General features: G+C 67.4%; 51 protein-coding genes. 23 read left to right on the top strand and 28 right to left on the bottom strand.

Annotated features, from left to right (window positions below):
- Nucleotides 1-101: 101 nt before the first annotated feature.
- The 7 genes from trmD to ffh all read right to left on the bottom strand — a co-directional run bounded on the left by trmD (nucleotide 102) and on the right by ffh (nucleotide 5,122).
- A complete protein-coding gene (gene trmD, locus FBT96_RS11680) occupies nucleotides 102-995 on the bottom strand; it encodes a tRNA (guanosine(37)-N1)-methyltransferase TrmD (protein ID WP_136906839.1) in 894 nt (297 codons plus the stop codon).
- Nucleotides 992-1,807, bottom strand: coding sequence for a hypothetical protein (locus FBT96_RS11675; RefSeq protein ID WP_136906837.1), 816 nt, complete (start codon nucleotides 1,805-1,807; stop codon nucleotides 992-994). The genes trmD and FBT96_RS11675 overlap by 4 nt, the downstream gene beginning before the upstream one ends.
- A complete protein-coding gene (gene rimM / locus FBT96_RS11670) occupies nucleotides 1,807-2,316 on the bottom strand; it encodes a ribosome maturation factor RimM (protein WP_136906835.1) in 510 nt (169 codons plus the stop codon). Before rimM ends, FBT96_RS11675 begins: the two co-directional genes overlap by 1 nt.
- A 74-nt stretch (nucleotides 2,317-2,390) precedes the next feature.
- Nucleotides 2,391-2,741: a 30S ribosomal protein S16 gene (rpsP, locus tag FBT96_RS11665; protein WP_136906833.1), complete on the bottom strand. Its 351-nt coding sequence runs from the start codon at nucleotides 2,739-2,741 to the stop codon at nucleotides 2,391-2,393.
- A gap of 44 nt (nucleotides 2,742-2,785) precedes the next feature.
- Nucleotides 2,786-3,082 carry a chorismate mutase gene (locus FBT96_RS11660; RefSeq protein ID WP_136906831.1) on the bottom strand — a complete coding sequence of 99 codons (297 nt, stop codon included), beginning with the start codon at nucleotides 3,080-3,082 and terminating at the stop codon, nucleotides 2,786-2,788.
- Nucleotides 3,079-3,612 (bottom strand): GNAT family N-acetyltransferase, encoded by a 534-nt coding sequence (locus FBT96_RS11655; RefSeq protein WP_136906829.1) that lies wholly within the window; start codon nucleotides 3,610-3,612, stop codon nucleotides 3,079-3,081. Before FBT96_RS11655 ends, FBT96_RS11660 begins: the two co-directional genes overlap by 4 nt.
- A 1-nt stretch (nucleotide 3,613) precedes the next feature.
- The gene (ffh, locus tag FBT96_RS11650) at nucleotides 3,614-5,122 is read right to left on the bottom strand and encodes a signal recognition particle protein (RefSeq protein ID WP_136906827.1); all 1,509 of its coding nucleotides are present in this window, start codon (nucleotides 5,120-5,122) and stop codon (nucleotides 3,614-3,616) included.
- Between the two features lie 253 nt (nucleotides 5,123-5,375).
- On the opposite strand from ffh, the gene FBT96_RS11645 reads away from it, so the two are divergent.
- Nucleotides 5,376-6,266, top strand: coding sequence for a LysR family transcriptional regulator (locus FBT96_RS11645; RefSeq protein WP_136906842.1), 891 nt, complete (start codon nucleotides 5,376-5,378; stop codon nucleotides 6,264-6,266).
- Between the two features lie 233 nt (nucleotides 6,267-6,499).
- Here FBT96_RS11645 and FBT96_RS11640 read toward each other — a convergent pair whose 3' ends face one another.
- Genes FBT96_RS11640 through FBT96_RS11625 form a run of 4 tightly spaced genes read right to left on the bottom strand, consistent with a single transcriptional unit; the run spans nucleotide 6,500 to nucleotide 11,264 of the window.
- A complete protein-coding gene (locus FBT96_RS11640) occupies nucleotides 6,500-7,657 on the bottom strand; it encodes an OpgC family protein (RefSeq protein ID WP_169583399.1) in 1,158 nt (385 codons plus the stop codon).
- Nucleotides 7,650-9,455, bottom strand: a complete 1,806-nt coding sequence (gene mdoH / locus FBT96_RS11635) for a glucans biosynthesis glucosyltransferase MdoH (RefSeq protein WP_136906823.1) — start codon at nucleotides 9,453-9,455, stop codon at nucleotides 7,650-7,652. The genes FBT96_RS11640 and mdoH overlap by 8 nt, the downstream gene beginning before the upstream one ends.
- Nucleotides 9,456-9,459: 4 nt before the next feature.
- Entirely contained in the window at nucleotides 9,460-9,663 is a 204-nt protein-coding gene (locus FBT96_RS11630; RefSeq protein ID WP_136906821.1) for a hypothetical protein, read from the bottom strand.
- Entirely contained in the window at nucleotides 9,660-11,264 is a 1,605-nt protein-coding gene (locus tag FBT96_RS11625) for a glucan biosynthesis protein (protein WP_394347673.1), read from the bottom strand. The genes FBT96_RS11630 and FBT96_RS11625 overlap by 4 nt, the downstream gene beginning before the upstream one ends.
- A 460-nt stretch (nucleotides 11,265-11,724) precedes the next feature.
- Between FBT96_RS11625 and nhaD the strand changes: the two genes are divergently transcribed.
- The 3 genes from nhaD (at nucleotide 11,725) to FBT96_RS11610 (ending at nucleotide 15,945) form a co-directional block, all read left to right on the top strand.
- Nucleotides 11,725-13,029 carry a sodium:proton antiporter NhaD gene (nhaD, locus tag FBT96_RS11620; protein ID WP_136906816.1) on the top strand — a complete coding sequence of 435 codons (1,305 nt, stop codon included), beginning with the start codon at nucleotides 11,725-11,727 and terminating at the stop codon, nucleotides 13,027-13,029.
- Between the two features lie 164 nt (nucleotides 13,030-13,193).
- Nucleotides 13,194-14,564, top strand: coding sequence for an aspartate aminotransferase family protein (locus tag FBT96_RS11615; RefSeq protein ID WP_136906814.1), 1,371 nt, complete (start codon nucleotides 13,194-13,196; stop codon nucleotides 14,562-14,564).
- A 1-nt stretch (nucleotide 14,565) separates the two neighbouring features.
- Nucleotides 14,566-15,945, top strand: coding sequence for a glutamine synthetase family protein (locus FBT96_RS11610; protein WP_136906812.1), 1,380 nt, complete (start codon nucleotides 14,566-14,568; stop codon nucleotides 15,943-15,945).
- A gap of 151 nt (nucleotides 15,946-16,096) precedes the next feature.
- Here FBT96_RS11610 and dapA read toward each other — a convergent pair whose 3' ends face one another.
- Nucleotides 16,097-16,969, bottom strand: a complete 873-nt coding sequence (gene dapA / locus FBT96_RS11605; RefSeq protein WP_136906810.1) for a 4-hydroxy-tetrahydrodipicolinate synthase — start codon at nucleotides 16,967-16,969, stop codon at nucleotides 16,097-16,099.
- Between the two features lie 138 nt (nucleotides 16,970-17,107).
- Between dapA and FBT96_RS11600 the strand changes: the two genes are divergently transcribed.
- Nucleotides 17,108-19,054: a lytic transglycosylase domain-containing protein gene (locus FBT96_RS11600; RefSeq protein WP_249306448.1), complete on the top strand. Its 1,947-nt coding sequence runs from the start codon at nucleotides 17,108-17,110 to the stop codon at nucleotides 19,052-19,054.
- Between the two features lie 62 nt (nucleotides 19,055-19,116).
- Here FBT96_RS11600 and FBT96_RS11595 read toward each other — a convergent pair whose 3' ends face one another.
- Nucleotides 19,117-19,995 (bottom strand): DMT family transporter, encoded by an 879-nt coding sequence (locus FBT96_RS11595; protein ID WP_136906807.1) that lies wholly within the window; start codon nucleotides 19,993-19,995, stop codon nucleotides 19,117-19,119.
- A complete protein-coding gene (mnmD, locus tag FBT96_RS11590) occupies nucleotides 19,992-20,657 on the bottom strand; it encodes a tRNA (5-methylaminomethyl-2-thiouridine)(34)-methyltransferase MnmD (RefSeq protein WP_136906805.1) in 666 nt (221 codons plus the stop codon). The genes FBT96_RS11595 and mnmD overlap by 4 nt, the downstream gene beginning before the upstream one ends.
- A 52-nt stretch (nucleotides 20,658-20,709) precedes the next feature.
- Here mnmD and FBT96_RS11585 point away from each other — a divergent pair, with 52 nt between their 5' ends.
- Nucleotides 20,710-21,756 carry an NAD(P)/FAD-dependent oxidoreductase gene (locus FBT96_RS11585; protein ID WP_136906803.1) on the top strand — a complete coding sequence of 349 codons (1,047 nt, stop codon included), beginning with the start codon at nucleotides 20,710-20,712 and terminating at the stop codon, nucleotides 21,754-21,756.
- Between the two features lie 94 nt (nucleotides 21,757-21,850).
- Here the strand turns inward: FBT96_RS11585 and FBT96_RS11580 are convergent, their stop codons facing one another.
- From FBT96_RS11580 to FBT96_RS11570, 3 genes are all read right to left on the bottom strand, one after another.
- A complete protein-coding gene (locus tag FBT96_RS11580; RefSeq protein WP_136906801.1) occupies nucleotides 21,851-23,221 on the bottom strand; it encodes a glutamate--cysteine ligase in 1,371 nt (456 codons plus the stop codon).
- 63 nt (nucleotides 23,222-23,284) lie between these two features.
- Nucleotides 23,285-23,785, bottom strand: coding sequence for a hypothetical protein (locus tag FBT96_RS11575; protein ID WP_136906799.1), 501 nt, complete (start codon nucleotides 23,783-23,785; stop codon nucleotides 23,285-23,287).
- Nucleotides 23,782-24,507, bottom strand: coding sequence for a 16S rRNA (uracil(1498)-N(3))-methyltransferase (locus tag FBT96_RS11570; protein WP_136906797.1), 726 nt, complete (start codon nucleotides 24,505-24,507; stop codon nucleotides 23,782-23,784). The genes FBT96_RS11575 and FBT96_RS11570 overlap by 4 nt, the downstream gene beginning before the upstream one ends.
- A gap of 12 nt (nucleotides 24,508-24,519) precedes the next feature.
- Between FBT96_RS11570 and ubiA the strand changes: the two genes are divergently transcribed.
- The 9 genes from ubiA (at nucleotide 24,520) to pgsA (ending at nucleotide 33,631) form a co-directional block, all read left to right on the top strand.
- Nucleotides 24,520-25,491 carry a 4-hydroxybenzoate octaprenyltransferase gene (ubiA, locus tag FBT96_RS11565; RefSeq protein ID WP_136906795.1) on the top strand — a complete coding sequence of 324 codons (972 nt, stop codon included), beginning with the start codon at nucleotides 24,520-24,522 and terminating at the stop codon, nucleotides 25,489-25,491.
- 60 nt (nucleotides 25,492-25,551) lie between these two features.
- The gene (locus FBT96_RS11560; protein ID WP_136906793.1) at nucleotides 25,552-27,759 is read left to right on the top strand and encodes an OmpA family protein; all 2,208 of its coding nucleotides are present in this window, start codon (nucleotides 25,552-25,554) and stop codon (nucleotides 27,757-27,759) included.
- 12 nt (nucleotides 27,760-27,771) lie between these two features.
- The gene (locus FBT96_RS11555; protein WP_013066134.1) at nucleotides 27,772-28,101 is read left to right on the top strand and encodes a cation:proton antiporter; all 330 of its coding nucleotides are present in this window, start codon (nucleotides 27,772-27,774) and stop codon (nucleotides 28,099-28,101) included.
- A 58-nt stretch (nucleotides 28,102-28,159) separates the two neighbouring features.
- Complete coding sequence (locus tag FBT96_RS11550; protein ID WP_136906791.1) at nucleotides 28,160-28,987, top strand: S49 family peptidase; 828 nt, start codon at nucleotides 28,160-28,162, stop codon at nucleotides 28,985-28,987.
- 1 nt (nucleotide 28,988) lies between these two features.
- The gene (locus FBT96_RS20690; RefSeq protein ID WP_169583397.1) at nucleotides 28,989-29,156 is read left to right on the top strand and encodes a hypothetical protein; all 168 of its coding nucleotides are present in this window, start codon (nucleotides 28,989-28,991) and stop codon (nucleotides 29,154-29,156) included.
- Nucleotides 29,157-29,158: 2 nt separating this feature from the next.
- The gene (locus tag FBT96_RS11545) at nucleotides 29,159-29,641 is read left to right on the top strand and encodes a hypothetical protein (protein ID WP_136906789.1); all 483 of its coding nucleotides are present in this window, start codon (nucleotides 29,159-29,161) and stop codon (nucleotides 29,639-29,641) included.
- Between the two features lie 329 nt (nucleotides 29,642-29,970).
- Nucleotides 29,971-31,866 (top strand): excinuclease ABC subunit UvrC, encoded by a 1,896-nt coding sequence (gene uvrC, locus FBT96_RS11540; RefSeq protein WP_136906787.1) that lies wholly within the window; start codon nucleotides 29,971-29,973, stop codon nucleotides 31,864-31,866.
- 33 nt (nucleotides 31,867-31,899) lie between these two features.
- On the top strand, nucleotides 31,900-32,952 hold the full coding sequence (locus tag FBT96_RS11535; protein ID WP_136906785.1) for a lysine-2,3-aminomutase-like protein: 1,053 nt from the start codon (nucleotides 31,900-31,902) through the stop codon (nucleotides 32,950-32,952).
- A gap of 49 nt (nucleotides 32,953-33,001) precedes the next feature.
- On the top strand, nucleotides 33,002-33,631 hold the full coding sequence (gene pgsA, locus FBT96_RS11530) for a CDP-diacylglycerol--glycerol-3-phosphate 3-phosphatidyltransferase (RefSeq protein WP_136906783.1): 630 nt from the start codon (nucleotides 33,002-33,004) through the stop codon (nucleotides 33,629-33,631).
- Nucleotides 33,632-33,637: 6 nt separating this feature from the next.
- Here the strand turns inward: pgsA and FBT96_RS11525 are convergent, their stop codons facing one another.
- Genes FBT96_RS11525 through FBT96_RS11500 form a run of 6 tightly spaced genes read right to left on the bottom strand, consistent with a single transcriptional unit; the run spans nucleotide 33,638 to nucleotide 38,069 of the window.
- A complete protein-coding gene (locus FBT96_RS11525; protein ID WP_136906781.1) occupies nucleotides 33,638-34,057 on the bottom strand; it encodes a DUF805 domain-containing protein in 420 nt (139 codons plus the stop codon).
- 53 nt (nucleotides 34,058-34,110) lie between these two features.
- A complete protein-coding gene (gene plsY, locus FBT96_RS11520) occupies nucleotides 34,111-34,725 on the bottom strand; it encodes a glycerol-3-phosphate 1-O-acyltransferase PlsY (protein WP_136906779.1) in 615 nt (204 codons plus the stop codon).
- Nucleotides 34,726-34,743: 18 nt separating this feature from the next.
- On the bottom strand, nucleotides 34,744-36,018 hold the full coding sequence (gene pyrC / locus FBT96_RS11515) for a dihydroorotase (RefSeq protein WP_136906777.1): 1,275 nt from the start codon (nucleotides 36,016-36,018) through the stop codon (nucleotides 34,744-34,746).
- Entirely contained in the window at nucleotides 36,015-36,629 is a 615-nt protein-coding gene (locus tag FBT96_RS11510; protein WP_136906775.1) for an aspartate carbamoyltransferase catalytic subunit, read from the bottom strand. Before FBT96_RS11510 ends, pyrC begins: the two co-directional genes overlap by 4 nt.
- Entirely contained in the window at nucleotides 36,626-37,111 is a 486-nt protein-coding gene (locus FBT96_RS11505; RefSeq protein ID WP_136906773.1) for a hypothetical protein, read from the bottom strand. Before FBT96_RS11505 ends, FBT96_RS11510 begins: the two co-directional genes overlap by 4 nt.
- Nucleotides 37,104-38,069 (bottom strand): aspartate carbamoyltransferase catalytic subunit, encoded by a 966-nt coding sequence (locus FBT96_RS11500; RefSeq protein ID WP_136906771.1) that lies wholly within the window; start codon nucleotides 38,067-38,069, stop codon nucleotides 37,104-37,106. Before FBT96_RS11500 ends, FBT96_RS11505 begins: the two co-directional genes overlap by 8 nt.
- Nucleotides 38,070-38,162: 93 nt before the next feature.
- Between FBT96_RS11500 and FBT96_RS11495 the strand changes: the two genes are divergently transcribed.
- The gene (locus FBT96_RS11495; RefSeq protein ID WP_136906769.1) at nucleotides 38,163-38,978 is read left to right on the top strand and encodes a uracil-DNA glycosylase; all 816 of its coding nucleotides are present in this window, start codon (nucleotides 38,163-38,165) and stop codon (nucleotides 38,976-38,978) included.
- Between the two features lie 7 nt (nucleotides 38,979-38,985).
- Here the strand turns inward: FBT96_RS11495 and FBT96_RS11490 are convergent, their stop codons facing one another.
- Entirely contained in the window at nucleotides 38,986-39,783 is a 798-nt protein-coding gene (locus FBT96_RS11490) for a protein-disulfide reductase DsbD domain-containing protein (protein ID WP_136906768.1), read from the bottom strand.
- 140 nt (nucleotides 39,784-39,923) lie between these two features.
- Here FBT96_RS11490 and FBT96_RS11485 point away from each other — a divergent pair, with 140 nt between their 5' ends.
- Nucleotides 39,924-40,475: a YqgE/AlgH family protein gene (locus FBT96_RS11485; RefSeq protein WP_136906766.1), complete on the top strand. Its 552-nt coding sequence runs from the start codon at nucleotides 39,924-39,926 to the stop codon at nucleotides 40,473-40,475.
- Nucleotides 40,476-40,623: 148 nt separating this feature from the next.
- Here FBT96_RS11485 and FBT96_RS11480 read toward each other — a convergent pair whose 3' ends face one another.
- Nucleotides 40,624-41,583 carry an L-threonylcarbamoyladenylate synthase gene (locus tag FBT96_RS11480; RefSeq protein WP_136906764.1) on the bottom strand — a complete coding sequence of 320 codons (960 nt, stop codon included), beginning with the start codon at nucleotides 41,581-41,583 and terminating at the stop codon, nucleotides 40,624-40,626.
- Between the two features lie 132 nt (nucleotides 41,584-41,715).
- Here FBT96_RS11480 and FBT96_RS11475 point away from each other — a divergent pair, with 132 nt between their 5' ends.
- From FBT96_RS11475 to FBT96_RS11465, 3 genes are all read left to right on the top strand, one after another.
- Nucleotides 41,716-43,398: an acyl-CoA dehydrogenase gene (locus FBT96_RS11475; RefSeq protein ID WP_136906762.1), complete on the top strand. Its 1,683-nt coding sequence runs from the start codon at nucleotides 41,716-41,718 to the stop codon at nucleotides 43,396-43,398.
- The gene (locus FBT96_RS11470; RefSeq protein WP_136906760.1) at nucleotides 43,395-44,426 is read left to right on the top strand and encodes an MBL fold metallo-hydrolase; all 1,032 of its coding nucleotides are present in this window, start codon (nucleotides 43,395-43,397) and stop codon (nucleotides 44,424-44,426) included. The genes FBT96_RS11475 and FBT96_RS11470 overlap by 4 nt, the downstream gene beginning before the upstream one ends.
- Nucleotides 44,427-44,554: 128 nt before the next feature.
- Nucleotides 44,555-45,184, top strand: a complete 630-nt coding sequence (locus tag FBT96_RS11465; RefSeq protein WP_136906758.1) for a hypothetical protein — start codon at nucleotides 44,555-44,557, stop codon at nucleotides 45,182-45,184.
- A gap of 6 nt (nucleotides 45,185-45,190) precedes the next feature.
- On the opposite strand, the gene FBT96_RS11460 is transcribed toward FBT96_RS11465, so the two are convergent.
- Nucleotides 45,191-45,532, bottom strand: a complete 342-nt coding sequence (locus FBT96_RS11460) for an AzlD domain-containing protein (protein WP_136906756.1) — start codon at nucleotides 45,530-45,532, stop codon at nucleotides 45,191-45,193.
- Nucleotides 45,529-46,248: an AzlC family ABC transporter permease gene (locus FBT96_RS11455; protein ID WP_136906754.1), complete on the bottom strand. Its 720-nt coding sequence runs from the start codon at nucleotides 46,246-46,248 to the stop codon at nucleotides 45,529-45,531. Before FBT96_RS11455 ends, FBT96_RS11460 begins: the two co-directional genes overlap by 4 nt.
- Nucleotides 46,249-46,383: 135 nt before the next feature.
- Between FBT96_RS11455 and FBT96_RS11450 the strand changes: the two genes are divergently transcribed.
- Together FBT96_RS11450 and FBT96_RS11445 are read left to right on the top strand one after the other, a co-directional pair.
- Entirely contained in the window at nucleotides 46,384-46,968 is a 585-nt protein-coding gene (locus FBT96_RS11450) for a GNAT family N-acetyltransferase (RefSeq protein ID WP_136906752.1), read from the top strand.
- Between the two features lie 96 nt (nucleotides 46,969-47,064).
- Complete coding sequence (locus tag FBT96_RS11445) at nucleotides 47,065-48,051, top strand: P1 family peptidase (protein WP_136906750.1); 987 nt, start codon at nucleotides 47,065-47,067, stop codon at nucleotides 48,049-48,051.
- 55 nt (nucleotides 48,052-48,106) lie between these two features.
- Here the strand turns inward: FBT96_RS11445 and FBT96_RS11440 are convergent, their stop codons facing one another.
- Nucleotides 48,107-48,880, bottom strand: a complete 774-nt coding sequence (locus tag FBT96_RS11440) for an alpha/beta hydrolase (RefSeq protein ID WP_136906748.1) — start codon at nucleotides 48,878-48,880, stop codon at nucleotides 48,107-48,109.
- 88 nt (nucleotides 48,881-48,968) lie between these two features.
- Between FBT96_RS11440 and FBT96_RS11435 the strand changes: the two genes are divergently transcribed.
- Nucleotides 48,969-50,447: an NAD-dependent succinate-semialdehyde dehydrogenase gene (locus FBT96_RS11435; protein ID WP_136906746.1), complete on the top strand. Its 1,479-nt coding sequence runs from the start codon at nucleotides 48,969-48,971 to the stop codon at nucleotides 50,445-50,447.
- Nucleotides 50,448-50,515 lie beyond the last annotated feature (68 nt).

The following is a 50,515-nucleotide window of genomic DNA, read 5'->3' as shown; positions in this document are numbered from 1 at the left end:
CCCCCCCCCCCCCCCCCCCCCCCCCCCCCCCCCCCCCCCCCCCCCCCCCCCCCCCCCCCCCCCCCCCCCCCCCGGGTCGCCTCGGCGGAGCCGAGGCGAAATCACTTGCCGAGCTTCTCCCACAGATCCGGCCGCCGGTCCCGCGTCAAAGCCTCGCTCTGTGCCCGGCGCCATTCGGCGATCTTCTTGTGATTGCCCGACATCAGCACCTCGGGGATGGCCCGGCCCTGCCAGTCCGCGGGGCGGGTGTATTGCGGATGCTCCAGAAGCCCGTTCGAATGGCTTTCCTCGGTCGCGCTTTCCGCATTGCCCAGGACCCCGTCGCGCAGCCGCACCGTGGCGTCGATCACCACCTGCGCCGCGATTTCGCCGCCGGTCAGCACGAAATCCCCGATCGAGACCTCCTCGACGCCATAGGCTTCCAGCACCCGCTCATCCACCCCCTCGAACCGCCCGCACAGGATCGTCACCCCCTGCGCCGCGGCCAGCCGCCGCGCGTCGGATTGGGTAAAGGGCTTGCCGCGCGGCGACATGTAAAGCACCGGCCAATGCGCGCGGTCCGCGGGCGTGCCCGCCGCCGCATGATCCAGCGCCGCCGCCACCACATCGGCGCGCAAGACCATCCCGGCGCCGCCGCCCGCGGGCGTGTCATCGACATTGCGATGCTTGCCGAGACCAAAGGGCCGCAGATCGATGGTTTCGAGCCGCCACAGCCCGGCGTCCTGCGCCTTGCCGGTCAGGCTCAGCCCCAGAACGCCCGGAAAAGCCTCGGGAAACAGCGTCACGATCTTCGCCGTCCAGACGCCCGCGATCGCATCGACCTCGGCCATCAGATCGCGCGGCGTCACCCTGCCCGAAAGCGCGGTCACCACCTGCCGCCGCCCGTGCGAGCGCGCGGGGGCGGCCTCGGGCGTCTCGGCCTCGATCAGCGCCGCCGTCGTCAGCTTCAGCGCGCCCTTGCGCGGCGGCGGCGGGATGTCTTCCGGATCGCTCATGCCTCGTCCTTTTCGCTTGTTTGCTCAAGGCCAGCCTCGGCCAGAAGCGCCCGTTTCGCCGCGGCCAGCTCCGCCTCGCCCAGGCCTTGCCGGTTCAACTGCAACAGCGCCTCGGTCACCGTGCGCGGCGGCGCGACGTTGCGGCGCATGACCGGCTGGAAGGCCGCGCGCTGCGCGGGCGTCAGGCCCAGAAAATCGAGAAACGGCTGCCCGGCGCCAAAGGGCAGCGCGTCGAAGTCCGCGACATCCTGCGTCACCAGCCCCTCCCCCGCCAGAGCGCGGCGCAGGATATCCAGCTGTTCCGCCTGCGAAACCCGGCTCATGCGGGCGCGGAAGCTTTCCAGATCCTCGATGAAGGGGATCGGCTGATCCTTGCGGACATGATGCGCCCAGAGGCTGTCGACCCAGGCAGCCTGGGCCCGGGTGGAGAGATAGGGCGTCACCTGCACCGGCCAGTCGAAGCGGTCGAACCCCGCGATCAGCGCGCGCAGGATCGCCGCCGCATCGGGATAGGGGGCGGGCGTCAGCCCCCGCGGCATCGGGCCCAGCAGGTTTTCCGACGACATCAGGATCCGTCGTTTCGGCCCCAGTGTCATCGTGCCCAGAAACGCCCGCATCGCCGCGGTGATCGCGGCCAGCGAGGCGTTGTCGCGGTCATAGTGATGCGCAAAGACCGCATGGGCGACCTCGCGGATCCGGCCGGGCAGGACCAGGGCCGCCCGCGGCCAGATCAGCTCGCGGTTTTCATGCAGGAAAAGCTGTGCCGAGGAGGTCCCGGTCTTGTGAAAGCCAAGATGCAGGAAGACCTGCATCAGTCCAGTTCCTCGGGCGGGTCGGCGATGAGGCGCCCCGCGGTCAGATCGACGGTGGGCACCACGGCGCGGGTGAAGGGCAGCATCAGCGTCGTCTTGCGCCCGGGCACATGCACTTCCAGAATGTCGCCCGCGCCGAAATCCAGCACGGCGCGGACCTTGCCGATCAGCACGCCGCCGGTGTCGTGCACCGGCAGGCCGATCAGATCGGCGTGGTAGAATTCGTCATCGGGCAGATGCGGCAGGCGGTCCCGATCCGCCCAGAGCGTCGCGCCTTTCAGCGCATCGGCCTCTTCCTTGGTGGCGATGCCCGAGAGCCGCGCCCCCAGACCGCCGGTGACCGGACGGGTGAGCTTGACGGTGAAGCTGCGGGCGCCGTCCTCGGAATAAAGCGGGCCATAGGCGGCGATATCGGTGGGCTCGGCGCAGAAGCTTTTCAGCCGCACCTCGCCCTTGACGCCGAAGCCGCCGGCGATGGCGCCGACGCAGACACGATCGGTTTTCGACATGATCCCTCCGGAAGACGACAGGCCGGACATCGCTGCCCGGCCCGCGTTGGAACCCGAAACCGGCAGATCGAAGATTATTCTTCGGTCTTGGCGGCTTTGGCGGCCTTTTCTTCGGCGCGTTTCTTGGCTTTCGCGCCCGGCTCGGCCTTTTTCAGGTTGGCGCGCTCGGTTTTCGGCATCGCGCCCGAGGCTTCGAGGAAGCGGGCGACGCGGTCGGTCGGCTGCGCGCCCTGGGCGAGCCAGTATTGCACGCGCTCCATGTTCATCTTGACGCGGTCTTCGCTGTCCTTGGCCAGCAGCGGGTTGTAGGTGCCCAGCTTTTCAAGGAAGCGGCCGTCGCGCGGCATGCGCGAGTCCGAGGCAACGATCGCATAATGCGGACGTTTTTTCGAGCCGCCACGGGCGAGACGGATTTTCATGGCCATGCTATTTCTCCTTCAGATGGCTGTGAGCGGGTCTTGCGGACCCATCATTTCTGGAACGACGTGTGATGCCGGATCACTTCCGAAATCACGAAAGACAGGAATTTGCGGGCGAATTCGGGGTCGAGATCGGCCTCGGTCGCCAGTTGTTGCAGACGGTCGATCTGCTGCGCCTCGCGCGCGGGGTCCGAGGGCGGCAGGTCATGTTCGGCCTTGAGCTTGCCCACCGCCTGCGTGCGCTTGAACCGTTCGGCCAGCGTGAAGACGATGATCGCATCCAGCCGGTCGATCGAGGCGCGGTGTTCGCGCAGCAATTCGGCGGCGCGGGCGGTGGCATCGCTCATGCCAGATCCTCCGGTTTGCGGTGGCGGTAAACCAGCACGGGCTTGTCCTCGACGCGCCGCGCCTCGGGGTCGAGGACGGCGCCCAGACGTTCGGCCAGCCGGATCGAGCGCAGGTTCTCGGGGTCGATGTAGCTGACCGCGGTCGACCATTTCAGCCTGCGGAAGGCATGCTCAAGCGTCGCCTGCGCCGCCTCGGTCATCAGGCCCTTGCCCTCGTGGTCCTCCGACCAGAGCGTCCAGCCGATTTCATATTCCGGCCAGTTGATCGGCGCCCAGGGGCCGGTCATGCCAAGGGCCGCATCGCTGTCATGCGTGGTGACGACGAAGCTGCCCCAGCCGCGCATCACCCAATGGCCGATCACCCCCGACCAGGCCCGCCAGGCCAGGGCCTCGTCGGCCGCGGCGGGGCGGATGAAGCGGCTGCGGTCGGACAGGAAGAAATTCCGCCAGGCAGCGAAATCCCGCCCGCCGGGCGCGCGCAGCACCAGACGCGAGGTCTCGATCACCGGCGTGGGGGAAAGGGCGACCATGTTACTTCTTCTTGCCCATGTTCAGGCCCGCCAGACCCGGCGGCAGTTTCAGCCCGCCCAGCCCCGGCATCGCCCCCGGCAGACCCTTCATCGAGGCCATCGCCTTGGCGGCTTCTTCCATCTTCGCCGGGTCGATCTCGTCCTTGCCGGGCAGGCCGCCGAACTTGCCCTGCATCGCGGCCATCGCCTGTTTCAGCATGCCGCCCTTCATCCCGCCGAGCTTCTTCATCGTGTCGGCCATCTGCCGATGCATCTTCAGAAGCTTGTTCAGATCGGCCACATCGACGCCCGCCCCCGCAGCGATGCGGCGCTTGCGGCTGGCCTGCAGCAGTTCCGGATGGGCGCGTTCCTTTTTCGTCATCGAATTGATCATCGCGACCTGACGGCGGATGGTGCGGTCGTCGAACCCGGCTTCCTCGGCCTGTTTCGCCATCTTGCCCATGCCGGGCATCATGCTCATCACGCCCTGCATGCCGCCCATCTTCTGCATCTGCTCGAGCTGGGATTTCATGTCGTTGAGGTTGAACAGGCCCTTCTGGAACCGGCGCATCATGCGCTCGGCCTGTTCCTTTTCAAAGACTTCCTGCGCCCGTTCGACCAGCGAGACGATGTCGCCCATGCCGAGGATGCGACCGGCGATCCGCGACGCCTCGAAGGTTTCGAGCGCGTCCATCTTTTCGCCAAGGCCGACGAAGCGAATCGGCTTGCCGGTGGTGGCGCGCATCGAAAGCGCCGCCCCGCCGCGGCCGTCGCCGTCCATCCGGGTCAGCACGACGCCGGTGATGCCGATCTTGTCGTCGAATTCCTGCGCCACCTCGACGGCGACCTGACCGGTCAGACCGTCGACGACCAGCAGCGTCTCGCGCGGGGAGACGGCGTCGCGGACCTGCTGCACCTCGCCCATCAGGGTTTCGTCGATATGCAGACGGCCCGCGGTATCGAGCAGGTAGACGTCATAGCCGCCCATCGCGGCCTGGGTCTTCGCGCGTTTGGCGATCTGCAGCGCGGTTTCGCCCGCCACGATCGGCAGCGTGTCGACGCCGATCTGCGTGCCGAGAATCGCCAGCTGCTCCATCGCGGCCGGGCGGTAAATGTCGAGCGACGCCATCAGAACGCGCTTCTTCTCGCGCTCCTTCAGACGGCGGGCGAGTTTCGCCGTGGTGGTGGTCTTGCCGCCGCCCTGCAGGCCGACCATCAGGATCGGCGCGGGCGGGTTGTCGATCTTCAGCGCGTCGGCGGCATCCTCGCCCGACAGCATCGCGACGATCTCGTCATGGACGATCTTGACGACCTGCTGACCCGGCGTGATCGATTTCGTCACCTGCGCGCCGGTGGCCTTGGCCTCGACCTTCTTCACGAAGTCCCGCACCACGGGCAGCGAGACGTCAGCTTCCAGAAGGGCGGTGCGGACTTCGCGCATCGCCACCTTGACGTCCTCGGCCGTCAGCGCGCCCTGTTTCGTCAGCCGCTCGAACACCCCGCCAAGGCGTTCGGAAAGAGACTCGAACATCGTGCCCTCCTGCGCCGCGGTTGCGGCCGATCAACGACAAGCGCACCAGTGGGCGCAACGCGCTGACTGGTGGCGATCCTTGCACCCGCAAGGACCGGAGGAACCGAACCTCCGGGGAATCTGGGGTGCACTACGCGATATGTCCGGGCGAGTCAACGTCAAGCAGGGATCTTGCCTGCCCGCGGCGAAGTGCGTAATTGCATATCCAAACAAAATACACATGCTTCAAGCATATTTGTTCATGGGTGCACAAATGCGCTTCGAGAACTGGGACGAGATCCGGACCGCCTATCAGGTCGCCCGGATGGGAACGGTGTCAGGGGCTGCGGAGGTTCTGGGGGTGCATCACGCCACCGTCATCCGCCATGTCGATGCGCTTGAAACGCGTCTTGGCACGAAACTTTTTCAACGCCATCCGCGGGGATACACGCCGACCGAGGCGGGGCAGCAATTGCTGGCCGTCGGTCAGGCGACCGAGGATCAGTTCGCGCAGCTGGCCGCGCGGATCGCCGGCGCGGGCGAGGAGATGCGGGGCGAGCTGATCATCACCTCGCTGCCCGCGCTGGCCGCGCTGGTGATGCCCGCGATGGCGGAGCTGATGCGGGCGCATCCGGCGCTGGTGCTGCGCTACATCACCGATCCGCGGGTGTTCCGGCTGGAATATGGCGAGGCGCATGTGGCGATCCGGGCGGGGGCACGGCCGACCGAGCCGGACAATGTGGTCAGCCAGCTGGGCGTGAACCGCACCGCGCTTTATGCGGCGCCGGAATATATCGAGCGGCACGGACGGCCGAAGGGGGCGCAGGATCTGGCGGGGCATCGCTTCGTCGGGCCTGACAGCCGCGAAAACCGGGCGCCGTACTTCCGCTGGCTGGCGGGGCAGGTGCCGCCCGAGGCGATGGTGTTCATGGCGAACGAGATGGCCTCGCAGCAGGCGGCGATCGAGGCGGGTCTGGGTCTTGGCTTCCTGCCGGTGCTGCAGGGCCGGGCGATTCCGCGGCTGGTCGAGGTGGTGGCGCCGATGACGGACTGGGACAGCCCGTTCTGGCTGGTGACCCATGTCGATCTGCACCGCACGCCGAAGGTGCAGGCGGCGCTCAAGGCCCTGCGCGCGGCGGCGGTGCGGCTGGACCCGGGGGTCTAAGCGCGGCTCGATCTGACCGAGGCCATTGCCGAGGTCACGCGCAGCATTTGCCCGTTGCCCCCCGGGGGCCCCAAGGCCCTCGGGCAGCGCCCGCCCCGCCCATGGCGGGCGCTTCTCGCCCGCCGGGGCTGGGCGCTGCCCTCTGTTCAGGCATGTGGAAACGGTCCTGTCCCCGCGGTCGCCCCAGCGGGCGGGGAAAAGCAGTGCTTTTCCCGATCCGCCCGTCCGCCGTCTCAGGCGGTCGCGGCCTTTGGCGCGGTCGGATGCGGCTTGATGTATTCGCGCACGGCGGCAAGGGCCCATTGCACCGTCAGACCGCCGAGGATCAGCACGGTATCCTGCCAGAACCCGCCCGGATGCGAGGCCTTCACCGCCTGCGAAAAGATCGCCAGCACGGTGCCAAGCGCAAAGACCTGCAGCCCCTGCTTGCCCATGGTGCGGATCGGCTTCATCACCCGCGAGGCGGCGATCGAGGGCACCAGCCAGGGCAGCGACAGGATATAAGCCACCGCCAGGAAATGCGTCAGCCGCGGGCCGGACACATAGGTCTTGTCGAAATCGACCAGAAACCGCGGCACGTCATATTGCAGGATCGTCCAGATCACATGGCCGAACTGCGCCTGCAGCTCCGGCGATTGCGCCCAGAACGCGCTGAACACCAGCCAGATCGTTGCGGGCACGATCAGCGCCTTCCAGATCGGCACGAAACGCTCGCCCCGGCGCAGGAACAGCCCGGTCAGGATGCCCAGCGAAAACAGCAGCTGCCACGAGAACGGGTTGAAAAACCAGCCGCCGTCAAAGGGATAATTCGGCAGATCAAGCCCGAACCAGCCCGCGAAGGCCCAAAGCCCGATGGTGAAGGCCAAAAGCCCCATCGGTTTTCTTTGTCCCAATCGGATCAGGAACGGCGCCCACAAGAGCAGCACCGCATACATCGGCAGGATGTTCACGTAGCCGAGCTGATGGCCGAGCGTCGCGATGCCGACAAGGAAGGCGAGGGGGGTCTCGGTCAGCGGGCCGAAGGCGTTGTGTTTCAGCATCTCGCCGCCGCCGAACCACAGCGTCGCCCCGGCAGCAATCGCGATCGCCCAGGCCGAGATGAAGATATGCACGAGATACAGAAGCCACGCCCGGCCCCAGCATTTGCGGATGCCGGGCCAGTTCAGCCCGTCCTTGATCTTCGGCCCGTAAGCCAGCGCCGCGGCACAGCCCGACATGAAGACGAAGCCCTCGGCCGCGTCGGACAGACCGTAATTGCGCGAGGTGAAGTTCTCGTAGATCGTCCCCGGCACGTGGTTCATGTAGATCATCACGAGGCTGACGCCCCGGAAGAAATCCAACCGGGGGTCGCGGGCGCCGCTGGCAAGCGGTGCGTGGGGGTGATCAGCCATGATGCGCGGACAACTCTTTCTTTGGTTGTCGCGCGTCTTGTTCCTGTTCGGTCTCGGCGTCAAGTGCCCAACGATTGAGCACTTCGTCATGCAGCTTCACCACCGCCGGTTTCGCATATTCGCTGGGAACCCCCATCAGCCGCGACCGCGAAGGCCGCGAGGACCAGGACAGGATCAGCGGCGCAAAGACCATCGGCAGGCCGACGGGCAAGAGCCACAACAGCAGGCCGGGGGCGAAAAACCACGTCGTCATAAGGCCGACAAGGCCGATGGTGACGATCCAATGCGAGGCGGCGAAGCTGTCCTTGAGGCTCAGCGTGCCGTCGCCGCGGTTGTTGGTGGGCCAGCCGCCATCGCGCCCCATCACCACCTGCAGCACCGAACGGGTCGAATACATCAGCAGCACCGGCGCGGTGATCGAGGACAGCGCCAGTTCCGACAGCGTCGAGGCGAAGCCAAGCACCGCGCCCCCGAAACCTTTTGCCGCACCCGTCAGCGCCATCCGCGTGGCGATCAGCACCTTGGGCAGGAACAGCAGACCGAAGATACCGATGGCAAGGCTGATCGCCTTGGAGGCTTCGGACGGCGGGAAATAGGGAATCGGCCAGTAGGGGGTCGGGAAGTAATCCGGCGGCGGCGCCAGCAGCGGCGCGGCGATCGACGCAAGGATGAAACCGACCCAGAACAAGGGCGCGATATAGGCCATGATGCCTTGCGAAAACACGAAGCGCGACCACAGCCGCAGGCCGGGGGCGCCGATGATCCGGCTGTGCTGCAGGTTGCCCTGACACCAGCGCCGGTCGCGTTTGGCGTGATCGACGATGTTTTCCGGGCCTTCCTCGTAGCTGCCGCCCAGATCGTCATCAAGCCGCACGATCCAGCCCGCACGCGCCAGCAGCGCGGCTTCGACGTAATCATGGCTCATGACGTGCCCGCCGAACGGCGGCTTGCCCTTCAGCGCGGGCAGGCCGCAGCTTTCGGCAAAGGCGCGGGTGCGGACGATGGCATTGTGGCCCCAGAACGGGCCGGTCTCGCCCTGCACCATGGCGAGACCCCGGGCGAAGACGGGCGAGAAGAAGGCGGCGGCGAATTGCATTGCCCGGCCAAAGCGGGACCGCGCGCGGATCACCTTGGGCAGGGTCTGCAACAGGCCCAGACGGGGTTCAGCCTCCATCCGGCGGATCATCTGCAAGATGGTCTCGCCTTCCATCAGACTGTCGGCATCCAGGATCACGGCGTAATCATAGGCCCCGCCCGAGCGGGTGATGAAATCCTCGATATTGCCCGCTTTCTTGCCGGTGTTCAGCTCGCGACGGCGATAGAAGAAGCGGCCGACCGCGTTGCGCTCCGCCACCAGCCGGGCAAAGATCAACTTCTCGCGCGCGGCGATCAGGTCATTGCGGGTGTCGGACAGAACGGCGAAATGCACCGAAGCCGCATCGCCCGTGGCGGCCAGCGAGGCATCCATCGCGGCGATCCGGGCAAAGGTCACCAGCGGATCTTCGTTGTAGACCGGGACGAGAACGACCGTGCGGCCCGCAATCGGCGCTTTCGGATCGTATTTCGGCGGCCGGGCGCGGCTGGGCAGGCCGATCATCGCGACGGTGGCGCCAAGCGCCAGCCATTGCGTCGAAATCAGGATCAGCACCGCGCGCGTCACATCGAGCGCGTCGATCCCGTCGACCGAGCCGAACTGCAGAAACAGGATGAAGGCGCCAATCCCCGCGATCAGGCTGAAGGCGATGGCAAGAAAACGCAGGGCATAGAGCCCTGCGAGCGATGCGAGCGAGCGCGCCATGATCTCAGTGGCCGGTGCCGACGGTGTGGGCCGCCTGCAGGTGCAGACCGGTCAGCAGACGCCGGATCAGCCCGCTTTGCGGTTCGATCACCTGATGCGGCATCGCCATCGGCGCCACCGGCAGGGCACAGGGCCCGGCAATCAGCGCATCGGGCGTCAGAACGGCTTCGGACGCGAGCGCAGTGAGAGAGGAGGTATGCGCGGTCATGCGTGGATCCATTGATAGAGCCAGGTTTCGGTCAGCTTGCGACCATATCCGGCGATATGGGCAGCCAGTTCGACAGTGTCACCCCCGGTCGGCTTCACATCCATGACAAGACGCCAGATTCCGTCGGTGGTGTTGCGGGACAGCACTTTCGTCACGATTTCGCCATTCCAGGCATTGGCGACGATGGTCAGGTTCTCGGCCTCGTCATGGCCAAGGCTGTCCATCAGCCCGCCGACGAAATCGATCACGAACTTGCGCGTGCCGTCGGTATTCTGCACGCCCGAAACCCCGCCCTCGCCGGTGCGGGTTTCCTTGACATGGGCGCGGTCGTCGAAATCGTCGAATTCCAGATCGCCCCAGCGCAGCCGATAGCTGAACTCGCGGCTTTCGCCCGCCTTCGCGGGCGCATCCGGGATCCAGAAGGCGACGATGTTGTCGTTCACTTCCAGATCCGACGGGATCTCGACCAGACGGATCACGCCCTTGCCCCAGTCGCCGATCGGTTCGACCACGCAGGAGGGGCGCTTTTCGTAATGCGCGGCATCGTCCTGATAATGGTCGAATTCGCGGTCGCGCTGGTAAAGCCCGAAGGACTTCGGCGCGGTTTCCGAGAAATACGACGACGCCAGCCGCGACGGGTTCGCCAGCGGCCGCCATAGGATGTCGCCATCGGCGCGCACGATGCCCAGCCCGTCGCTGTCATGCACCTTGGGCCGGTAATCGTCGAAATCCTTGCGGTTGCGTTCCGAGAACAGGAACATCGAGGTCAGGGGCGCGATGCCCAGCTGCTGCACGTCGGCGCGGAAGAAGAGCCGCGCGGTGACATCCACCACCGTCTCGAAGCCGGGGCGGATGACGAATTGATAGGCGCCGGTCAGCGAGGCGCTTTCCAGCGCCGCCCAGATCGTGATCGTCTCGCCGCCCGGTTCGGGGCGCTGGATCCAGAAGCGGGTGAAGCGCGGGAATTCCTCGGCCACCGACAGGCCGGTGTTCACCGCAAGGCCGCGCGCCGACAGACCATAGGCCGAGTTGCGGCCAAGGGCGCGGAAATACGACGCGCCCTGAAATGCCACCAGTTCATCGAAAACATCGGGACGGTTGAGCGGCGTGTGCAGGCGGAAGCCCGCAACGCCCGGCAACGCCACATGCAGCGGAACCTTGTCGCGGCTTTCGCGTTCATAGATGAAATCGTCGGTGTCGAAGCCCATCGGCAGGGTCTGCCCGCCGATCACCTCGTTCAGCAGCACCGGTTCCTTGAACAGCCAGCCCATGTGGAAGGCATGCAGCTGGAAATGCGTCCGCTCGACATCGGCGAAGCGCGCCTTGGCCGGATCGAAGCGGATCAGCCGGTACAGGTCATAGGTGAGCTGGTTGAGGAAGCTGTCGGGCAGCACCATCGGCGCATCGGGACCGGCACCGACCAGTGCGCGCATCTCTTCGGCGAGCGTGTCGAAGCTGAAGGGTTTTTGCGGCGGCGCAGCGGGCACGTCGATCGGTGCGGGCGGGGTGGTTTCCTGCGCATGGGCACTGCGCGGCACGGCCCCCGTCCCGGCAAGGATCGCAGCCGAGGAGAGCGTCACCAGAAGGTGGCGGCGGGTCATCATCATGGAGGCTTTGTTCCGGCTGGAGGGCATCTGTTTTCTATGCAAAGTCAGATAGTTCCAGAGGCCGCTCAGGGGCGCCCCCGTTTGCCGTTTCTATAGCCACAGTGCTTAAAAACTGGCAAGAGAGTTTGCGTAACAGATGTGTCAAATGGGCGCTGTCCCGCCTGTTTTGGCGCAAAGTTGCGCAAGTTTCCGCGCATCGGTCAGGAAGTTGCGCCTTCTGCGCGGGCAAAGCCGCTTTTCCCGATTTCGATACATGTTTTAACCGGTTTGAGCCGGTTTTTCCGCAGCTGCAAACAGCGGCATTCCCGCCCCGGACGGGGGGTGAGTCGCGGCCGCCCGGCCCGGGAATTGCGCCGCCTGCCGCAGTCCGCGTGCCAGCTGCCGCCCGGCGCCGCGGGCGCTCTTGTGACACCGGGGCAGGCTGGATAAACCGGTGCAAACAGCCGGAGGGACCATGGAACAACTCGATCTGACCGGAAGCATCTTCGGCATTTTGTCGGTGATGATCTTCCTTGGCGCCTATGCGCTGGTGGTGATGGAAGAGACCACCCACATGCGCAAGTCGAAGCCGGTGATGCTGGCCGCGGGGCTGATCTGGACGCTGATCGGCGTCGGCTATGCCAGCCACGGCCTGTCCGAGGTCGCGCATGAAAAGGCCGTCCATGTCGTCGAGGAATATGGCGAACTGCTGCTGTTCCTGCTCGTCGCCATCACCTACGTCAACACGATGGAGGAGCGCCGGGTCTTCGACGCGCTGCGCGCGAAGCTGGTGGGGCTTGGCCTGAGCTATCGCAAGCTGTTTTTCCTGACCGGCTTTCTGTCCTTCATCCTGTCGGGCGTGCTCGACAACCTGACGACGGCGCTGGTGATGGGGGCGGTGGTGATGGCCGTGGGCCGGACCTCGCCGAAATTCGTCACCCTCTCCTGCATCTCGACCGTGGTTGCGGCGAATGCGGGCGGCGCCTTCACCCCCTTTGGCGACATCACCACCCTGATGGTCTGGCAAAAGGGCAAGGTCGAGTTCTTCGAATTCTTCGTCCTGTTCATCCCGTCGCTGCTGAACTGGCTGGTTCCGGCGGTGATCATGTCCTTTGCGATCCCGACCGACTCCCCCGCCGCCACCGAGGACAGGGGCATGATGAAGCCGGGCGGCGCCGGGGTGGTCTGGCTCTTTGCCGCCACCATCGTCACCGCCGTCAGCTTCAAGAACTTCCTGGCGCTGCCGCCCGCGATGGGGATGATGCTCGGCCTCGGCTATCTGCAGATCTTCTCCTATTTCCTCACCATGACCGGCCACAAGCGGCAGGACGAGGAACTGGTTCTGGACAGCTTCAAGCAGTTCGAACGGGTGGAATGGGACACGCTCTTGTTCTTCTTCGGGATCATCTTCGCGGTCGGCGGTCTGGGCGTGCTTGGCTACCTCGACATGGTTTCTGTCGCGCTTTATCAAGGGCTTGGGGCGACGGCGGCGAATACGATCCTGGGCCTTCTGTCCGCGGTCGTCGACAATATTCCGCTGATGTTCGCGGTCTTGACGATGGATCCGCAGATGAGCCACGGGCAATGGCTCCTGATCACGCTGACCTGCGGCGTCGGCGGCTCGATCCTGTCGATCGGCTCGGCGGCGGGCGTCGCGCTGATGGGGCAGGCGCGCGGGCAATACACTTTCTCGGGGCATCTGAAATGGGCCTGGGCGATCGCGCTGGGCTATTTCGTGGCGATCGGCGCGCATCTGCTGATCAACGCGCATCACTTCTGATCCTGACCGACAGGCGAAAGGCCCGGGACCCGCGTCCCGGGTCTTTTTCTTTGCGCGCAGCGGTGGCAACATATGCGCTCCATGCATGGATGCGCGTCGAAATGGCTGCAGCCCGGGCGTTGCCTTGGCGCTTCGGGCATGGTCAGGTGAGGCCGGAGGGAGCCATGTCCGAAACCCAGATCGGCGGCGTTGCCGCAGCCCGCATCGCCGCCTTTGCGGCCAAGGAGGCCGAGGCCTATGCCGCGGCCCGTCCGCGCACGCGCGCGGCTTTGGCGGCGGGCGCCAGCCCCTGGCTGGCGGGCGTGCCGATGCACTGGATGCGCGACTGGCCGCAGCCCTTTCCGATGCTGGTCACGGCGGCGAAAGGCGCGCTGATCGAGGATCTCGACGGCCACCGGATCGACGATTTCTGTCTGGGCGACACCGGGTCCATGTTTGGCCATTCGCCTGCGCCCGTCGCGCGCGCCATCCGCGCGCAGGCGGGGGCGGGGCTCACTTACATGCTGCCCACGATGGCGGCGCTGCAGGCCGGTCAGCTGCTCTCGGATGTTTTCGGACCGATGCGCTGGCAGGTGGCGACGACCGCGACCGATGCGAACCGCTTTGCGCTGCGCGTCGCCCGCGCGGTGACCGGACGGCCGAAGGTGCTGGTCTTCGACGGCTGCTATCACGGCACCGTCGATGACGCGATGGTCTGCCTTGAGGGCGGGAAAACCGTGGCCCGCCCGGGGCTTGTGGGCCAGGTCGAGGATCTGCGGCGCGTCGCCGTCGCGGTGCCCTTCAACGATCTGGCGGCGGTGGAACGGGCGTTGGCGGCGGGTGATGTCGCCGCGATCCTCACCGAGCCGGTGATGACCAATTCCTGCATGGTCCTGCCCGCGCCGGGCTTTCACGACGGGCTGCGCGATCTTGCCACCCGCCACGGCGCGGTGCTGATCCTCGATGAAACCCACACGATTTCCTCGGGTCTTGGCGGCTATACCCGCGTGCATGGGCTGCGCCCCGATATCTTTGTCGTCGGCAAATGCGTCGCGGGGGGCGTGCCCACCGCGGTCTGGGGGCTGACCCCCGAGCTGGCCGCGCGTTTCGCCGCCTATGACGCCACCCGGCCTGCGGGGCACAGCGGCATGGGCACGACGCTTTCCGCCAATCCGCTGCAATTCGCGGCCCTTGTCGCCACGCTGCGCGAGGTGATGACGCCCGCAAATTACGCCCGGATGGAGGCGGGCGCAGCGCGGCTATGCGCTGGCCTGTCGAAGGTGGTGAAGCGCCGCAAAGCGCCGTGGCATGTCGTCCGCGTCGGCGCCCGGGTCGAGGTCATCTGCGCCCCCGGCCCGCTGCGCAATGGCTTTGACGCCGCCCGTGCCCATGCCCCCGCGCTGGAAGCCGCGCTGCACATCGGCCTTCTGAACCGCGGCTGCCTGATCGCGCCGTTCCACAACATGATGCTGATCTCGCCCGCCACGACGCGCGCGCAGATCGACCGCCTGATCGCCGCTTTCGACGCCGTGACGGCCCAATTGTTCGAGACCTGACATGACCCATTCGCCGACTGGCTCCACCTTGCAAGAAGCCGAAGATTTCCTTGCCGCCCATCCCGAAATCGAGGCTTTCGACATCGTGCTGCACGATGCGAACGGCATCGGTCGCGGCAAGATCATCCGCCGCCACGAGCTGATCGGGCTTTACAAGGGCGGGCGGCACCTGCCGATTTCCATCCTTGGCCTTGATATCGTGGGCGAAGACGTGCACGAAACCGGCCTCATCTGGGATCAGGGCGATGGCGATCTGCGTGCCTGGCCCATTCCCGGCACGCTGAAGGCGCTGCACGGCACCAACCCGCCGCGCGGCGAGGTCTTGATGAGCATGTATCATCTCGATGGCGCCGAAATGACCTCGGACCCGCGGCACGCGCTGGCCCGGCAGGTGCAGGCGATGGCGGACGAAGGGCTTCATCCCGCGGGCGCGTTCGAACTTGAATTCTTCCTTCTGGACCCCGACACCGCGCAGGGCGTGCGGCCTGCGGCGGCAGTTCTGGACGGGCGGCGCAGCGACTGGACCGAGGTCTATTCGGTCGATCACCTGCACGGGATGGAGCCCCTGTTCAGTGACATCTACCGCGCTGCCGAAGCGATGGGGATCAAGGCCGAAACGGTGATTTCCGAATATGCGCCCGGGCAATATGAACTCACGCTGCATTACCGGACCGATGTGATGCAGGCGGCCGATGATCTGGTGCGGCTCAAACGCATCGTCCGGCTTCAGGCGCGGCGGCATGGCGTCACCGCCTGTTTCATGGCGAAACCGATCGAGAAATACGCGGGCTCGGGGATGCATTTCCACGTCAGCCTGTGTGACGAAACCGGCCGGAACATCTTCGCCGAGGAGGTGGAGGGCCAATGGACCGACACGATCCGCCACGCCATCGGCGGCTTGCGGCAAACGATGGGCGAATCGATGCTGGTCTTTGCCCCGCATGGCAATTCCTGGCGCCGCTTCGTTGGTCAAAGCTATGCGCCGGTCTCGCCCAGCTGGGGGGTGAACAACCGCTCGGTGGCGCTGCGGATCCCGGCGGGCGACATCAAGGCGCGGCGGATCGAGCATCGGCCCTCGGGCGTTGACGCCAACCCCTATCTGGTCGCGGCGACGGTTCTGGCGGGCATCCGGCACGGGTTGAAGCATCGCATCGACCCGGGCCCGGAAACCACCGGCAACGGCTATGCGGGTGATGACAGCCTGAAAATCCCGCGCGACTGGCGCGAGGCGATCGAGGCGGCGACGGCGTCCCAGTTCCTGAAGGACGCGCTGGGTGAAGACATGCACCGCACCTTCACCGCGATCAAGGCGGCGGAACACGGCCGCGTCGCCCGCTGGATCGCGGATGTCGATTACGCGCTTTATCTGCACAACGTCTGAGGCGCTGGGGGCTCTGCCCCCAGACCCCCGGGATATTTGGAGCAAGATAAAGAGCATCCCTTTTATCTTGCTTCAAATATCCCGGGGGGAGGCTTGCTGAAAGCAAGACGGGGGGCAAAGCCCCCCGCACAGGTCGCCAAAAGGACCGACCTCAGATCAGCCCGGCGTGTTTCATTGCGGCGTCAAGCGCGGCCTTGGTCGCGTCGGTCAGTTCGGTCAGCGGCAGCCGCACCTCGGGGCTGCAGAGCCCAAGCTTCGACATCGCATATTTCGCCCCGGCCACGCCCGGCTCGAGGAAGATCGCGATATGCAGCGGCAGCAGAAGATCCTGATATTCGAGCGCCTTCGCATAATCGCCGCGCAGGGTGGCTTCCTGCATCTCGGCGCAAAGCTTCGGCGCGACATTCGCCGTCACCGAGATGCAGCCGACGCCGCCCATCGCGTTGAAGCCGACCGCCGTCGCATCTTCGCCCGAAAGCTGCAGGAAATCGGCGCCGCAGGTCATGCGCTGCTTCGCCACCCGGCTCAGATCGCCCGTCGCATCCTTCACGCCGACGATCCGCGGCAGCTGCGCCAGCTGGCCCATCGTCTCGGGCATCATGTCGACGACCGAGCGGCCGGGAATGTTGTAGATGATGATCGGCAGGGTGCAGGCGTCATGCATCGCGGTGAAATGCGCCACCATGCCCCGCTGCGTCGGCTTGTTGTAATAGGGCGTCACGACGAGCGCCGCATCGGCGCCGTTCGCCTCGGCGTGGCGGATCAGCTCGATCCCTTCGGCGGTGGCATTGGAGCCCGCGCCCGCGATCACCGGCACGCGTTTCGCCGCGGTTTCCACCACGACGCGCACGACTTCGTTATGTTCTTCATGGCTCAGCGTCGGGCTTTCGCCGGTGGTGCCGACCGGCACAAGACCGTGGCTGCCCTGGTCGATGTGCCAGTTCACCAGCTTCTTGAGCGTGTCCCAATCGACGGCGCCGTTTGAAAACGGCGTGACGAGTGCGGGGAAGGACCCTTTGAACATGACACGCTCCTGAGCTTGAGGCGGATTCGCCTGAGTGAAAGTCGCGCGGACCATAGGCGAGGCTTTCGGTCTTGCCAACTTGTGAATTGCAACGATCACGGCTTGCGCGCAGCCTGTTGAAAACGCATGCACAGGCCCATGATCAAACCTCTTTCCCTTGCCGTTCTGCTGGCGGCTTCCGCGGTGTTTCTGCCCCTTGCCGGGCGGGCCGACGACCCCGTTTCCCTGACGCGCGCGCTGGCGGCGGCGGCGAAAACCGACTGGGATCAGGCCGCGGCCGAGGCCCGGCTGGCCGGACCGCTCGCCTTCGATCTGATCGAATGGCAACGGCTGCGCGCGGGCAAGGGCAGTTTCGCCGATTACGCCGATTTCGCCGCCCGGCGGGCCGATTGGCCGGGGATGGAGCTTCTGCGCAAGCAGGGCGAGGCGCAGCTGGCGGGCGCCAATCCGGTCGAGACCGTGGCCTATTTCGGGGCGGCCGCGCCGCAGACCGGCACCGGCGCCTTGGCGCTGATCGCGGCGCGGCAGGCGATGGGCCAGCCCGACAAGGCCGCCGCCGTGGCCGAGGCGGCCTGGCGCCGTCTGGACCTGACGCCCGAAGAACAGGCGGCGTTTCTGGCCCGTCACGCCGATCTGGTCGCGCCCTTCCACGGCGGGCGGATGCAGGCGGCGCTGGATGGCGGCCGCCTTGCGCGGGCCCGCGCGATGCTGCCGTTGGTCACCCCGGGCACGCGGGCGGTGGCCGAGGCGCGGATCGCCCTGCAGGCGCGGGCCGAGGGGGTGGACAAGCTTTTGCAGGCGGTGCCGGAGCGGATGGCGGGATCAAGCGGGCTGGCCCGCGACCGGGCGGTCTGGCGTTGGCGCAACGATCTGGAAGCGGGCGCGGCCGAGATCGTGCTGGCGTTTTCGCAGACCGCGGAAAGCCTTGGCGATCCGAAGCTTTGGTCGGATCTGCGCGGGCAGCTGGCGCGGTTCTTCCTGCGGCAGGGTGATGCGCGGCTGGCCTACAAGATCGCGGCGCGGCATCGGTTGCCCTCGGACGATCCGGATTGGGCCGATCTGGAATGGCTGGCGGGCTTTGCGGCGTTGAAACTGGGCGATGCGCCCGCCGCGCTTGCGCATTTCGAGGCGCTGGAAGCCGCGGTCAGCGGGCCGATTTCGAAATCCCGCGCCGCCTATTGGCGCGGCCGGGCGCTGGAGGCGATCGGCCGGGTCGCCGAGGCCGATCAGGCCTGGGTCGAAGGCGCGCAGTGGCAGACCGCCTATTACGGGCTGCTCTGCGCCGAGCGGATCGGTGCGCCGCTGGACCCCGCCTTTGCCGCCCCGCCCGCGCTGCCCGACTGGCGGGCGGCGCCCTTCGTGCAGGATCCGGTGTTTCAGGCGGCGCAGCTGTTGCAGGCGGCGGGCGCGCGGGATCTGGCGGAACGCTTCCTGTTGCATCTGGAAGAAAGCCTGCCGCCCGAGCAGATCGCCCCGCTGGCCCGGTTGGCCGAGGAATGGCACGACGCGCATCTGATGCTGCTTCTGGCGAAACGGGCGGCGAACGAGGGGGTGGTGTTGACGCGGGCCTATTATCCGCTGCCCGATCTGAACCCCGCGGGGCTGGTCGTGCCCGAGGAACTGGCGCTGTCGATCGCGCGGCGGGAAAGCGAGTTTGATCCCGCCGTCGTCAGCCCGGTCGGCGCGCGGGGGATGATGCAGCTGATGCCCGAGACCGCGAAGATGATGGCGAAGAAGCTGGGCGAGCCTTACGAATTGCGGCGGCTGACCTCGGATCCGTCTTACAACGTGCGGCTGGGATCGGAATATCTGGCGAAGCTGCAGGAGGAATTCGGCACCTCGCCGGTGCTGGTGGCGGCGGGCTACAATGCCGGTCCCGGACGGCCGCGGCGCTGGATCGCCGAGCGCGGCGATCCGCGCGCGCCGTCGGTCGATGTCGTCGACTGGGTGGAGATGATCCCGTTCACCGAGACCCGGACCTATGTGATGCGGGTGGCGGAGAGCCTGCCCGTCTATCGCGCGCGGCTGGGTCGGCCCGATGCGGGGGCGGTGCGATTTACCGACGAATTGCGCGGGGCCTGGTGAGGCAGGGCGGGGGTTTCACACCCCCGCACCCCCGTGGGATATTTCCGGCAAGATAAAGGGCATCAGGGGTTTTCCGCCTTGGCCTGCGCGCGCCAGAGCGTGAAGAGGCCCGCGCAGACCACCACGGCGGCGCCAAGGGCGACGTTGGGGCGCAAGATGTCGCCAAAGGCCCAGATGCCGATGCCCGAGACCCAGACCAGTTGCAGATAGGCGAAGGGCTGGATCGCCGAGGCCTCGGCGATTTCATAGGCCTGAATGAGCAGGAAATGCGCGGTGACGGCGGTGAGGCAGAGCGCCGCCATCCAGAGCCAGTCACTGGCGATCATCGGTTGCCAGAAGATCAGGCCCAAGGGCGTCATCACCAGCGCGCCGACGAGCCCCGTCCAGTAGAAAGAGACCGAGGCCGGGTCCTTTTTCGCCGCGAAGCGGGTCAGCAGCGAATAAAGCGCAAACAGCAGGGCGCCGAACAGCGGGATCATCGCCTCGGGGCGGAAGACGCCATAGCCCGGTTGCAGGATGATCAGGATCCCCGCAAAGCCGATGCCGATCGCGGTCCAGCGCCGCCAGCCGACGGTCTCGCCCAGCACCGGACCCGACAGGGCGGCGACAAGCAGCGGATAGGCGGCAAAGACCGCATGGGTCTCGATCAGGCCCAGGTGGACGAAGGCCTGAATGACGATCACGATCTCAAGGACCAGAAGCAGGGCGCGGATCGTCTGCACGAGCGGTTGTTTCGTCGCGAGCGCCGCACGCAGCCCGCCCGAGGAGCGCGCGGCGAGGGTCAGGGTGAAGAGCGCGAAGAACCAGTAGCGGATCGTCACCACCATATAGACGTTGTAGGCGCCCGAGAGATGGCGCGAGATCCCGTCCTGAATGGCGAAGATGAGCGTGACCGCCACCATCAGCCAGATGCCGCGGCCGATGTTCTGGGTGGCTCTCATGGCCTCGCCCCGCGGCTCATGTGGCGTTTGCCGGCATGGCCCGGGGCGCGGGTGACGGTGAAGCCCGCCGCCGCAAGACCGCGGCGCACGAAGCCCGCGGCGGTGTAGGTGGCGAAGGTGCCGCCGGGCGCGGTGTGACGCCCGACCTCGGCCATCAGATCCTCGCCCCACATCTCGGGGTTTTTCGCAGGTGAAAAGCCGTCCAGGAACCAGGCGTCGGCGTGATCGGCCCAGTTCGGCAGGGTTTCGCGGACATCGCCAAGGATCAGCGTGACGGAAATGCTGCGCAGCGAAAACTGCGTCTCTCCATGCTGCATCGCAGCAATCAGCGGTTCGGCAACGGGTTCGATGTCCGGAAAGGCGGTATGGGCGCGGGCCATTTCTTCGGCCGACATCGGGAAGGCCTCGAAGCTGGTGAAGCGGATCGGCTGCTCGGTCGACAGCGCGAGGGCCAAAAGGTTCAGGCCGGTGCCGAAGCCCAGTTCGGCGACGTGAAAGCCGGGGCGCAGCCGCGCGGGCAGGTCGTTGCCCGCCAGGAAGACATGCCGGGTTTCGGCCAACCCTCCGGCCAGGCTGAAATAGGGATCGTCGAAACGGGTCGAAACGGGCGTCGATCCGTCGCGCCACGCAAGCGCGGCCGGGCTCTGGTCTGGGGAGGTCATCGGGGATAGTGCCTGTGGGGATGTGACGCGAGAGTGGCGAAAGGGGCTGGCGATGGCAAGAGCAGATCGGGTGACGGTGCGCGGTGGCGGGGTTTTCGGCCTTGCCTGTGCCTATGAGCTGGCGCGTCGCGGGGCAAAGGTGCGGCTGATCGAGCGGGATCGAATCGGCGCGGGGTCGTCGGGCGGCACGGTCGGCATGCTTTCACCGCATGTGCCCGATCAGTGGAACCCGAAGAAGCAGTTCCAGTTCGACAGTCTGGTGATGTCGGAGGCCTTCTGGGCGGGGGTGAAAGAGGTCGGCGGCAAGGATGCGGGCTTTGCGCGGATCGGGCGGCTGCAGCCCTTGGCCGATCCGGCGGCGGTGACCTTGGCCGAGCTGCGGGCCAAGGATGCGGCGGCGAACTGGGGGGCGGAGTATCTTTGGCGCATTGCCCCGGTGAACGAGTTCGGCGCCTTCGCGCCGGTGACGCCGACCGGGCTGGTCATTCATGACACGCTGTCCGGCCGGGCCTCGCCGCGGGGCGCGGCGGCGGCCTTGGCGGCGGCGATCGAGGCCCTGGGCGGCGAGATCGTCTTTGGCGACGCGGCCGATGAAGGCATCGTGCTGCATGCGACCGGGCTTGCGGGGCTTGTTGAATTGTCCGAGGCCTTCGGCAAGGAGGTCGGCAATGGCGTCAAGGGGCAGTCGGCGATCCTGAAGCTCGATCCCGGCCCGGTGCCGCAGATCTTTGCCGATGGCGTGCTGGTGGTGCCGCATGCGAATGGCACCGTGGGCGTCGGCTCGACCGCCGAGCGCAGCTACACCGACCCGACCGCGACCGATGCGCAGCTGGAGGCGGTGCTGGAGCGGGCCCGGGCCCTGGTGCCCGCGCTTGCGGGGGCCGAGGTGATCGAGCGCTGGGCGAATGTGCGGCCGCGCTCGGTTTCGCGCTCGCCGATGCTCGGCGCCTGGCCGGGGCGCGAGGGGCATTTCATTGTCAATGGCGGCTTCAAGATCGGCTTCGGCATGGCGCCGAAAGTCGCGCAGGTGATGGCCGATCTGGTGCTCGACGGGGTCGATGCGATCCCGGCGGGGTTCCGGGTCGAGGACAACCTCTGACGCTTTGGAGCCGACAGGCGGAGGCGGGGGTTTTGCACCCCCGCACCCCCGCAGGATATTTATGGCAAGATAAAAGCAGGCCCACAGGGGCGGCTCAGTAGCTGTATTCGCCGTAGATGCGCGAGAGATCGCCCTTCCAGGCGCCGTGGTATTTTTCCAGAAGCTCGTCGGCCGGAACGTGGCCGGTGTCGATGCTTTCCTCCAGCGCATTGAGGAAATAGGTTTCGTCCGGGATCAGCCCGCCGGCGCCCGGGATCTTGCGCGCGGCAAGGCCAGTCTTCGAGATCGCCACCACTTCGCGGGCCAGATCGTGCATCTTCACGCCGCCCGCCTCGGCTTGCAGGGCGTGTTTGGCGGCCGCGATGCGCAGCCCGTCGCGCGTGTCCGCATCCCAGTCCTTGACCAGATCCCAGGCGGCATCGAGCGCGCCCTGATCATACATCAGCCCGACCCAGAACGCGGGCAGGGCGCAAAGACGCCGCCACGGGCCGCCATCGGCGCCGCGCATCTCGATGTATTTCTTCACCCGGGCCTCGGGGAAGACGGTGGTCAGATGGTCGGCCCAGTCCGACAGCGTGGGTTTCTCGCCGGGCAGGGCGGGCAATTCGCCCTTGAGGAAATCGCGGAACGATTGGCCGAGCGCGTTGATGTACTGCCCGTCGCGGTAGACGAAATACATCGGCACATCGAGGACGTAATCGACGTAACGTTCATAGCCCATGCCGTCTTCGAAGAAGAAGGGCAGCATCCCGGTCCGCGCCGGATCGAGGTTTTGCCAGATGTTCGCGCGCCAGGATTTCATCCCGTTCGGCTTGCCGTCGAGGAAGGGCGAATTGGCAAAAAGCGCGGTCGCCACGGGTTGCAGCGCCAGCGCCACCCGCATCTTCTTCACCATGTCGGCCTCGGAGGAAAAGTCGAGGTTCACCTGCACGGTGCAGGTCCGATACATCATGGTTTTCCCCATGGTGCCAACCTGATCCATGTAGCTGTTCATCAGCCGATAGCGCCCCTTCGGCATCATCGGCATTTCCTCGGCCGTCCATTCCGGCGCCGCGCCAAGGCCGATGAACCGCGCCCCGATGCGGTCGGCGATCCGGTGCACCTCGGTCAGGTGTTCGTTCACTTCCTCGCAGGTCTGGTGCAGGGTTTCGAGCGGCGCGCCCGACAGTTCCAGCTGCCCGCCCGGTTCCAGGCTGACATTGGCGCCGTTGCGGGTCAGGCCGATGATGTTGCCGCCCTCCAGCACCGGTTCCCAGCCGAAGACCTGCTGCAACCCTTCCAGCATCGCCCGGATCGAGCGCGGCCCGTCATAGGGCAGGGGCTTGAGCACATCCTTGCAATAGCCGAATTTCTCGTGCTCGGTGCCGATGCGCCAGTCGCTTTTCGGCTTCTCGCCCGAAGCCAGATATTCGGCAAGCTGGCTGAAATCTTCGATCGGGCCGCCGCCCTGCTGGGGAATGGACATCGGACCCTCTCTTTCCGTTGGGACACAACAGGTGGTTCTTCCGCGCCGCCAAGTCAAGCCGCCTCAACCGGGACGGCGCCACAGGCTTTGTGCGGTGATGCGCCGATCCAGCGCGGCCGCCAGTGCGCCCATGTCGATGCCGGGCAGACCGGCGAAGGCGTCAAAGAGCTTTTCCGAGCCGACAGCGGCCACCGGCACCAGAAGCGCCTGCCCGTCGCGGCTCTTGAGCCGCCAGAACTGGCTGTCTTTCAGGATCAGCAGCCGGATTTCGGTCAGATCCTCCAGCGCCATGGTGCCGCCCAGAACCGCCCCGCCGGTGCCCCAATAGCCGATCCGGCCTTCGTCCAGATCGACCACCCCCGGATCGGAGACCGGCCGGGCAAAGCGGGCCCGGCGCAGCGCGAGAACGAGCCACCCCGCGGCAAGCGCGGCAAGGGGCAGTCCCACCGCCGCCAGAAACCAGCCGCCGCGCGTCGCGACCCAGAGGCTCGCGGCGAGCGTCAGACCTGCGACATAAGCTTCGCGCTGCCGGATCAGATGCGCGCGCAGCTCGGGTCGGATCACGTCCAGTCCCCCAGAGCCGATTGCCAAAGCGTGATCGCCGCGCAGGCGGCGGTATCGGCGCGCAGGATGCGCGGCCCAAGCGACACCGGCGTGACGAAGGGCAGGGCCCGCAACTGCCGCCGTTCCGTTTCGGAAAAGCCACCCTCGGGGCCGACCAGAATCGCCCAGGGGCCGGGGGTGAGACCGGCCAAGGTCTGCGCCGGACCGACCAGCGATTCATCGCCCCAAAGAATGCGCCGCGCCGGGTTCCAGGATTTCAGAATTTTCTGTAAAGGCTGCAAGTCACTAACTTCTGGGACATAAGTGCCCAGACATTGCTCGGCCGCTTCCAAAGCATGCGCCTGCAGCCGGTCCTGTTTGATCCGCCCGGCATTGGTGAATTCGGTCTGCACCGGCAGGATTTTCGCGCAACCGAGTTCCGCCGCCTTCTCGACGATGAAATCGGTGCGTTCCTTCTTGATCGGCGCGAAGAGCAGCCACAGGTCGGGCGGGTTCAGTTGCGGCGCGGCGAGGCCCAGACAGGCCAGCACGCCAGCGCGTTTCGACCCCTCGACCACCTCGGCGGTCCATTCGCCGTCCTGCCCGTTGAACAGCGCGACCCGGTCGCCCGGGCCCAGCCGCATCACCGCAAACAGATAATTCGCCTGATCGGCGGTCAGGGGCACGGCTTGCCCCGGCGAGAGCGGGTGAGTAACACAGAGTCGTATCTTGGCGCGTTCCATGAGGCGAAACTTATGACCGGCAAAACCGAAATGCCAGAGGCTCAGGTGACGGGACAGGTGGCCGACGCCTATCGCGGCAACTGGGTGGACCATACCGCCCCCGCCTTCAGCCGCCCCTATCTGCGGCTGTCCCGCGCCGATCGGCCGATCGGCACCTGGCTTTTGCTGTTGCCCTGCTGGTGGTCGATCGCGCTGGCCGCGGCGAGCGACGGGCTGCGCCCGGTCGATCTGTGGCTGGCGCTGGGCTGCGGCCTTGGCGCCTTCCTGATGCGCGGCGCGGGTTGCACCTGGAATGACATCACCGACCGCGATTTCGACGGCCAGGTGGCGCGGACGCGGTCGCGCCCGATTCCCTCGGGACAGGTCAGCGTGCGGCAGGCACTTTTCTGGATGATCGCGCAGACCTTTGTCGCGGCGGCGATCCTGTTCAGCTTCAACTGGGCGGCGATCGGCATGGGCGTTCTGGCCCTTGTCCCGGCCGCCATCTATCCCTTTGCCAAACGCTTCACCTGGTGGCCGCAAGCCTTTCTGGGCGTCGCCTTCAACTGGGGGGCGCTGCTGGGCTGGGTCGCGCACAGGGGCAGTCTGGACCTGGCGCCGGTGCTTCTGTTCGCTTCGGGGATCGCCTGGACGCTGTTTTACGACACGATCTACGCGCATCAGGACAAGGAAGACGATGCGCTGATCGGGGTGAAATCGACGGCGCGGCTGTTTGGCGCCAACACGAGCCGCTGGCTGGGGCTGTTTCTGGTCCTGACCGTCGTCCTGATGACCGCGGCGGTGCTGCTGGCGCTGTTGCCGCTGGGCAATCCGGCGGTGCTGGCGCTGGGTCTTTGCGCGCCCTGGGCGATGGGCTGGCACATGGCCTGGCAGATCCGCAGGCTGGATATCGACGATGCCGACACCTGCCTGATGCTCTTTCGCAAAAGCCGCGACACCGGGCTTTGGGCTGCGCTGTTTCTTGCCGGTGCCGCAATCCTGTGATTGATCGCCAAGGTCGTGCCCCTTAAGACGGTTCGAACCCAAGGCGAGGAACGGAAGCCCATGCGTGGCCGCATCACAGTCCTGACGACGACGGCTTTCGTCGGCGCCCTCGTGCTCTCGTCCTTCATCGCGGGCGGCTCGGCGACGATCATCGAGCAGCGCTCGCGCAAGGCGGTGAAACTGGCGCTGGAAACCGCCAGCCATTCCTGGGTCCAGGTCGAAACCGACGGGCTGCAGGTGATCTTGCTCGGCACCGCGCCCTCCGAGGCGGCGCGGTTCCGCGCCGTCACCCTTGTTTCGACCGTGGTCGACAATTCCCGCATCGTCGACAACACCGATGCCGAGGTGCAAAAGGCGATCGCGCCCCCCGATTTCTCGCTGCAGATGCTGCGCAATGACGAGGGGATCTCGCTGATCGGGCTGGTGCCCTCGGGCACCGACCGCAAGGCGCTGCTGGAGCGGCTGACGAAAATCGCGGGCGAGGGGGCGGTCACCGACATGCTCGAAAGCGCCGATTATCCGGTGCCGGGCGGCTGGAAATCGGCGCTGGATTTCGGCATCGCGGCGCTGACGGAACTGCCCCGCGCCAAGGTCTCGATCCTGCCCGGCAAGGTCGGCGTCGAGGCGATCACCGACAGCCCCGAACAGAAGGCCGAGGCCGAGGCGCTGCTGAACCGGCGCCGCCCGACCGAGGTGAAGCTCGAGGCGAAGATTTCCGCGCCCCGCCCGGTGATCACCCCCTTCACGCTGCGCTTCCTGATCGATGCCGAGGGCGCCCGTTTCGACGCCTGTTCCGCCGATACCGACCGCGCCGCGGGGCGGATCATGGCGGCGGCGCGCAAGGCCGGGGCCAAGGGCGAGCTGGATTGCACCGTCGGCATGGGCGTGCCCTCGCCGCAATGGGCAGAGGCGGTGGCGATGGGCGTGGCCGCGCTGGGGCAGCTGGGCTCTGGCACGCTGACCTTTTCCGATGCCGATATCGCGCTGGTGGCGGCCGACACGACCGACCCCGCGATCTATGACCGGGTGGTGGGCGATCTCGAATCGAACCTGCCCGAGGTGTTTTCGCTCAAGGCCGAGCTGGCGAAGAAGGCCGAGGCGAAGGATGCCGTGCCCGAATTCTCGGCGCTTTTGCGCGAGGATGGACAGGTGGAGCTGCGCGGCCGTGTCACCTCGGACCGCTCGCGCGCGGCGCTGGAAAGCTTCGCCCATGCGCAGTTCGGCGCGAAAGCGGTTTACGGCGCGACGCGGGTCGACACCGGCCTGCCCGAGGGCTGGCCGCTGCGCACGCTGACCGCGCTCGAGGCGCTGCGGCTGATGCATGACGGCGCGGTGACGGTGACGCCCGATCTGGTGCGGCTGACCGGCGTGACCGGCGACCGGCAGGCCTCGGACAAGGCGGCGCGGCTGTTCGCGCGGCGGCTGGGCGAGGCGGCGCCGATCGCGCTTTCGGTGAAATACGACCGCCGGCTGGATGCGACGCTGGCGCTGCCCGATGGCAACGACTGCGTGGCGCGGCTGAACGGCGTGCTGGCGCGCGACAAGATCGGCTTTGAGCCCAGTTCGGCGACGATCAAGCCCGAGGACGGGCCGAAGCTTGACGCGCTGGCCAAGGCGATGGCGCAATGTCAGGATTTCCGCATGGAAGTGGCGGGCCACACCGACAGCCAGGGCAGCGACGAGGGCAACCGCAGGCTGTCGCAGGCCCGGGCCGAGGCGGTGATCACCGCGCTTTCCGGGCGCCGGGTGCTGACGCGCAACCTGACCCCCAAGGGCTATGGCGAAAGCCAGCCCATCGCCGGGAATGACACCGACAAGGGCCGCGAAGCGAACCGGCGGATCGAATTCGTGCTGCTTGATGCCAAGCCGGTGGGCGGGGCCGGGCAGATCGATCTGCCGGTGACGGCGCCGGAACCGCCGCCGCCCGCGCCCGTCGCCCCGATCGAGGCGATGCCCGATCTGGTGCTGGATGAAAGCGCCGTCGATGGCGCCGCCCCGATGGAAGACGCGCAGGGCGAGCCAATGCCGAACCCGCCCGAGACGCAACTTCCGGCAGACCCGGTCGCGACGGCCCCCGGGTCTGCGGATCCTGCGGCGCCTGCGCCCGGCGTGGCCGCCCCGGAAGCCCCGGGCCCGGAAGCCCCGACGCCGGAGGCCGGGGCGACCGATGGGGCAGACGCGGCCCTCGTCATTCCGGTCAACCCCGCCGCGCAGTCGCCCGGCCACCCGAAACCGCGCCCGAAGAAACTGGGCGGGCGGGACAACTGAGGAGAGCCGCAGATGAACAGAACCGAATTCGTCATCGCCACGGCGATCATCCTGTTTCTGGCCTTCTGCCTGGGCTGGTTCGCCTCCTGGCTGATCCACCGCCTGACCCGGGTCACCGCGGCCGACATGGGCGAGCTGGAACAGATGGCGCAGGCGCTGCACGAGGCCGAGGAACAGCGCGATCAGGCCGTCGCCTATGTCGAAAGCCGCGAGGCGGAGCTGACGAACCAGATCAACCAGACCGAGGCGGAGCTGCGCGCCGCGATGGACGGTCTGCGCGATGCCCGCCACGAGGCCGAGGAATTGCGCGCCTATATCGAGCGCCTGCAAGCCGAGCGGTAACGGCGGATTTCGCCGCCGCCCGCTTGTCTGCGCGGCCGCCCGGGCCTACATCGGGGGCATGGACATCACCCGATACCTTCCCGCCCCGTTCTTCCGCCGTCCGCCGCGCGTGGCCGTGGTCCGGCTGCAAGGCGCCATCGGCCTCAGCCGTCCCGGCGCGCCGGGCCTGTCGGATGCCGCGCTGGCCGAGACGCTGGAACGCGCCTTCCGCAAGGGCAAGCCGGTGGCGGTGGCGCTGATCGTCAATTCCCCCGGCGGCTCGCCGGTGCAATCCTCGCTGATCGCGGCGCGGATCCGGGCTTTGGCCGCGGAGACCGGCCTGCCCGTGCATGCCTTCATCGAGGATGTGGCGGCCTCGGGCGGCTATTGGCTGGCCTGCGCTGCCGATGACATCTGGGCCGATGCGACCTCGATCGTCGGCTCGATCGGGGTGATTTCGTCGGGCTTCGGTTTTGCCGATCTGATCGGTCGTTACGGGGTCGAGCGGCGGGTGCATACGGCGGGCGGCTCGAAAAGTTTCCTCGATCCGTTCCGGCCGGAAAAACCCGAGGATGTGGCGCGGCTGACCCGCCTTCTGGAAGACATGCACCGGGCTTTCCAGGCTTGGGTCACCGAACGGCGCGGCGCGAAACTGGCTGTCGGGGCGGATCTGTTCACCGGCGAGATCTGGACCGGGGCGCAGGCGTTGCAGACCGGGCTGATCGACGGGCTGGCGCATCCGGGGCCGAAGCTGCGCGCGCTTTACGGCGACAAGGTGAAACTGGTGCCCTATGGCCAACGCCGGTCCTTGCTGCGCCGTTTCGGCGCCAGCATGGCGGCCGAGGCGGCGGTCTCGGTGCTGGACGCGGCCGAGGAACGGGCGCTTTGGGCCCGGGTCGGGCTTTGACATGCTGATCAAGGCCGCGATCCTGTTCGTGCTGGTGATGGTCGGGCTGGCCTTTTTCGGCCGCTTGCGCCTGCCCGGCCGCAAGGCGCCGATGCTCTTGCGCAAGACCTGCCCGCACTGCGGCAGGCCACGGATCGGGGCGGGGCCCTGTCCCTGCGGAAAGGCGTGACGATGGAGGTGAGTGCCCGCGATATCCCGCCGTCCTTGCAGGCGCCGCTGGCCGAGGCGCTGGCGCTGTGCGGTCTTGTGCCCGTTCAGGCCGAGGCGTCGGTGCTGCTGCTTGCGGCCGAAGACCCGGCGCAGGCTCTGGCGCGGATCGCCGATTTCGCCGCAAGCCGTCCCGAGGCCGGCTGGGCGGGGGCCGACCGGATTGCCAGCGGTCAGGTGGTCTGGCTGCTGCCCGAGGGGCAGGCGGATCTGCTGCGGGGGGCGCTGGCGCGGGCGGCGTTGCGCCATGCGCCGCAACTGCGGGTGAATGCGATCCATCTTGCGCCGCGCCGTCCGGCCCCCGCGCCCTGGCAGGCGGCCTGGACTGCCGCGGCGCAGCATCCGGGGCCGCCACCGCTGCCGCAGGCCTTGGCGCAGGCGCTGGCGCTGCTTCTGCAGGGGCCTGCGCTGACCGGGCAAGTGGTTAACGTTGCGGCGCACCGTTAACACATCCTTAATCCTTTCGCCGCCGAAACAGGGGGGCACCGGCTTACTCAGCGGCAAGTTGTCCACTTTTCGCGCAGGTGTAAACAAAGGGTTACAATTCTCTCAATCCTTTCAGAGACTTGCTTTTGATGAAAATAATTGTCCTTGAAAATCAATATCTTGCCTGATCGCCTCTTTTTTGGGCAACCTTGTGAAAGGGGCTGGATTCAAGGGAAATCTGCAGATCGCCAAATCTTTCCCACGAACTTATCCACAGAAACGGTGGAAAGCTTTCCCCTTGTATTTGGCGAAGCATGGTTGCAACCCAGACACAGAATCAGGGGGCCAGAATGACGGACGAAGTTGATCTTCCCGAGGCTGCTGCGACGCAGCAGGGCGTGCGGTTGAAAGGCCATGCGCTGATCGCGGATTATGTCAGCCGTCTTGACGGATCTCCGGGCGTCTATCGCATGCTCAACGCGGCGCAGGAGGTGCTCTACGTCGGCAAGGCGCGCAACCTGAAGGCGCGGGTGTCGAATTATGCGCGCACCACCGGGCATTCGGGCCGGATCGCGCGGATGATTTCCGAAACCACGCACATGATGTTCCTGACCACGCGCACCGAGACCGAGGCGCTGCTGCTGGAGCAAAACCTGATCAAGCAGCTGAAGCCGCGCTACAACGTGCTGTTGCGCGACGACAAGAGCTTTCCCTATATCCTGATCGCCGCGGACCACCCGTTTCCGATGATCCGCAAGCATCGCGGCGCGCGCAACGTGAAGGGCGCCTATTTCGGGCCCTTCGCCAGTGCCTCGGCGGTGAACCGCACGCTCAACCATCTGGAACGGGCGTTTCAGCTGCGCAACTGCTCGGATGCGATGTTTTCGTCGCGCACGCGGGCCTGTCTGCAATATCAGATCAAGCGCTGTTCCGGCCCCTGCGTCGGCAAGATCAGCGAAGACGATTACCGCCGCACGGTGGCTGACGCACAACGGTTCCTTGAGGGGAAATCGTCGAGCATCCAGCAGGATCTGGCGGCCGAGATGCGGGCGGCGTCCGAGGCGATGGAATATGAACGCGCGGCGGCGCTGCGCGACCGGATCGGCGCCTTGACGACGGTGCAGCAAAGTCAGGGCATCAACCCGCGCTCGGTGGCCGAGGCCGATGTGGTCGCGGTGCATCTGGAGGGGGGCCAAGCCTGCGTGCAGGTCTTTTTCATCCGCGCGCATCAAAGTTGGGGCAACCACGATTTCTACCCGCGCACCGGGGCGGGCGCCGAGGAGGCCGAGGTGCTGGAGGCCTTTCTGGCGCAGTTCTACGATGCGAAGGAACCGCCGAAGACCATCCTTCTGTCGCACGAGATCGAGGATGCCGATCTGATGGTCGATCTGCTCTCCACCCGCGCGGGGCGCAAGGTGGAATTGGCGGTGCCGAAGCGCGGCGAAAAGGCGGAACTGGTTGAAAACGCGCTGCGCAACGCGCGCGAAAGCCTGGGCCGCAAGATGTCGGAATCGGCGGCGCAGGCGAAATTGCTGCTGGGGGTGGCGCAGGCCTTCGGGCTGGAAAAACCGCCCGCGCGGATCGAGGTTTACGACAACTCGCATATTCAGGGCGCCCATGCGGTCGGCGGCATGATCGTCGCGGGGCCCGAGGGGCTGATGAAGTCGTCTTACCGCAAGTTCAACATCAAGGGCGAGGATCTGACCCCGGGCGATGACTTCGGCATGATGAAGGAGGTTCTGACCCGCCGCTTCGAGCGGCTCTTGCGCGAGGATCCCGAGCGCAAGACCGACCTCTGGCCCGATCTTTTGCTGATCGATGGCGGCGCGGGGCAGGTCTCTGCCGTGCAGGAAATCATGGTCGCGCTTGGGGTGGCCGACATCGCGATGGTGGGGGTGGCGAAGGGCATCGACCGCGATCTGGGCAAGGAGGAATTCCACCGCATCGGCCATCGCCCGATGGCGCTGCCGCGGCAGGATCCGGTGCTTTACTACATCCAGCGGCTGCGCGACGAGGCCCACCGCTGGGCGATCGGCGCGCATCGGGCGAAGCGGGCGAAAGCCACGATGGCCAATCCGCTCGATGAGATCCCCGGCATCGGGGCGACGCGCAAACGGGCGCTGCTGCAGCATTTCGGCTCGGCCAAGGCGGTGTCCCGTGCCGGTCAGAACGATCTGATGGAGGTTCCGGGGATTTCCGCGGCCATGGCCGAGACGATCTGGAACTTCTTCAACGATCGGGGTTGACGGGGGACCCGCCCGCGTCGTAGCGCCCCGCCCATGACCGCGCCCGTGACCACCGCCCTGACCCGCCCCGAAGACCTTCTGGCCGAGGGTCTGGTGACGCCCGCGCAGATGCCCGCGCTGGCGCAGGTGGCGCAGGATTTCCGCATCCGCGTCACCCCCGCGATGCGCGCGGCGATCACCGCGCCCGTGGACCCGGTGGCCATGCAATTCGTGCCCACCGCGGCCGAGCTGATCACCCGGCCCGAGGAGCGCGCCGATCCGATCGGCGACGCCGTGCATTCCCCGGCGCCCGGCCTGACGCATCGCTACCCCGACCGGGCGATCTTGCACATCACCAAGACCTGCGATGTCTATTGCCGCTTCTGCTTTCGCCGCGAAACCGTGGGCGAGACCGGCCCGCTGCCGGAACCCGATCTGGCGCAGGCGCTGGACTACATCGCCGCGACCCGTGGCTTGCGCGAGATCATCCTGACCGGGGGGGATCCGCTGACGCTCTCGCCCCGCAGGCTCGAAGACGTGCTGACCCGGCTTTCGGCCATCCCCCACATCACCACCTTGCGCTTTCATTCCCGCGTGCCGGTGGTGGCGCCCGAGCGGATCACCGCGGGTCTTGTCGATCTGCTGCGCCGCCAACGCCCGGCGGTCTGGGTCGTGGTGCATACGAACCACGCGCAGGAACTGACCGCGCCCGCCCGCGCCGCGCTTGCGCGGCTGGTCGATGCGGGCGTGCCGCTTCTGTCGCAATCGGTGCTGCTCAAAGGCGTGAACGACAGCCATGACGCGCTGCGCGATCTTTTCCGCGCCTTGCAGGATTGCCGGGTGAAGCCCTATTACCTGCACCATTGCGACCTGGCCCAGGGCACCAGCCATTTCCGCACCACGATCGCCGCGGGCCGGGCGCTGATGGCCGGGCTGCGCGGGCCCCTGAGTGGCGCGGCAATCCCGACCTATGTGCTTGATATCCCGGGGGGCTTCGGCAAGGTGCCGATCACCGCGGATCATTTCGCCCCGGGGGCGCGGCCCGGGCTGTGGCGGGTCACCGACTGGCAGGGCGGCGTTCACGATTACGCCGACCCCGCAAGCTGAGTGTCGCACCCCCCTTTTCCTTGACCCCGCCCGGGTCTAGGGTGCGGGCATGAGATGGAACCTGCCCAACACGCTGACCGTTTTGCGCCTGATCGCCGCCCCCGGCGTCGCGGTGATGTTCCTCTATTTCGCCCGGCCCTGGGCGGATTGGTTCGCCCTGACGCTGTTCATCGGCGCCGCCGTCACCGACTGGTTCGACGGCTATCTGGCGCGGGCCTGGAAACAGGAAAGCAAGTTCGGCGCCATGCTGGACCCGATTGCCGACAAGGCGATGGTGGTGATCGCGCTGGTCGTCATCACCGGCTATTCCGGGATGAACCCCTGGCTCATCCTGCCCGCGACGGTGATCCTGTTCCGCGAGGTCTTCGTGTCCGGCCTGCGCGAATTCATCGGCGCCGATGCGGGCAAGCTCAAGGTCACGAAGCTGGCGAAATGGAAGACCACGGCGCAGATGGTGGCGATTGCCATCCTGTTCCTCGGCACCGGGCTGAATTATCTGGAAACCGGCCGGGCGCCGCGCGCGGGCGAGGGCAATCTGCCGAATTTCGCCTCGCTGGCCGATCTGGCCAATCACGTCGGTCTGGCGCTGATCTGGGTGGCCGCGGTGCTGACCGCGATCACCGGCTGGGATTATTTCCGCAAGGCGCTGCCGTTCCTGCGCGATCACAAGGACAGCTGAGCCCCCTCAGAGCAGCGACGGCGGTGTCCGACGCGGCGCGGCGCCGAACCGGTTCGGCCCGACCTGCGAGGGCTGCACGAAGTGATAAAGCAGCACCAGCGCCCCGATCAGCGGCACAAGCTGGATCAGCAGCCACCAGCCCGACTTGCCGCTGTCATGCAGCCGACGCACCGCGACCGCCAGCGTGGGCAGAAAGATCCCCAGCGCAAAGAGCCCCGACAGCGGCCCGCCATTCGATTGCCAGGCCCAGGACCCCTCGCCGCGGCTGACCGTGCCGTAGCCAAGGAATCGGGTCTCGATCACGCTGAGAACGACGAAACAGATCAGTGTGAAAAGGACGAACCACCAGTATTCCGGGCGGCTGGCGCGGCCCGAAAAGGTGACATATTTCGAGAAACAGGTGCGGACGGCGGTGGGCAGATTCATGCGGGCCTCCTGAGACAGCATCTGTCACATGGAGCGCCCGCGCCGCGCCGAAATCAAGCCTTCTTGCCGATCCGCGGTTCGGTGCCTGCCAGAATCCGCTCGATATTGGCGCGGTGGCGCACGAAGATCAGCACCGCCATCAGCGCCGTCACCGGCATATAGGCCTGATCGCCCAGCAGATACGCCAGCGGCACCGCCCCCGCCGCCGCGACCAGCGCCGAGAGCGAGGAAATCCGCCCCACCGCGGCGGCAATCAGCCAGGTCGCGCAGGCGGCAAGCCCCAGCGCCCAATGCAGCGCGATCAGCGTGCCAAGGAAGGTCGCAACCCCCTTGCCGCCCTTGAACTTCAGCCAGACCGGGTAAAGATGCCCGATGAAGGCCGCGCCCCCCGCCACAACGGCCGCGGTGTCGTTGCCCTCCAGGAGCGCGCGGGCGATCAGCACCGCCACCGCGCCCTTGGCGCCATCGAGGATCAGCGTCGCCGCCGCCGCCGCCTTGTTGCCGGTGCGCAGCACATTCGTCGCGCCGATATTGCCCGAGCCGATCTTGCGCAGATCGCCCAGACCGAACGCCTTGGTGATCACGACGCCAAAAGGCACCGAGCCCAGCAGGTAGCCAAGCCCCGCCACCGCCAGAAGCAGCATTGCCCCCGCATGCAGATCCGCCATCCTTGCCCCCGTCCGTTCTTATTCTGCCTGCCCGTGAACCTGCACCCCGCCGACGAAAGTGGCAAGCACCTTGCCCGTCAGCCTGGCGCCGTCAAAAGGCGTGTTCTTCGATTTCGACGCCAGTTTGAAGCGGTCAAGCACGAACGGCGCCTCCGGGTCGAAAAGCACCAGATCGGCCGGACTTCCCTCGGAAAGTCGGCCCTGCGGCAGCCCCATCAGCCGCGCCGGATTGAGCGCAAGCGCGCGGAACAGCCCCGGCAGGTCAAGGCTTCCTGCGTGATAAAGCCGCAGCGCCGCGGGCAGAAGCGTTTCCAGCCCGACCGCGCCCGCCGCCGCTTCCTCATAGGGCAGGCGTTTTGATTCCTCATCGGCGGGGGTGTGCATCGAACACAGGATGTCGATCACGCCCTCGGCCAGCGCCTGCACCATCGCCAGACGGTCGTCTTCGGACCGCAGCGGCGGCGTCAGCTTGAAGAAGGTGCGGTAATTGCCGACGTCGAATTCGTTCAGCGTCAGGTGATGCACCGAGACCCCCGCCGTCACCGGCAGCCCGTCGGCCTTGGCGCGCGCCAGCGCGGGCAGGGCGCGGGCGGTGGTGATCTGATCGGCATGATAGCGCACCCCGGTCATCTCGACCAAGGCCAGATCGCGGTCCAGCCCCATCCGTTCCGCCACCGGGCTGACCGCGGGCAGGCCGCGCAGGGAGGCGAATTTGCCCGAGGTCACGGCGGCGCCTTTCGACAGACCGGGATCCTGCGGGTGGCACAGCACCAGCGCCCCCAGACTGCGGGCATAGGTGAAGGCGCGCGACAGCACCTTGGTATCGGCGCAGACATGATCGGCATCGGTGAAGGCGATGGCGCCCGCATCCATCAGAAAGCCGATCTCGGTCATCTCGCGGCCCGCGCGGCCCTTGGTCAGCGCCGCCATGTGGCGGATGCGGACCGGGGCCTCGGCCGCGCGGCGGGTGACGAATTCCAGCGTCTCGGGCGTGTCGATGGCCGGGCTGGTGTCGGGACGGGCGATGATCGTGGTCACGCCGCCGCGTGCGGCCGCCAGCCCCGCGGTGCGGAAGCTTTCCTTGTGCCGTTCCCCGGGCTCGCCGATCTTCACGCCGATATCGACGATCCCCGGCGCCAGGCATTTGCCGCCGCAGTCGATCACCTGGGCGTCAGAGGGCGCCTGCATCTGCCCGATGGCCGCGATGATGCCGCCATCCACCACCAGATTGCCCAGCGTCTCGGTGCCGGCTTCGGGGTCGATCAGCCGGGCGTTTTCGAAGAAAAGGGTCATCGCAGCGCCTCCCGCGCGTTTCTCAGGATCGCGAACACCTCGGGCGCGCCGGTGATGTCGAGAAAGCCCACTTCCACGGCGCGCAGGCCGCTGATCGTCCAGCGGGACCGGGTGCCGAATACCACGTCGCCCGCCTTGTCGCCGCCCCGCAGCCCAAGTTCGAGCCCGGCGGTGATCGGATAGGTGTCGAGTCTGCGTCCCTTCAGCAGCGTCCGGCTTGCGACATAGGCGGCGCGGTCGCTCAGCGTGTAGAAGGTGTCTTGCAGCCGCATCCGCTCTTCGAGGATGCTGACCACGGCAAGGCCGAGGCCGACGCTGAAATGGATCAGCCCGAAGGCCCAGAACCAGGCGCCTGAGCGCGCGGCCATCACCATCCAGAACACCGCAAAGCCCGCAAAGGCCAGACCGAAGGCGGCCATGATCCCGACGCGCAGCCATTTGACCCGCGCGATGGGGCGGCCGCGCCACAAGATCCGTTCGCCCGGAACCATGATGCCGTCCCAGCCTTCGGGGACCGAGGTCGGGTCATGCGGCGTCTCGGTCAAGGCCCGCGGTCCGGTCGGGCGGGGGGCCGCTTCGGTTCCGCGCGGGGTCGCGCGCGGCGGTCTCATCGGACCTCCCGGGCCCGGCGTGCCTTGGCCGACTCGATCGCGCTCACCACCGGCGCCGCCTCGGCCAGATGCCGGATCAGGTGCTTGTCGCCCGCTTTCGTCACGATCTGCACATCGCCGATCAGGGACCGCACCCTCTCGATTTCCAAAAGCATCGCCTGCTTGCCCTGCGGCCCGATCAGGCGGCGGTCGGTCAGCTGCCAGCGCCGCGCGAAGGCCTCGGATCGGAACCACGCCGCCCGCGCCGCCATGCCGATCAGGATCGCGAGGATCGCCACCGGGATCTGGTCGGTCTTGCCCAGCCAGACCAGCACCGCAGACACCAGCACGCCGCCCAGCCCGCCCAGAACCAGATGGTCCATCCAGTAGCGGCGCAGATCGGGCAGGAACACCTGCGAGACCTTCTCGCCCGGTTCGAGGGCCAGTTCGCTTTCGGTGCCGGGGCGGTAATTGAGGACGCTGTCGCGTTTCATCTCAGACATTGGCGGCCTCCAGCGCGGCGCGACCGCGTTCGGCGCGCAGGTTCTGCGCCAGCAGATCCATCACCGCCATCCGCACGGCGACGCCCATCTCGACCTGTTCCTGAATCACGGAGCGGTTGATGTCATCGGCGATCGTGCCGTCGATCTCCACGCCGCGGTTCATCGGTCCGGGGTGCATCACGATCGCATCGGGCTTCGCATAGGCGAGCTTTTCCGCATCCAGCCCGTAGCGGTGGAAATATTCGCGTTCCGACGGGATGAACCCGCCGTCCATCCGCTCCTTTTGCAGCCGCAGCATCATCACCACATCGGCATCGCGCAGGCCTTCGCGCATGTCGTCGCAGATCTCGGCGCCGATATCGCCAAAGCCCGCGGGCATCAGCGTCGGCGGCCCGACCAGCCGCACCCGGTTTTCCATCTTGCCGAGCAACAGCAGGTTCGACCGCGCCACCCGGCTATGCGCGACATCGCCGCAAATCGCCACCGTCAGCCGCTGGATCCGGCCCTTGGCGCGGCGGATCGTCAGCGCGTCCAAAAGCGCCTGCGTCGGGTGTTCATGCCGCCCGTCGCCCGCGTTGATCACCGCGCAATTCACCTTTTGCGCCAGAAGATCGACGGCCCCGGACGAGGGATGCCGCACCACCAGCAGATCGGGATGCATCGCGTTCAGCGTCAGCGCGGTGTCGATCAGGGTTTCCCCCTTTTTCACGCTGGAAGTCTGCATCGACATGTTCATCACGTCGGCGCCCAGCCGCTTTCCGGCCAGCTCGAAACTGGATTGCGTCCGCGTCGAATTCTCGAAGAACATGTTGATCTGCGTCAGCCCCGCCAGCGCATCGGTGCGCTTCACGGTGCGGCGGTTCAGATCGACATAGCTGTCTGCAAGATCAAGAACGGAACGGATGTCTTCCGGCGAGAGATGCTCGATCCCCAGAAGATGGCGGGCGCGAAAAGCCATGACGTCCTCCGATGTTGTCGGGCTGCTTATGGCAAATGGGGGGGGCTGCGTCCAGCGGCTTTACCCCCGTGGCCCGGCATGCCATGGAAAGCCATGGAGACTCGCCCCGCCCCCGAGATCAGCTACGACGCCGCCCTGGCCGCTTTCGAGTGGCTGATCGAGCTTGGCGCCACCGACCCGATCGGCGATGCGCCGGTGAACCGTTACGATCTGGTGACCCCCGAACCCGCCCCCGCGGCCCCCCCGCCCCCGGCCGAGACCCGCGCGCCGCGCCCCGCGCCGGTGCTGGTGCCGGTGGACACGGTCGATCCGGTGGCGGTGGCGCGCGGGCTTGCCGCGCGGGCGATGACGCTTGAGGATCTGCGCGCGGCGATCCTCGGCTTTGATCATTGCCCGCTGAAACTGGGCGCCCGCAACACGGTCTTTTCGGATGGCAATCCGAAGGCCCGGGTGATGCTGATCGGCGAGGCCCCGGGCAAGGATGAAGATGCGCAGGGCAAGCCCTTCGTCGGCCGCGCCGGGCAGCTGCTTGATCGGATGCTGGCGGCGGTGGGGCTGGACCGTGCCGCGCCCGATCCGGCGACGGCGGTCTATATCACCAATGTCATGCCCTGGCGGCCGCCCGGCAACCGCGAGCCGGAAGCGGCGGAAATCGCGATGATGGGGCCGTTTCTGGCCCGGCATGTCGAGCTGGTCGATCCCGATCTGATCGTTCTGATGGGCAACACCGCCTGCGCGGCGGCGCTGAATGCGCGCGGCATCACCCGGCTGCGTGGCACCTGGGCGCAGGCTTTCGGCCGCCCGGCGCTGCCGACGCTGCATCCGGCGAACCTTCTGCGCACGCCGATCAACAAGCGGCTGGTCTGGGCCGATCTGCTGGAATTGCGCGCGAAGCTGAACGCGCTTTAGGGGCCGGTCAGGGGGCCGGGCAGCCGTCGATCTCGACCGCATCGCCGTGGCTGACCACCGTGATGCGCAGATCGGACGCGTCCAGATCGAAGGGCTGCGCGTCCTCGGGCACGAAATCGACGCTGGCCAGAAGCGCCGCGCCCTGCCGGTCGATCTCGGGGTCCGACACCCACATCGGCCGCGTGCGCAGCTCGAAAAGCGCGGTTTCCCCCGCCGCCTGCGGCAGGTCGATCCGCGCGGCGACGCGCATGCCATCGCGGATCGGCGTGACGGTGCAGCGGGCCAGCCCCGGGCCGGGGCGCGGCACCGCCGCCAGTGCCGCCGCGATTTCGGGATCCTCGGCGCCGGGGCCGGACAGATCCTGCGTCAGCGCGACGCTCACCGGCACACAGACCTCGTCGCAGATGCCGAAATCCAGGCTGGCGGTCAGCGAGACCGGCGCCGCGGCGGCCGTCGGGATGATCCGCAGCGGCAGCACCAGCGTGTCGTGATAGCCGACGGTGTTCATCCCGTCGCTTTCGAAAACCTCGGGCGCGGGCCAGATCACCTGCAGCGCCGCGACATTGCCCGAGGCAGAGAAATCGAACTGCGGCGGCACGCCGACATCGCCCGGCACGCGCCAGTAGGTCTTCCAGCCCGGCGCCAGAACGATCCGGATCGCGGCGATGCGGCTGCCGTCCTTTTCCTGCCAGCCCGGCAACAGCGCGGCGGACAAAAGCCCCTGTCCCAACGCCGGGGCCTCCTCGGCCGCGGCGACGACGGCAAGGCTCTGGCACAGGACAAGGGCGAAAAGAGGCAGTCGCATGCGCCTGCGATAGCCGCGGCCCAAAGATCGGCCAAGTCACAAACGCGACAGGAGCCCGCGGACAGGGTGTCGCCGGGGCTTGATTGCAACGCCGCCCGGGTCCACCTTTGAGCCGGGCGGGGCGCAAGCGGGAGAGCAGCATGGATCTGAGCGGCAAACTTCTGATCGCAATGCCGGGCATGGGCGATCCGCGGTTCGAGCATTCGGTGGTGGCGATGTGCTCGCATTCGGCCGAGGGGGCGATGGGGATCATCGTCAACAAGCCGCTGCCGAAACCGCCGATGGAGGATCTGCTGGATCAGCTCGGCATTCCGGTGACGGCGTCCGACCGCAGCTCGGCGCCGCTGTTCTTTGGCGGCCCGGTCGAGACCGGGCGCGGCTTCGTGCTGCATTCGGCCGATTGGTTCGCCGCGACGATGCCGGTGGGCGAAGGGCTGGCGATGACGGCGACGCGCGACATCCTTGAGGAAATCGCCGCCGGGCGCGGCCCGTCGCGGGCGATTCTGGCGCTGGGCTATGCGGGCTGGGGGCCGGGGCAGATCGAACGCGAGATCCTCGACAACGGCTGGCTGGTGGCCGAGGGCAATGCGGCGCTGGCGCTCGATGGCGATCACGCGACGAAATGGACCCGCGCGCTTGGCACGATGGGGATCGACCCGCGCACCCTGTCCGCCGCGGCGGGCCATGCCTGAGACCGGGCAGGGGGGCGCTGCCCCCCGTCCTGCGGACTCCCCCCGGGATATTTGCGCCAAGGTGAAAGCCGATCCGGGTCTTGTTTCACCTTGGCCGAAATATCCCGGGGGTGAATTTTGGCGCAGCCAAAAGAGGGGGCAGCGCCCCCTATCCCCGCGGCGCGGCGGCGCGGCGCAGCCGGTCGTTGATCGCGCGGCCAAGGCCGGTTTCCGGGATCGGCGCGATCGCGATGGTGGCGGCGCCGCGCGCGGTGGCAAGCTTGTCGGCCACCCGCAGCATCGCGAAAAGCTTCGTCGCCGCCTCGACCGCATCGCCGCGCGCCGAAAGCGTCAGATCCGCCGCGGGGCCGGGGCCGAAGCCAAGATAGATTTCCCCCGGGCGTTTCTCGGTCGCTTCCAGCCGGACCGCCGCGCCGGGGGCGTAATGCGAGACCAGCTGTCCCGGCGCGTTCGGTTTCACCGCATCGCCGCCAAAGGCGAGCGGCTGGCCCAGAGCCTTTTCCAGCGTTTCGACATCGACCCCGCCGGGGCGCAGCAGCACCGGCGGTTCCAGCCCGAGGATCGTCGATTCGACCCCCACCGCGCAGGCGCCGCCATCGACCACGGCCGCGATCCGGCCCGAGAGCCCCTCGAGCACGTGATCCGCCTCGGTTGGGCTGACCTTGCCCGACGGGTTGGCCGAAGGCGCGGCGAGCGGCCCGCCAAAGGCGGCGAGCAGCGCACGGGCGACCGGATGCGCGGGCATCCGCACCGCCACCGTGGCCAGCCCCGCGGTGACCAGATCGGAGATCCCGGCCTCGGGGCGCGCGGGCAGAACCAGCGTCAGCGGGCCGGGCCAGAACCTTGCGGCCAGATCGCGGGCCTGATCCGAGAAGATCGCGACCTGTTCCGCCATCGCCATGTCGGCCACATGCACGATCAAGGGGTTGAACTGCGGGCGGCCCTTGGCGGCATAGATCGCCGCGACGGCCGCGCCCTGACGCGCATCGCCGCCCAGGCCATAGACCGTCTCGGTCGGGAAGGCGACCAGCTGACCTGCCCGCAAAAGCGCGGCCGCGCGGGCCAGCCCCGCGGCATCCGTCCCAAGACGTTCGGTCATTTCCTGCATCCCACCCTCGTGACGCTGCGTTGCGGTGGACGGGGGCTTCCCTTGCGGTAACCTTTCCCCGAAACCGACCCGAATTTGCCCCACGCATACGCGCCCCGGCCCCGTTTGCCAAGCGCACCACAGGAGACCGTCATGGCCTATCGCTCGCCCGTTGCCGATATCCGCTTCATCCTGGACAAGGTGGTGCCTTTGGCCCCGGTGGCGGCGACCGAGCGCTTCGCCGAAGCCACGCCCGAGACCGTCGAAGCTGTGCTGACCGAGGCTGGAAAGCTCTGCGACGAGGTGATGGCGCCGCTTCTTCGCGCGGGCGACCTGCATCCGGCGCGGCTGGAAAACGGCGTCGTGCGGACCTCGCCGGGGTTCAGGGAAGCTTACCAGCAGATCGCCGAGGGCGGCTGGGTCGCCGTTGCCGCGCCGCAGGAGTTTGGCGGTATGGGCCTGCCGCAGACGATCTGCGTCGCGGTGAACGACATGATGTCGGGGGCCAATCTGGCGCTGCAGCTGAACCCGCTTCTGACGCAGGGCCAGATCGAGGCGCTCGAACATCACGCCAGCGACGCGCTCAAGGCGCTTTACATTCCGAAGCTGATTTCGGGCGAATGGTCGGGGACGATGAACCTGACCGAGCCGCAGGCGGGGTCCGACGTCGGCGCGCTGCGCAGCCGGGCCGAGCCGCTGGGCGATGGCACCCATGCGATCACCGGGCAGAAGATCTTCATTTCCTGGGGCGATTCCGATGTGACGGAAAACATCTGTCACCTGGTGCTGGCGCGGCTGCCCGATGCGGCGCCGGGCACGAAGGGGATCAGCCTCTTCATGGTGCCGAAATATATCCCCGATGCGGCGGGCAAGCCCGGGGTGGCGAACAGCCTTGGCGTCGTGTCGCTCGAACACAAGATGGGCCTGCATGGCTCGCCCACCTGCGTGATGAGCTTCGAGGGCGCGAAAGGCTGGCTGGTGGGCGAACCCGGCAAGGGCATGGCGGCGATGTTCACGATGATGAACAACGCCCGTCTGGCCGTCGGCGTGCAGGGGATCGGCGTGGCGGAAGCCGCGTTCCAGCAGGCGCTGGCTTATGCGCAGGACCGGGTGCAATTCTCGCAGATCATCCAGCATGCCGATGTCCGGCGCATGCTGGCCGAGATGCGGGCCGAGATCTTTGCCGCGCGCTCGATCGCGCTGGCTTGCGCCGTCGCGCTGGATCTGGGACGCGCGACGGGCGAGGAGCACTGGCTGGCCCGCGCCGCGCTGCTGACGCCGATCGCCAAGGCCTACGGCACCGATACCGGGATCTGGGTCGCCGAACAGGGCGTGCAGGTGCATGGCGGCATGGGCTTCATCGAACAGACCGGCGCGGCGCAATATTGCCGCGACGTGCGGGTGACGGCGATCTACGAGGGCACGAACGGCATTCAGGCGATGGATCTTGTCGGCCGCAAGATGGCCGATGACGGCCGCGCCGCCTTCCGCCTGCTGCAGGAAATCGAGGATGCCGCAAGGGCCGCGCGCGAGGCCTTGCCCGATCTGGCCGAAGCGGTCTGGCAATCGGCCGAGACCCTGCGCGAGCAGACCGAATGGATGATCGCCCAGGGCACGCAGGACCGTTTCGCCGGCGCCGTGCCCTATCTGCGCGCCTTTGCCCGGGTGCTGGGGGCGCATTACCACCTGCGCGCGGCACTTGAAGGCGGGGCGCATGAGAAACTGGCAGCCGTCTACATCCGCCGTCTTCTGCCGCAGGCCGAGGCGGCTCTGGCGGCGGCACGGGCGGGGGCGGTTGACCTTTTCGCGCTTTCCCCCGAAGACCTTGGGGCATGAAACAACGATCCGGTCTGAGCTTCCCCTTTGACACCGCCCCCGCCTTCGGCGAGACCCTCGCGGTCGCCGAGGGCGTGCTTTGGCTGCGCCTGCCGCTGCCGATGGCGCTTGATCACGTCAATGCCTATGCGCTGGATGATGGCGACGGCTGGACGCTGGTCGATCCCGGCATCGACAGCCGCGCCTGCCGTGCGGCCTTGCAACAGGCGCTCGATGGGCCGCTGTCGGGCAAGCCGGTCACGCGCGTCATCGTCACCCATTACCACCCCGATCACATCGGGCTGGCGGGCTGGCTGCAGGCCCGCGGCGCGGAACTGTGGACAACCCGGACAAGCTGGCTCTTCGCCCGCATGCTGATGCTGGACGAACAGCCCCTGCCGGTGCCCGAAACGCGCGCCTTCTGGAAAGCCGCGGGGATGGACCCGGATCTGCTGGCGCGGCGGTCGCAGGAACGGCCCTTCAACTTTGCCGATTGCGTGCATCCGCTGCCGCTTGGCTTTCGCAACATGGTCGAGGGCGATCTGATCCGTTCCGCCGGGCGGCGCTGGCGGGTGCGGATCGGCCAGGGCCATGCGCCCGATCACGCGACCCTGTGGAGCGAGGATGACGGGCTGATCCTGGGGGGCGATCAGCTTTTGCCGGGGATTTCCGCCAATCTGGGCAGCTATGCGACCGAGCCGCTCGCCGATCCGGTCGCCGACTGGCTGGCCGCCTGCCGGGCGTTTCAACCGCTCGCGCGCGAAGATCAGCTGATCCTGCCCGGCCACAAGCTGCCCTTCCTTGGTCTGCCGCTGCGCCTGCACCAGATGATCGAGAACCACGAGGGCGCGCTTTCCCGCTTGCGCGCGGTTCTGGCCGAAGCCCCGCGCAGCGCCACCGACTGTTTCCCCGTGCTCTTCAAGCGCCCGGTGGGCGAGGCGGACTACGGCATGGCGCTGGTCGAGGCGGTGGCGCATCTCAACCACCTGTTCCTGCGCGGCGAGATCACCCGGCAGGCCCGCGACGGCGTCTGGCTCTGGTCCGCCTGAGGCCCGTGGCGCCGAATAGACACTTTTCGGGAAAACGCGCCCGCGGTCCGCGCGGCCGGTTGCCCCTGCCCGCGGGGCGTGCTTAACCCCCTTTCGACATTCACTTCCTGCCGCCGAGGGGTCCCCGGATGCGCCGCCTTCTTTCCTGTCTGGTCCTGCCGCTTGCGCTGGCCGCCTGTGCCGAACCGAAATGGGCCCCGGACGAGGCGGTGAATGCCGCGCGGTTTTCGACCGGCAATCCGCCCTCGGTGACGCTGTTCACGGTGATTTCCACCAACACCGGGGCGGGCGGTCATTCGGCGCTGATGATCGACGCGCAGGAGCGGGTGATCTTCGATCCGGCCGGGACCTGGTATCACCCCTCGGTGCCGGAACGGAACGATGTCGATTTCGGCATCACCGAGCGGATGTACAAGTTCTACATCGATTATCACGCCCGGGAATCCTGGTATGTGCGCGAACAGCGCCTGCCCGTGACCCCGCAGCAGGCCGCGGCGCTTCTGGCGCGGGTGCAGTCGAACGGCGCGGTGGCCAAGATGATGTGCGCCAATGACACTTCCTCGGTGCTGCGCGCGATCCCGGGCTTTGAAAGCATCCCGGCGACCAGCTCGCCCTTGAAGCTCTCGAAGGCCTTCGGGCAGCTGCCGGGCGTGGTGACCGAGGATCATTTCGACAATGATCCCGACGACAATTCCGGCGTGCTGATGATCCAGCAGGCGCCGGCGCAGCACGGCACGGGGTTCGGCAAGTCCGAGTGACCGGGCTCAGCCCAGCAGCCACAGCGCCAGATAAAGCGACGTCAGGCCGCCGAGGATCGCGGCCAGCGTGTTGCGGCTGGCCAGCCCCACGGCCAGCGTCGCCCCGGCCGCGATCAGCCGCGCCGGATCGGGCTGCCCGCCGGTTGCCGCGGGCCACAGCACCAGCGGCGCGACAAGGCCGGGCAGCACCGCGACGGCGGTATAGCGCAGATGCCGCAACGCCCATTCCGGCAGCGGCCTGCTGCCGATCCAGCCCAGAAAGGAATAGCGCAGCACGAAGGTGCCAAGCCCCAGCGCCAGGATGATCAGCCAGATCGTCGGGCTGCCGTAAAGTTCTGCAACGGTCATTGCGCGGCCCTCCGGCGGATCAGCCACAGCTCGGTCTGCGCCCCCGCCGCCATCGCGCAAAGCGCGGCCAGGATCAGCCCGGTGCCCGCGGGCAGGACCGAGAACGCCAGCGCCATCCCGATCGAGACCGCCGCGGCGACCAGATGCGGCAGCGACCGCAGCATCGGCGCGATCATCGCAAGGAATGTCACCGGCACGGCGAAATCCAGCGCGAAGGCGGGCGGGATCGCCTTGCCCAGCCAGGCCCCGGCCAGCGTGGCGACATACCAGAGCGGACAGACCGGCGTGCAGGCCCCGGCGTAATAGGCCAGCTTTTCGGCCAGGCTCTGTTGCGGTGCGCGCTCATACTCGGCATTCGCCAGCGCAAAGACCTGATCGACCATGAAATAGGCCACCAGCGCCCGGGCCCAGGTCGGCGCCGTCCCCAGATGCGGCGCGAGCGAGGCGGAATACATCGCCATCCGCAGGTTCACCGCGAGCGAGGCGAGGATCACCATCACCGTGCTGGCGTGATCGGTCATCAGCTGCACCGCGGTGAATTGCGAGGCCCCGGCGATGACAAGGATCGAAAAGCCCATCACCTCGGCCAGCGACAACCCGGCTTCGGTGCCCGCGACGCCGAACAGCAGGCCGAAGGGCAGGATGACCAGGATGAAGGGCAGACCTTGGCGGCAGCCGCGCCAATAGGCGGAGGACAGGGGGCTTGGGGCGGTCATCGAGGTGTTTCTCGGGGGGGCTTGTCTTGGGGGGCTTGTCTGGGGGGAAGGGATGCGCGAGTTCTAGGGGTCACGCCGCAAGGCACCAAGCGGGCGATTGTATCGGGCGCAATTCTCGGACCGGGAGGCGGGGGCATGAAGGTTCGGCTGCATCAGGGGTTGACGGCGGATCAGCGGGCCGAGGCGGCGGCGCTGTACTGGCGGGCCTTCGGGGCGAAGCTGGGCCGGGTGATGGGGCCCGAGCTCAAGGCGGTGGCCTTCATCGAGCGGGTGATCGACCCCGCCCACATGATCGCGGCGGTGGATGCGCGGGGCCATGTGCTGGGGGTGATCGGCTTTCGCACCCGCGACGGCGCCTTTGTCGGCGGCGACCGCGCCGATCTGCGCGCGGTCTACGGCCGGTTCGGCGCGTTCTGGCGCGGCCTTGCGCTGCAGGCGCTGGCGCAGGATCTGGCGCAGGGCACGCTTTGCGTCGACGGTCTTGCCGTGACCGAGCCGATGCGGGGCAGGGGGCTCGGCGCGGCGCTGATCGAGGCGCTTTGTGCCGAGGCGCAGGCCCGCGGCTACCGCGTGCTGCGGCTCGATGTGGTGCACGAGAACCTGCGCGCGAAGGCGCTTTACGACCGGCTCGGCTTTGCGGTGACCGGGCGCGTGGATCGCTGGCTGACGGCGGCGATCTTCGGCTACCGGACGACGGTGGCGATGGAGCGGCCGCTTTGACGCGGCACCTGTGACGCATCCCCGGGGGTAATCGTCTCTGGCGGCAGGGGCCGGGCTGTGCTGATACTCGGGCCAGGATGAACAAGGGGGCCCCGCATGAAACCCGGACCGCGCAATCTGATCACCGATGTCGCCGGGCTGCGGGTCGGCACTGCCCATGACGCCGCGCTGCGTTCGGGCGTCACCGTGCTGACGGCGGAGCGCCCCTTCACCGCCGCCGTGCATGTGATGGGCGGCGCCCCGGGGACGCGGGAAACCGACCTGCTCGCCCCCGACAAGCTGGTGGAAAGCGTCGATGCGCTGGTGCTCTCGGGCGGCTCGGCCTTTGGTCTGGACGCGGCGTCGGGGGTGATGGCGGGGCTGCAGGCGATGGGGCGCGGCTTTGCCGTGGGCCCGGTGCGGGTGCCGATCGTGCCCGCGGCGATCCTTTTCGATCTGTTGAATGGCGGCGACAAGGACTGGGCGGAAAACCCCTATGCGGGGCTGGGCCGCAAGGCCCTTGCCGCGGCGGCGGCAGATTTCGCCATCGGCAGCGCGGGGGCGGGGTTCGGCGCACTTACGGGCCAGCTCAAGGGCGGGCTCGGCTCGGCCTCGGCGGTGCTGGAGAGCGGCTTCACCGTCGGCGCGCTGGTGGCGGTGAATGCGCTCGGCTCGGCCACCGTGGGCGAGACGCGGCATTTCTGGGCCGCGCCCTGGGAAATGGGCGCCGAATTCGGCGGCCTTGGCGCCGCGCCGCGCTATCCGGCCGCGGCCGAGCCGGTGCCGATGAAACGCATGGGCGAGGCCACGACCATCGCCATCGTCGCCACCGATGCGGCGCTGAGCAAGGCACAGGCGCATCGGCTGGCGGTCGCGGCGCATGACGGCATGGCCCGGGCGCTGGTGCCCAGCCACACGCCGCTTGATGGCGATCTGGTCTTTGCCGCGGCCACGGGCGCCAGGCCGCTGACGGACCCGATCGCCGATCCGTTCCAGCTTGGCCATGCCGCCAGCGCCTGCCTTGCCCGTGCCATCGCCCGCGCGGTCTTCGCCGCCACGCCCCATCCGGGCGACCGGCAACCCTGCTGGCAAGACCTGCGCTGATCCCCTTTATCTTGCCTCAAATATCCCGGGGGGTCAGGGGGGCAGCGCCCCCCTGCTACGCGATCACGGCAGCCAGCAACGGGCTTTCGCCTTCCAGCCCCTCGATGACGTCGAAATGGTGCCGCCCGGGGTCAATCGTCAGCGGACAGGCCCAGGCCTCGGCCAGCCCCCGCGCCTGCTCAAGGAACGCCGGACGCTCGTCGGCGCCGACCCAGACATGCACCGGCACCCCGGGCACCGGCTGATGCACCGGGCTTTCGCGCCCGGCCTCGGCCGCATCCAGCCGCAGGGTCTCGTTCATCGAGGTCCGCAGCAGCGGCGTCAGATCGGACACCGGCGAGATCGGCACCACCTTTTCGATCCGCTTCGCCACCTCCTCGGGCAGCATCCCCGGCGCCAGCATCCGCGCCACCAGATGCCCGCCCGCGGAATGACCGACAAGCCGGATCGGCCCGCTGAAGCGGCGTGCCAGTTCCGCCACCGCCATCGCGATCAGCCCGGTGATCTGCTCGATCCGCATTTCGGGCGCCAGATCATAGCCGGGCATCGCCACGACCCAGCCCGCCTCGACCGCGCCCTTGGCCAGATGCGAGAAATCCTGCGGGGAAAACTTCATCCAGTAGCCGCCATGCACGAAGATGATCAGCCCCTTCTGCCCGCCCATCGGCAGGAACAGGTCGATCTGCCGCCGCACCCCGGGGCCATAGCCCACCTGCACCATCATCGCCTCGTCGCGATAGGCGGCCGCGGCCTTGGCCCAGCGGGCCGGATAGTCGGCCCCCCCCGGGATGTAAGGCATATTGGCATAGGCATCGTCCAGATCGGTCACTTCCTCACCCTTTCTTTCCACGGCGGCCAATTTACATCCGCGCCGCCCCGTGTTTCCCTCTCATATCCCTCAAACCATGAGATGCGCCATGCTCGACACCGCCACCAATCTGAAATCGCTGCTCAAGGATCCGAGCCTTCTGTGCACCCGGGCGCTTGTCGCCGGGGAGTGGGTCGATGCCGAAGACGGCAAGACCTTCGCGGTGACGAACCCGGCCCGCGGCGACGTGATCTGCACCGTGCCTGACCTGAGCCGTGCCGAAACCGCCCGCGCCATCAAGGCCGCCGAGGCCGCGATGAAGGACTGGGCCGCCCGCACCGGCAAGGAACGCGCCGCGGTGATGCGCAAATGGTTCGAGCTGATGATGGCGAACCAGGAGGATCTGGCGCTGATCCTGACCGCCGAAATGGGCAAGCCCCTGCCCGAAGCCCGCGGCGAGATCGCCTATGGCGCCTCCTTCATCGAATGGTTCGGCGAGGAAGCCAAGCGCATCTATGGCGAGACGATCCCGGGCCACATGCGCGACAAGCGCATCACCGTGCTGAAACAGCCGATCGGCGTCGTGGGCTCGATCACGCCCTGGAACTTCCCGAATGCGATGATCGCCCGCAAGGCCGGCCCGGCGATCGCCGTGGGCTGCGGCTTTGTCTGCCGTCCGGCGTCGGAAACGCCGCTTTCGGCGCTGGCGATGGGCCTTCTGGGCGAGCGTGCCGGTCTGCCGAAGGGGATCCTCTCGGTCATCACCTCCTCGCGGGCGTCCGACATCGGCAAGGAATTCTGCGAAAATCCCGCGGTGCGGAAACTGACCTTCACCGGCTCCACCGAAGTCGGGCGCATCCTGATGCGGCAGGCGGCGGAGCAGGTGATGAAATGCTCGATGGAGCTGGGCGGCAACGCGCCCTTCATCGTCTTTGACGACGCCGATCTGGATGCGGCGATCGAGGGCGCGATGATGTCGAAGTTCCGCAACAACGGCCAGACCTGCGTCTGCGCGAACCGGATCTATGTGCAGGCGGGGGTTTATGACGCCTTTGCCGAGAAGCTGGCGGCGGCGGTGCGCAAACTGAACGTGGGCGACGGGCTGAAGGACGGCGTGACCACCGGGCCGCTGATCTCGGCCGAGGCGGTCGAAAAGGTCGAGGACCATATCGCCGATGTGGTGGCGGGCGGCGGCACCATCGTCACCGGCGGCGCCCGGCACGAACTGGGCGGCACCTTCTTCCAGCCGACCGTGGTCACCGGCGTCACGCAGGAGATGAAAGTCGCGACCGAGGAAACCTTCGGCCCGGTCGCGCCCTTGTTCAAATTCGAGACCGAGGCCGAGGTGATCGAAAAGGCCAATGCCACGATCTTCGGTCTGGCCTCCTATTTCTATGCCCGCGACGTCGGCCGGATCACCCGGGTGCAGGAAGGGCTGGAATACGGCATCGTCGGCGTGAACACCGGGATCATCTCGACCGAAGTGGCGCCGTTTGGCGGGGTCAAGCAATCGGGCCTGGGCCGCGAGGGCAGCCATCATGGCGTCGAGGATTATCTGGAACTGAAATACATCTGCCTGTCGATCTGAGGGCGGCTCTGGATTTCGCCTCGGGCTTGCGCCCGGGGCGACCCGCCGGGGGCTCCGCCCGTCGGCCA

The organism is Rhodobacter capsulatus (assembly GCF_005144475.1).
Classification (GTDB): Bacteria; Pseudomonadota; Alphaproteobacteria; order Rhodobacterales; family Rhodobacteraceae; genus Rhodobacter; species Rhodobacter capsulatus_C.
Note: the sequence above shows the minus strand (reverse complement) of the source record. Positions and strands in the feature narration are given on the sequence as shown.

Excerpts from the sequence above, each read along its gene's own strand:
- trmD (WP_136906839.1), bottom strand. The coding sequence starts at position 995 with ATGAGCGATCCGGAAGACATCCCGCCGCCGCCGCGCAAGGGCGCGCTG.
- FBT96_RS11675 (WP_136906837.1), bottom strand. The coding sequence starts at position 1,807 with ATGCAGGTCTTCCTGCATCTTGGCTTTCACAAGACCGGGACCTCCTCG.
- rimM (WP_136906835.1), bottom strand. The coding sequence starts at position 2,316 with ATGTCGAAAACCGATCGTGTCTGCGTCGGCGCCATCGCCGGCGGCTTC.
- rpsP (WP_136906833.1), bottom strand. The coding sequence starts at position 2,741 with ATGGCCATGAAAATCCGTCTCGCCCGTGGCGGCTCGAAAAAACGTCCG.
- FBT96_RS11660 (WP_136906831.1), bottom strand. The coding sequence starts at position 3,082 with ATGAGCGATGCCACCGCCCGCGCCGCCGAATTGCTGCGCGAACACCGC.
- FBT96_RS11655 (WP_136906829.1), bottom strand. The coding sequence starts at position 3,612 with ATGGTCGCCCTTTCCCCCACGCCGGTGATCGAGACCTCGCGTCTGGTG.
- ffh (WP_136906827.1), bottom strand. The coding sequence starts at position 5,122 with ATGTTCGAGTCTCTTTCCGAACGCCTTGGCGGGGTGTTCGAGCGGCTG.
- FBT96_RS11645 (WP_136906842.1), top strand. The coding sequence starts at position 5,376 with ATGCGCTTCGAGAACTGGGACGAGATCCGGACCGCCTATCAGGTCGCC.
- FBT96_RS11640 (WP_169583399.1), bottom strand. The coding sequence starts at position 7,657 with ATGGCTGATCACCCCCACGCACCGCTTGCCAGCGGCGCCCGCGACCCC.
- mdoH (WP_136906823.1), bottom strand. The coding sequence starts at position 9,455 with ATGGCGCGCTCGCTCGCATCGCTCGCAGGGCTCTATGCCCTGCGTTTT.
- FBT96_RS11630 (WP_136906821.1), bottom strand. The coding sequence starts at position 9,663 with ATGACCGCGCATACCTCCTCTCTCACTGCGCTCGCGTCCGAAGCCGTT.
- FBT96_RS11625 (WP_394347673.1), bottom strand. The coding sequence starts at position 11,264 with ATGACCCGCCGCCACCTTCTGGTGACGCTCTCCTCGGCTGCGATCCTT.
- nhaD (WP_136906816.1), top strand. The coding sequence starts at position 11,725 with ATGGAACAACTCGATCTGACCGGAAGCATCTTCGGCATTTTGTCGGTG.
- FBT96_RS11615 (WP_136906814.1), top strand. The coding sequence starts at position 13,194 with ATGTCCGAAACCCAGATCGGCGGCGTTGCCGCAGCCCGCATCGCCGCC.
- FBT96_RS11610 (WP_136906812.1), top strand. The coding sequence starts at position 14,566 with ATGACCCATTCGCCGACTGGCTCCACCTTGCAAGAAGCCGAAGATTTC.
- dapA (WP_136906810.1), bottom strand. The coding sequence starts at position 16,969 with ATGTTCAAAGGGTCCTTCCCCGCACTCGTCACGCCGTTTTCAAACGGC.
- FBT96_RS11600 (WP_249306448.1), top strand. The coding sequence starts at position 17,108 with ATGATCAAACCTCTTTCCCTTGCCGTTCTGCTGGCGGCTTCCGCGGTG.
- FBT96_RS11595 (WP_136906807.1), bottom strand. The coding sequence starts at position 19,995 with ATGAGAGCCACCCAGAACATCGGCCGCGGCATCTGGCTGATGGTGGCG.
- mnmD (WP_136906805.1), bottom strand. The coding sequence starts at position 20,657 with ATGACCTCCCCAGACCAGAGCCCGGCCGCGCTTGCGTGGCGCGACGGA.
- FBT96_RS11585 (WP_136906803.1), top strand. The coding sequence starts at position 20,710 with ATGGCAAGAGCAGATCGGGTGACGGTGCGCGGTGGCGGGGTTTTCGGC.
- FBT96_RS11580 (WP_136906801.1), bottom strand. The coding sequence starts at position 23,221 with ATGTCCATTCCCCAGCAGGGCGGCGGCCCGATCGAAGATTTCAGCCAG.
- FBT96_RS11570 (WP_136906797.1), bottom strand. The coding sequence starts at position 24,507 with ATGGAACGCGCCAAGATACGACTCTGTGTTACTCACCCGCTCTCGCCG.
- ubiA (WP_136906795.1), top strand. The coding sequence starts at position 24,520 with ATGACCGGCAAAACCGAAATGCCAGAGGCTCAGGTGACGGGACAGGTG.
- FBT96_RS11560 (WP_136906793.1), top strand. The coding sequence starts at position 25,552 with ATGCGTGGCCGCATCACAGTCCTGACGACGACGGCTTTCGTCGGCGCC.
- FBT96_RS11555 (WP_013066134.1), top strand. The coding sequence starts at position 27,772 with ATGAACAGAACCGAATTCGTCATCGCCACGGCGATCATCCTGTTTCTG.
- FBT96_RS11550 (WP_136906791.1), top strand. The coding sequence starts at position 28,160 with ATGGACATCACCCGATACCTTCCCGCCCCGTTCTTCCGCCGTCCGCCG.
- FBT96_RS20690 (WP_169583397.1), top strand. The coding sequence starts at position 28,989 with ATGCTGATCAAGGCCGCGATCCTGTTCGTGCTGGTGATGGTCGGGCTG.
- FBT96_RS11545 (WP_136906789.1), top strand. The coding sequence starts at position 29,159 with ATGGAGGTGAGTGCCCGCGATATCCCGCCGTCCTTGCAGGCGCCGCTG.
- uvrC (WP_136906787.1), top strand. The coding sequence starts at position 29,971 with ATGACGGACGAAGTTGATCTTCCCGAGGCTGCTGCGACGCAGCAGGGC.
- FBT96_RS11535 (WP_136906785.1), top strand. The coding sequence starts at position 31,900 with ATGACCGCGCCCGTGACCACCGCCCTGACCCGCCCCGAAGACCTTCTG.
- pgsA (WP_136906783.1), top strand. The coding sequence starts at position 33,002 with ATGAGATGGAACCTGCCCAACACGCTGACCGTTTTGCGCCTGATCGCC.
- FBT96_RS11525 (WP_136906781.1), bottom strand. The coding sequence starts at position 34,057 with ATGAATCTGCCCACCGCCGTCCGCACCTGTTTCTCGAAATATGTCACC.
- plsY (WP_136906779.1), bottom strand. The coding sequence starts at position 34,725 with ATGGCGGATCTGCATGCGGGGGCAATGCTGCTTCTGGCGGTGGCGGGG.
- pyrC (WP_136906777.1), bottom strand. The coding sequence starts at position 36,018 with ATGACCCTTTTCTTCGAAAACGCCCGGCTGATCGACCCCGAAGCCGGC.
- FBT96_RS11510 (WP_136906775.1), bottom strand. The coding sequence starts at position 36,629 with ATGAGACCGCCGCGCGCGACCCCGCGCGGAACCGAAGCGGCCCCCCGC.
- FBT96_RS11505 (WP_136906773.1), bottom strand. The coding sequence starts at position 37,111 with ATGTCTGAGATGAAACGCGACAGCGTCCTCAATTACCGCCCCGGCACC.
- FBT96_RS11500 (WP_136906771.1), bottom strand. The coding sequence starts at position 38,069 with ATGGCTTTTCGCGCCCGCCATCTTCTGGGGATCGAGCATCTCTCGCCG.
- FBT96_RS11495 (WP_136906769.1), top strand. The coding sequence starts at position 38,163 with ATGGAGACTCGCCCCGCCCCCGAGATCAGCTACGACGCCGCCCTGGCC.
- FBT96_RS11490 (WP_136906768.1), bottom strand. The coding sequence starts at position 39,783 with ATGCGACTGCCTCTTTTCGCCCTTGTCCTGTGCCAGAGCCTTGCCGTC.
- FBT96_RS11485 (WP_136906766.1), top strand. The coding sequence starts at position 39,924 with ATGGATCTGAGCGGCAAACTTCTGATCGCAATGCCGGGCATGGGCGAT.
- FBT96_RS11480 (WP_136906764.1), bottom strand. The coding sequence starts at position 41,583 with ATGCAGGAAATGACCGAACGTCTTGGGACGGATGCCGCGGGGCTGGCC.
- FBT96_RS11475 (WP_136906762.1), top strand. The coding sequence starts at position 41,716 with ATGGCCTATCGCTCGCCCGTTGCCGATATCCGCTTCATCCTGGACAAG.
- FBT96_RS11470 (WP_136906760.1), top strand. The coding sequence starts at position 43,395 with ATGAAACAACGATCCGGTCTGAGCTTCCCCTTTGACACCGCCCCCGCC.
- FBT96_RS11465 (WP_136906758.1), top strand. The coding sequence starts at position 44,555 with ATGCGCCGCCTTCTTTCCTGTCTGGTCCTGCCGCTTGCGCTGGCCGCC.
- FBT96_RS11460 (WP_136906756.1), bottom strand. The coding sequence starts at position 45,532 with ATGACCGTTGCAGAACTTTACGGCAGCCCGACGATCTGGCTGATCATC.
- FBT96_RS11455 (WP_136906754.1), bottom strand. The coding sequence starts at position 46,248 with ATGACCGCCCCAAGCCCCCTGTCCTCCGCCTATTGGCGCGGCTGCCGC.
- FBT96_RS11450 (WP_136906752.1), top strand. The coding sequence starts at position 46,384 with ATGAAGGTTCGGCTGCATCAGGGGTTGACGGCGGATCAGCGGGCCGAG.
- FBT96_RS11445 (WP_136906750.1), top strand. The coding sequence starts at position 47,065 with ATGAAACCCGGACCGCGCAATCTGATCACCGATGTCGCCGGGCTGCGG.
- FBT96_RS11435 (WP_136906746.1), top strand. The coding sequence starts at position 48,969 with ATGCTCGACACCGCCACCAATCTGAAATCGCTGCTCAAGGATCCGAGC.